This is a genomic window from Glycomyces xiaoerkulensis (assembly GCF_002798405.1).
GTDB classification, from domain to species: domain Bacteria; phylum Actinomycetota; class Actinomycetes; order Mycobacteriales; family Micromonosporaceae; genus Glycomyces; species Glycomyces xiaoerkulensis.
Genome location: NZ_PGGV01000003.1, coordinates 115343 through 170769 on the forward strand (window position 1 = coordinate 115343; position 55427 = coordinate 170769).

Sequence of the window (55427 nt, forward strand, 5' to 3'; positions counted from 1 at the left end):
GACGAGACCACCACCGAGAGCGAAAGAGGCCTGCTCGGCATCGCCTTCGATCCGGCCTTCGAGCACTTCTACATCTCCTTCACCGACCTGAACGGCGACACCGCCGTCGAAGAGTTCGGAATGCTCGACGGCCAGATCCAGCTCGACACCCGGCGAACCGTCCTCACTCAGGAACAGCCGTTCTCCAACCACAACGGCGGCCAGGTCGCCTTCGGACCCGACGGTATGCTCTACATCGGTCTCGGTGACGGAGGCGACGCCTTCGACCCGTCCGACAACGCGCAGAACCTCGATACGCTGCTGGGCAAGCTGCTGCGCATCGACCCTTCGGGTGCCGAACCGTACGCGATTCCGCCCGACAATCCGTTCGTCGGCGATCCGGGCGCCCGGGACGAGATCTGGGCCTACGGGCTGCGCAACCCCTGGCGGTTCTCATGGGATGCCGAGACCGGCGACCTCTACATCGCCGATGTGGGGCAGAACGATCGCGAGGAGATCAACTTCGCGCCCGCCTCCAGCACCGGTGGTGAGAACTACGGCTGGGCCCGCATGGAGGGCACCCTTCCCGTCTCCGGTGAGGAGCCGGCGAACCACGTGCCGCCGTGGTACGAGTTCGACCACAGCGACGGAGCGTGCTCGGTCACCGGTGGATTCGTCTACCGGGGCAGCGCGATCCCCGAACTGCAAGGGGCCTACGTGTTCAGCGACTACTGCCTCGGAGTCGTGCTGGCAAGGGAGATCGAGAACGGCAGCGACGCGGGCGAAGTCGAGTTCAGCGGCCGGATCGGCGCCGGATCGATCGCATCGTTCGTGGAGGGACCCGACGGCGAGCTGTACGTCCTGAGCCTCGGCGGCTCGATTCTCCGCCTGGATCCGCAGTGAGCGTCTAGATCAACGGCGACCGGCCGCCGCCGCGCGAATGCGCGGCGGCGGCCGGTCGCCGCATGCCGAAGAAGCAGCAGTCGCCCTATACGCCTTGGTCGTCGGCCGTCGAACCGAGGTGCTCGAAGACCTCGTGCAGATCGATGTCCCAGTCGTCCTTGTCGCCGCTCCAGCGTTCGAAGACTCGTTCGGCGCCCGCTGCGAGGTCTTCGGGAAGCCCGGCTTCCCGCAGCGCGGCGGCGATCTCGTGCATCTCGGGCGCCCATCGCCAAGCGCGAGCGGCGAGGCTCGGCAGGTATCCGGGCTGGGCGAGGGCCGATGGCCCCATGCGGTCGGCCTCCGACCGGAGTTCTTCGCGGACGCCGTGGCGATCGGCCAGCGCGTGGGACACGGCGGCGAGCGCCCGTGAGGCCTTCTGGAACGACGCGAACGACAGCTTCAACGCCGAAGCCTCGCCGACCTCGGGCCCGATCTGGCGGGCCTCCACCAAGGTGCCGGTGAACAACTGCGCCACTTCGCGAGCGAGGTCTTCGGCGAAGGCCGGCGGGCACACCGAGAGCACCAAGCTCACCCGATCGAGCAGCTCGGGGAGAGTACGGGTGGAGTCCGGGCCCGACGCTTGCGCTCGCTGAACGGTGGCCTCGCTCCGGCCGGCGGGGCGCCACAGGACCCGGGCACCGCGCCTGCGGGCCTGCGCCGCGACGGCGGCCCCCATCCGGCCGGGGTGGAGGATTCCGATCACCGTTGCGGCTACGCCCTTCTCGGTCGGATCGTCGACGGCCCGCCCGCAGGCGTCGAACGCCCGAAGCGGGGTTCGACATGCTCGCCACTGTACCGGCCGACCGGCGTCGGCTTCCTGTGCGGCGGAGCCCGACCGGCCGCAGCGGTGACCCTCGCCCTCATCAACGCCCGTCGCGAGCGTTTCGATGTCGAGCTGCCGTCGCGCGCCTCATGCGCGAGATGGACCGTCGGGCGGGCCTCCGTCTTGGTAACAGATTCTTAACGTCAGCGGTGTCGATTGACAATATAAATGACGAGGAGTAGCGTCAGAAATCACATGAAGAGTGTTAACTTCATGTGAGATTTAACAGAGACCAGCAGTGCGCTACATGAGGCACCGGGATGACCAGGGCTGGGACGCCCGCGCCGCCCCCGCGTCTGCGATGACCGAGCCAATGGAGGAATGTGTCATGCGAGCAGTTGTCTTCGACGAAGCAGGCGAACTCGCCCGGGTCGACCGTCCCGAACCGGCCCCCGGCCCGAAGGAGGTCGTGGTCGAGACCGCCGCCGTAGGCGTGTGCGGCACCGACACCCACGTCTTCGACGGCGAGTTCGAGGGGACCGTCTACCCGCTGGTTCCCGGGCATGAGGCCACCGGAGTCGTCGTCGCCGTCGGATCGGAGGTGACCACCCTCTCCTCCGGCGACCACGTGGCCGTCAACCCCTCCACCACCTGCGGGGAGTGCGAGTTCTGCGCCAACGGCAAGTCGAACCTGTGCCGAGAGTGGAACGGACTGGGAGTCGTCGCCTCCGACGGCGCCGCCCAGGAACGGTTCACCGCCCCCGTGCAGAACGTCTACAAGCTGCGCCCGGAGACGGACCTCTACCAGGCCGCTCTCATCGAGCCGCTCGCCTGCGCCATCCGCGCCTACGACCGCCTGCCGCGTCGCATGGGCGACCACTACCTGATCTACGGCGCAGGCACGATGGGCCTGATCATGGCCCAACTGGCTCCCCGCGCCGGTGCGGCGAGCGTGACCGTCGTCGACATCAACGAAGCGCGTTTGAAGACTGCTCGCGAGCTCGGGTTCGAGCACGTGCTGACCAGCGCCGACCGGGCCGAGCGCGATCGGTGGGACGTGATCGTCGATTGCACCGGGGCCGTACCGGCGATCGAGGACGCCCTGCCGAGGGTCAAGGCCGGCGGCACCTTCCAGCACTTCGGCGTCGCACCGGCCGAAGCCGGCGCGGACTACTCGCCCTTCCGCGTCTATCGCGACGAGATCAGCATCGTCGGCACCATGGCCGTCCTGAACTCCTTCGGCCGGGCCGTGGAGATGTTCGAGGCCGAGGCCATCAATCCCGCCCCGATGATCAGCCACTCCTTCACGCTCGACGACTATCCGAAGGCGCTGGAGCTGTTCCGTCAGGGCAAAGGCCGCAAGCTCCAGATCCGCCCGGGCGACACCGTCTCCCGCGTCCTGCTCTGAGAGCGCGGCTCCCCACCCTTCGATAGGAGACACAGCATGTCCCAGCAGAGCAGCGCGCGACGGCGCCGCTTGCGCTCCGTCCGCCGGATCGTCCTGCCGATCGGCGTCGCAGCCCTTCTCCTCGGCATGGCCATGGACATCACCGTATTGACCACCGACGAAGCGGCCGACGCCGGCGAGCCGGACTTCGACGCGGAGGAGTACGCCGACGAGCACTTCGACGCGATCGTCGAGCAGATCATCGAACGGGCCGTGCCCGCCGAAGAGCTCGCGGCCGCCGTCGCGGCCGACGTCGACGCGGCCGGTGAGGAGTACGGCGCCCGTGCCGACGACACCGCCGCCTGGACGTTCCCGGTGGCCTTCGAGGGCACCGTCGGCGAGGCGGACGCCGTCAACGGCACCGCACCGGTCGAGGTCGAAGGTATCCCGGACGGGCAGGAGGTCATCGTCCAATTCGGCCCGATCATCAACGGCTCCGCCCTGCGCGACGTCACCGGCGAGGTCCACCTCGGCAGCTTCCGGAACCAGATGGAGTACCAATCGGTGGCCACCGAGCTGAACACCCATGTGCGGGAGAACGTCGTCGCCGACCTCGACGCCGCGGAGATCGAGGCCGCCACCGTCACCGTCGTGGGGGCCTTCTCCCGCGCCCCGGGCGGATCCTGGCTCGTGACCCCCGTCCTGGTGGAGGTGAACTGATGGTCGCCACGCAGGCCGCCGCACCGACGACCACCGACGTCGTCCTGCATGCCACCGGCATCACCAAACGCTACGGCGGCGTCGACGCCCTCAAGGGCGTCGACTTCGAGATCCGGCCCGGCGCGGTCACCACGCTCTTCGGCGAGAACGGGGCCGGCAAATCGACGCTGATGAAGATCATCTCCGGCGTCGAACAGCCCACCTCGGGCACCCTCGAACTCGATGGAGCACCGGTCCGCTTCGGCTCCTCCGACGACGCCCTCGACAAGGGCATCGCCATCATCCACCAGGAGCTCAACCTCGCCCCCAACCTCAGCGTCCGCGACAACATCTTCCTCGGCCGCGAGCTCCTCACGCCCTTCGGATCGGTGGACCGCTCCGCCGAGGACGAGGTGGTGCGCACTCTGATGGAACGACTCGAGGAAGACCTCGACCCTGCCACCAAGGTGGCCGACCTGCGCCTTGGCCAGCAGCAGATCGTCGAGATCGCCGGGGCGCTCGCCGCCGACGCGCGCGTCCTCATCATGGACGAGCCCACCTCCGCACTCAGCGCCAGCGAGGTCGAAGTCCTCTTCAAGGTCATCGAGGACCTCAAGGCCGACGGCGTCGCGATCGTCTACATTTCCCACCACCTCGAGGAGGCGCTGCACGTCACCGACCGAGCGGTGGTCCTCCGCGACGGCGAGCTCGTCGCCCAGGACGAGGTGCGCCACATCGACCTCGCCTGGGTCGTGGAGAAGATGGTCGGCGCCGCCGACGAGGAGGTCTTCGCCAGCCTCGATCCGAATCCGGGCGAGGTCGTGCTGGGCGTCTCCGACCTCGTCGTCGCCGACCCGCAGGCCCCCGAACGCAACGTCGTCGACCACGTCTCGCTCGAGGTGCGGGCCGGCGAGATCGTGTGCGTCTACGGCCTCATGGGGGCCGGGCGAACCGAGCTCATGGAGGCGGTCGCCGGTCGCATGCCCGTGGTCGCCGGACAGGTCACCCTCCAGGGGCGGGACGTCGGCGGCCTGAACGTCCGCGACCGGATCGACCTCGGCCTCGGCCTGGTGCCCGAGGACCGCCAGCGCGACGGGCTCGTCCCGCAGCTTTCGGTCGGCCGGAACATGTCCCTGGCCAGCATCGGCGACTTCGTGCGCGGGATCTTCCTGTCGGGCCGCATCGAGAACGGCCGGATCGAGGCGGGCATCGCCAAGACCCGGGTGAAGACCTCCTCGCCGAACGCCCCGGTCGGCTCGCTCTCCGGCGGGAACCAGCAGAAGGCCGTGATCAGCAAGATGCTGCTCACCGAGCCGAACGTGCTCCTGCTCGACGAACCCACCCGGGGCATCGACGTCGGTGCCCGCGCCGAGATCTACTCCCTGCTCGCCCAGCAGGCGCAGCAAGGGCTCGGCGTCCTGTACGTCACCAGCGAGATCGGCGAGGCCATCACCGGCTCGAACCGCCTCGTCGTCATGCACAAGGGGCGCCTGGTCGCCGAGTTCGACTCCCGCAAGGTCGACCGGCACACCGTGATGGCCGCCTCCGGAGAGAACGCCGATCTGGCCGGGGAAACGGCCGAGAACGAGATGGGAGCCAGCCGATGAGCGCTCAGCCGGGAGCGGGGCTCTTTCGCGCCCGCACCGAGAAGATCAACTGGAACGCGGTATTCCTCGAAGGACGCGCGCTCATCGCCCTGATCCTCATCGTCGTCATCTTCGCGTCGATGTCGGACCACTACCTGACGGCGACGAACCTCCTGTCGATGACGCGGCACGTGGCCTTCAACGCGGTGCTGGCGCTGGGCATGCTGATGGTGATCCTGCACGGGGGCATCGACCTGTCGGTCGGATCGACCGTCGGACTCTCGGGAGTCGTCGCCGGCTCGCTGCTGCAGGGCCTCGACCTCTCCCTGTTCGACATCGTCGCCTACCCGGCCGTGTGGGTCGTGGTCGTCGTCGCGGTCGCGGTCGGCGCGCTGGCGGGGTACGTGAACGGTTTGATGGTCACCAGATTCCGGGTGGCGCCGTTCGTCGCCACCCTCGGCATGATGTACATGGCGCGCGGCGCCGCGATGCTCATCGCCGACGGCCGCACCTTCCCTGAGCTGCAAGGCGACCCCGAACTCGGCAACACCGGCTTCTCGGCGATCGGCAACGGGCGGCTCCTCGGGATCCCGATGGGCGTGTGGATCATGATCGGCGTCGCGGTCCTGGTCGCGATCCTGCTCACCCGCACCCCGTTCGGGCGCTGGCTCTACTCCATCGGAGGCAACTCCCGCGCGGCGGAACTCTCCGGCGTCCCGGTGGGACGCGTGGTCCGTTCGGTCTACGTCATCTCGGGCATGTGCGCCGCGCTCGTGGGCCTCATCCTCGCCTCGGAACTGACCGCGGCCACCCCGCAGACGGGGCAGATGTACGAGCTCAACGCCATCGCCGCCGTCGTCATCGGCGGCGCGGCCCTCTCCGGCGGCCGGGGCACCGTGCGCGGGACGCTGATCGGCGCCTTCGTCATCGGCTTCCTCACCGACGGTCTCGTCATCGTCGGCGTCTCCGAATTCTGGCAGATGGTCATCACCGGCGCGGTCATCGTCGCCGCGGTAGCCCTCGACCAGTTCCAACAGCGACTCAACCACACCCGGCGCGGACCGGGCAAGCCCGGCTCGGGCGCGAGGCCCGCGACGAAACCCGCCGAAGACAAGGCGGCGGCGAGCGCGACGGTCAGCAATTGATCACTCCCGCCGTGAACCTCTCAATCAGGAAAGGCAATACCATGAATCGCAAGCTCATCACCGGCATCGTCGCCGGGTCCGTCCTCGCCGTCACGGCGGCGTGCGGGGGCGGCGGCGACACGGGAAGCGACGACGCGCCCAATCCCGATCCGGAGGCGGTCGAGGGCGGTTACGTCCCGGTCATCTCGGTCGAACTGGCCAACCCCTACTGGGACACCGAGGCCGAGACCGCTCGGACCGCACTCGAGGGACTGGGTTACGAGACGGACGTCTTCCAGCACGAGAACGACCCGCAGCGCCAGAACGAGCTGATCGACACCGCCGTCTCCCAGGACGCGGTGGCCATCGTCCTCGATCCGGCCGGGGCCGACGAGTCCATCGGCGCGGTCCAGCGCGCCACCGACGCGGACATTCCGGTCTTCCTGATCAACGCCGAGATCAACGAGGAAGGCATCGCGCTCTCCCAGATCGTGGCGAACAACGCCCAGGGCGCCGCCGCGGGGGCGCAGTACTTCGCCGAGCGGATGGGCGGTGAGGGCACCTACGTCGAGCTCTACGGCAATCCGACCGACAACAACGCCCCGGTGCGGTCGACCGCCTACGAGGAGACCCTCGCCCAGTACACGGACATGGAGCTCCTCCAGCGGGAGACCGCGAACTGGAGTCGCGAGGAGGGATATCAGGCCATGCAGAACCTGCTCACCGCCCACCCCGACATCGACGGCGTGCTCTCGGGCAACGACGAGATGGCGCTCGGGGCCATCGCCGCGATCGAGTCGGCCGGCCTCACCCCGGGCGAGGACATCCTCGTCATGGGCTTCGACGGCTCTCCCGACGCGGTCGCCGCGATCGAGGAGGGCAAGCTCCTCGGCACCGTTCTCCAGCCCATCGTGTCGGCCACCGAGATGCTGGTGGAGCAGCTTCACACTTATCTCACCGAGGGCGAGACCGGTACCGACCAGGAGAAGCAGGCCGTCGACTGCGTCCTGATCACTCCGGACAACATCGACCGGTACACGACGTTCGCTCTCGAGTGATCCACGGTGCCGGGCCTTCGCGGGCCCGGCACCGCCGACGGTCCTGCGGAGGAGACCATGACTTACCTTTTGAACGACCCGGCCCGTTTCGCGGACGAGCTGATCGAGGGCTTCGTCGCGGCCCACCCTTCCTGGGTGCAGGCCGTCCCCGGCGGCGTCGTGCGAGCCACCCGGGTGCCCGACGGCGAGGTGGCCGTCGTGATCGGCGGCGGCTCCGGCCACTATCCGGCCTTCGCCGGGCTCGTCGGTCCCGGCCTCGCCCACGGGGCGGCCATGGGGAACGTGTTCGCCTCGCCTTCGGCCGAGCAGGTCTACACCGTCGCCAGGGCCGCTTCGGCCGGCGGCGGCATCCTGTTCGCGTACGGCAACTACGCCGGCGACGTCCTCAACTTCGACCTGGCCCAGGAGCGGCTGCGCGCCGAAGGGATCGATTGCAGGACCGTGGTCGTCACCGACGACGTCTCCTCCGCCCCGCCCGAACAGCGGGACGAGCGCCGGGGCATCGTCGGCGACCTGGTGGTCTTCAAGGCGGCCGGCCAGGCCGCCGAGGCCGGCCTGCCGCTGGACGAGGTCCGCGACCTGGCCGACCGCGCCAATGAGCGCACCCGCTCGTTCGGCGTCGCCTTCTCCGGGTGCACCTTGCCCGGCGCCGATGGGCCCCTCTTCACCGTCCCCGAGGGGCGCATGGGCGTCGGCATGGGCATCCACGGCGAGCCGGGCATCGGCGAGGAGGAGGTGCCCAGCGCCGACGACCTCGCCGAGCGACTGGTGCGGACGCTGCTGGCCGAGGCCCCCGCGGACGCCGGAGACCGTGTGGCCCCGGTACTCAACGGATTGGGGGCGGTCAAGTACGAGGAACTCTTCGTCCTCTACCGCCGTGTGGCCCGACTGCTGGCCGAGGCCGGTCTCGAGGCGGTGGAACCGGACGTCGGCGAGTTCTGCACGAGCTTCCAGATGGCGGGCCTGTCGCTGACCCTGACCTGGCTCGACGAGGACCTCGAGCGCGCCTGGCGCGGTCCGGCCGATACCCCCGGCTATCGCAAAGGGCCTATGCCCGCCCGCGAACGGCGCGGCACCGCTGAAATCGCCGCCGCCATCGAACTGCAGATCCCGGATTCCGATGAGGACTCCCGCGCCGCCGCGAAGGCGGCGGCGACGGCGCTCGCCGCGGCCGCCGCCGTCATCGACGACGGCGCGGTCGAACTCGGACGCCTGGACGCCGTCGCCGGTGACGGCGACCACGGTATCGGGATGCGGCGCGGCGCCACCGCCGCGGCCGAGCGCGCCCGAAAGGCCGTGGCGCTCGGGGCCGGCGCCGCCACCACTCTGCGGCTGGCCGGCGACGCCTGGGCGCATCGGGCCGGCGGCACGTCCGGCGCCCTGTGGGGCCTGATCCTGCAATCGCTCGGCGGGGAGCTCGCCGACTCCGGTCGCCCCGGGCCCGCACAGGTGGTCGCCGGAGTCCGCGAGGCGGAGACGCAGGTCGCCCGTTACGGCGGTGCCCGGCGCGGGGACAAGACGTTGCTGGACGCGCTCGGCCCGTTCGCCGACGCCCTCGAGTCCGCAGTGGCGGGAGGGGACCGAATCGCCGTGGCCTGGCCGCGTGCCGCCGTCGCTGCCGAGGCGGGTGCGCGAGCCACCGCGGACCTACTGCCCCGCAAGGGGCGGGCCAGGCCGCACGCCGAGAACAGCCTCGGGACGCCCGATCCGGGCGCCGTGTCCCTGGCCTCGGTCGCCCGTGCGGTGGGAGAGGTTCTCACCGACGACCCGAAAGGAGAGCACGATGAGTGAGGCATGGCGCATCGTCGTCGGCAGCGACGACGCGGGGTACCGCTACAAGGAGGCGCTCAAACGCGACCTTGAGACCAGCGACCTCGTCGCCGAGGTCGTCGATGTCGGCGTCGACGAGGGAGGCGACTCGCCGTACCCGGCCGTCGCCGTGACCGCCGCCGAACGGGTGGCGCGCGGCGAGGCCGACCGGGCCCTGCTCGTCTGCGGGACCGGGCTGGGCGTCGCCGTCGCCGCCAACAAGGTTCCCGGCATCCGCGCGGTGACCGCCCACGACGGCTTCTCCGTCGAGCGCAGCGTGCTGAGCAACGACGCCCAGGTGCTGTGTTTCGGTGAACGGGTGGTCGGCCTTGAACTGGCGCGCCGCCTCGCCCGCGAATGGCTGACCTACCGCTTCGACAGCTCCAGCGCCTCCGCCGCGAAGGTGGCCGTCATCGGCCGGTACGAGTCGGACCGGGCATGCGAGTGACGGCCCGGTTCATGGGAGTGAGCCTGAAGATGTACTTCGACCACGAACGCACCGTCGCGTGGGCCAAGGACGTCGCCGCTCTCGCCGAAACCCACCCCGCGGTGCGCGACGGGCACGTCGAGCTCGTCGTGCTGCCCTCCCACACCTCCCTGCCCGACCTCGGACCGATCGCCGGCGGAGCCGGCATCGCACTCGGAGCGCAGGACGTTGCCGAGCACGACTCCGGCCCCTACACCGGCGAGGTCTCCGCGGCCAGCCTGTCCCAGGTCGGTTGCCGCTACGCGGAAGTCGGCCACGCCGAGCGGCGCGCCCGCCACGGCGAGGACGACGCGGTCGCGGGCCGTAAGGCCGCCGCCGCCTGGCGGCACGGGCTGGTCCCCATCCTCTGCGTGGGCGAGGAGCGGCGGGTCGGGACCGATGCGGCCGTCGAGCACTGCCTCGCGCAGGTGCGCGCCGCGGTGGCACACGCCGGGGCGGAGGCATCCGGCGAGCTGGTGGTGGCCTATGAGCCGGTGTGGGCGATCGGCTCGACGCACGCCGCCTCGGCCGAGCGTGTCGCCGTCGTCGCCGGGGCCCTGCGGGAGCTGCTCGCCGACCACCCGGCGGTGACCTCGGCCCGCGTCATCTACGGCGGCAGCGCCGGGCCGGGCGTGCTGACTGAGCTGGACGGTGCGGTGGACGGACTTTTCCTGGGGCGCTTCGCGCACGACCCTCGCACGCTGAGTAGCGTCTTGGACGAGACCGTCGAGCACATCGGGTGATACGGAGGTCGTTGTGACCAGTCAGGGCAGTACGTGGCCGGCGTCGTCGGGCTCGGGGCGGCAGTCGCGCCAGGCCGAACGGCAACAGGAGATCACGGACGTGGTGATCGCCGAGGGCACCGTGCGGATCGACGACCTGGCCGAACGGTTCGGTATCTCGGCGATGACCGTCCACCGCGACCTCGACGAGCTCGAGGCGCGCGGACTGCTGCGCAAGTCCCGGGGCATGGCGACGGCGATGTCGACGAGCCTGATCGAGTCCAGCGACGTCTACCGGTTGGCACGGCAGAACCAGGAGAAGGAGGAGGTCGCCCGGGCGGCCCTCGACTACATCGAGCCGGGCCAGGCGATCTTCCTGGACGACTCGACCACGGTGCTGCGGTTGGCGCAGCACCTGCACCGCAAGACGCCGCTGACGGTGATCACCAACGTGCTCACTCACCTCAACGGGCTCAACGGGGTGCGAGACATCTCGCTGATCGCGCTCGGCGGAGACTACCACAACTGGTGCAGCGCGTTCATGGGACGGATGACGCTGGAGGCGATCGCGCGGCTCCGGGCGGACACCTTCATCATGTCGACCGCGGCGATCACCGACGACATGTGCTTCCACCAGTCGCCGGAGACGGTGGACGTCAAGCGGGCGATGTTCGAGTCCTCGAAGCGGCGGATCCTGCTGGTGGACCACACGAAGTTCGAACGGCGGGCGCTGCACGCGCTGGTGCGTCTAGAGGAGTACGACCTGGTGGTCGTCGACTCCAAGACCGACGAGGCGCACATATCCCGCATGGAGGCGCAGGGCATCAACGTCCTGGTCGCACCTCGAGCGGGACACACCGAGAGAAGGCGCTCCGAGGACTGACGGTGACGACCGACCGTGGCATCGCTCGGATGTCCGACTCCAGGACCGGTCGGCGCTTCGACCGTCCTGTTCCGGAGCCGTCGGCGGGCTCCGGTCCCGGCCGCGTATCGACGAGAGCCGTGCCGGGCATCGGCGCCGCCGGTGATCCTGCCGGGCGCCGCTGCTCCTTCCTCTGCTTTGGCGAGCTAAGGTGCATTCGTGTTCGTCAAGATCTGCGGACTGACCGAGTCCGAACACGTCGCCGCGGCAGCCGAGTCCGGCGCCGACGCGGTCGGCTTCCTGCTGAGCCCCAGTCCCCGGCGGGTGACCCCGGAACGCGCGCGCGAGCTGGCCTCGGCGGTCCCGCCGGGCGTGCTCACCGTCGGCGTGTTCGCCGGTGTACCGGTCGAAACGATCCGGAGGGACGCCGCGGACGCTGGCGTCGGGGCCGTCCAGTTGCACGGCGACTACCGGCGGGAGGACTTCGAGGCCCTGGCCGACTTCCCGGCCGAGCGGATCCGGGCGGTCCCGGCCGCCCTGCTCGGCGAGGTAGCGTTCGGCGCCTTCGGCGAGGACTACCTGATCGTCGACTCGCCGCGGCCGGGCTCGGGCGAGACCTGGGACTGGAACGGCCTGCAGCCGCGCCCGGACGGCAGGTGGATGCTGGCGGGCGGGCTCGATCCCGACCTCGTGGCCGCGGCGATCGAGCAGGCCCGGCCGTGGGGGGTCGACGTCTCCTCTGGAGTCGAGGCCCGGCGCGGGGTCAAAGACCCCGGACTCATCGCCCGATTCGTCGCCAACGCCAAGGGCACCGGCTCGTAGGCCCTATCCGTCTGTGGGCCCCGAGCGCGGCAGCCCGTCCGCGACCGCGAGCCGCGCGAGCGCGGCCGTGGCCGCCTCGCGCAGTCCGGCGTCCGCGGCCAGGTCCCGGTGGCTCACCCGCGCACCCAGCGCCCGCGACACCAGCCCGAGCGCCGCGTCCTGGCCGCCTGCGGGTATCGGTCGGCCGGATCTGTCGCCGATGACGCCGTGCCGGCCGGCGTACAACCGGACACCGGGAACCGTCCGACCGGCCGCCGTGCGGACCGGGTACGACTCGGAGGCCGGGACCTCGACGCGTTCGTAGTTCGGTTCGGTGGCGTCGACCAGTTCGAGCTGTGCCTCTTCGAGCCACTGCAGGTGGAATTCGTTCGTCCGTCCCTCGGAGCTCACGGGCGCGTAGGGCACGTAGCCCGGCGCCGACACATGGGCCGAGAAGCAGGCGGCCACACCGGTCACCGCCACCGGCGTCGTCGGTACCGCCCAGTGGTCCAGCGGTTCGAGTTTCCGTCGCATCTGGGCCGCCGATGCGTTGGACCCGACCGCGAGCACCGGCGTCCGGGACCGGATCGGTGCGGCGCCCAGGCGATGGAGGACCGCGTCGAGCTCCTCGGGGCCGGCCGTCTCCCAGAGCCGGTCTCCGGTCAGCACGCACGTCCGCGGCGGCGGTTCGCCGGGATAGGACGCGGGCCGGTCGATCGGGGCCTTGGGTGGGAAATCCATCGCCGTGCTCCTTACACCGCGTCGTTCAGTCGGGGACCAGGCCGTTGCGGTAGGCCCACACCACCGTCTGGACCCGGTCGCGTGCGCCCACTTTGGCCATGGCGCGACCCAGATGGGACTTGACGGTGCTGGGCTCGACGAACAGCTCCCGGGCGATCTCGGCGTTCGACATGCCGCGGGCCAGCAGGAGCACGATCTCGGTCTCCCTGCCGGTGAGCAACTCGGCGGCTCCGGGATCGGGTGCGGGCCGCTTCCTGCGGCGGGAGAACTCGGCGATGACCCGCCGCGTCACGGCCTGGTCGACCAGGCCCTCGCCGTCGGCGAGTCTCCTGACCGCGTGGACCAGGTCCTCGGGCTCGCAGTCCTTGAGGATGAAGCCGCCGGCCCCGGCCTCGAGCGCCCCGAACACGTAGTCGTCGAGATCGAAGGTGGTCACCACCAGGACCGCCGGGAGCTCCCCGTCGCGTTCGGCGGCGATCCGCCTGGTGGCCGCGATCCCGTCGCCTCCGGGCATGCGCACGTCCATGCAGATGACGTCCGGCCGGAGGCGGGCCGCGGCGGCCACGGCCGAGGTCCCGTCCGACGCCTCCCCGACCACCTCGATGTCGGCCGCCTCCTCCAACAGCACCCGGTATCCGGCGCGGACCACCGCCTGGTCGTCGACGAGCAGCACTCCGATCATCGCCCCACTCCCGTCTCGAGTTCGCCTTCCTCGGTCTCCGGTACGGGCAGATCCACCCGGACCCGCCAGCCGCCTTCGCCGGTCGGTCCGGCCTCGAGCCCGGCACCGACCAGCTCGGCGCGCTCGCGCATCCCGACCAGTCCGGATCCGCCGCCGCCGACGTCGGCCAGTTCGCCTCGCGCCGACGGGCCGTTGACCACCTCCAGCGTCACGCCCCGGTCGCCGTGGTCGAGACTGACCGCCACCGGCGCCCCCGGTGCGTGCTGCCTGGCGTTGGCCAAGGCCTGCTGGGCGATCCGGTACAGCGAGATGTCGGCGATCGGCGGCGGCCGCAGCGGTTCGCCCCGGCACTCGTACGCCACCGCCGACCCCAGCCCGCGCGCCTCCTCCACCAGCGCCGGCAGCATCGAGAGCCCGGGCACGGGACCGTCGCCGTCCCCGCCGCCGTCGTGCTCCCGCAGCAGTCCCACGACCTGCCGGAGGTTCTCCAGGGTCGCCTTGCCCTGCGAGCGGATCCACGCCGCCCCCGACTTCGCCGAGGCGGTGTCGCGGTCGATGAGCCGCTCCACCGCCGCCGCCTGGACGACCATGCCCGACAGGTGGTGCGCGGCCACATCGTGGAGTTCGCGGGCGATCCGGCTCCGCTCGGCGCCGAGGGCGGCCTCGGCCCGCTCCCGGTGGGACCGGATCGCCGCCGCCGCCCGCTCGCGCTCGAGGGCGCGCTGCCGCCGCCTGGAGGCAGCGTAGGCGCCCGCGAACGCGATGAGCCCGTAGGTCAGCACGCTCGAGGTCGCGTGGTCGGTGATCGTCGCCGGCGCGTAGCCCCCGTCCCGGGCCAGCGCGGTCGCGGCGGCCGCCGCCGACTCGGTCAGGACCGCCGCGGCGACCGCGGCGGCGGTGGCACGTACGGGCCGTGCGGCCGCGACGGTGTAGGTCGCGATCATGGGGCCGAGCCCGTGGGTCATGATGTCGGGCGCGGTGACGATGACCGGAACCTGGCAGACGACGATCGCCGCCAGACACAGCGCGGGGCGGGTCCGCCGCAGGCACAGCAGCAGCGCCTGGACGCATCCGATCGCGGTCACGGCCCGTGCCTGGGCGGCGGTGAGGTCGACGCCGGGGTCGCGCATCGCGGCGGGGGCGAGCGCCCAGAACAGCACCAGGCTGACCAGCGCCGCCGCCACCGCCAGCGCGGCGTCCTGGGCGAACGTCCCCTTCGCGCCGGCCCGGGCCAACAGGTCGTCGAGCCGTTCGCCGAGGGTCGGTGGGGCCGTCGCGGACTGTTCGAGGCCTCCGGTCATGCGGTCCATCCTTTCCCAGCCCCGCGGTTCCGCGGCGGCCGCACCGGTCAGTAAGTGATGTCCGGCGAGAGCAACTGGAACTCGACGGCGAAGCCCGCGACTCCCGCGAGGGCCAGCAGCATGAGCACGCCGGCGGCCACGGGCCGCCAGCCGGCCCTCCGGCGGAGGTCGCCGACGGCCTTGACGAGGGCGGGGATCACGCCCAGCAGCCCGACCACCTGGAGCGCCTGCACCCCGCGGATGGCCGCCGGCGGGGCGTCCTGGAGGCCCATGATCGTCAGGAAGATCGCGACCCAACCGGCGAGCGCCAGCAGGCTGGAGGCGGCCGCGACGCGGATGAGCACCCGGTGGAGGCGTCGGCCGCGCTCGGGGGCGGGGCGACGGCGGATCCTGCGGTAGAGGGCGCCGAACGGCCAGGCGAGCAGTCCGATCAGGAGGACCGCTGCGGAGCCGAGGAGGACCGGCAGCCCGAGGGCGCGCTCGGCCGCCAGCGGGAGGAAGGCGAAGGCGTTCTCCATCACGATGGCGGTGACCTCGCCGTCCTCGACCCGCATCGCGATCCGGTCCTCGCCGGAGGAGTCCTGCCACAGGTGGTCGCCGATCTGTTCGTAGGCGGTCGGTTCGCCGGTGATCGGGCTGCGGTCCAGATACAGGCGGCCGTCGTCCAGGACGCCGAACTCGAAGTTCTGCACCACCTGGACGGAGGTGAGGAAGTTGCTCTCGAAGCCTCGCGACAGCACGTAGGTGCCGGCGGCCGCTTCGGCGTTGCGCCGCATGGTCTCGGTGTCGACGGTCTCGACCGGGGCCCCCGTTTCGGCAGGGAAGTAGCGGTCGGCGAAGGCGTGGACGAAGTCCCGGCGCAGGGTGTTGACGTTGGCCTCTGCGTTGCCGCTGCTGTTGAGCGAGATGAAGACGCCGGCGGCGTCGTCGGGGTAGAGGCGCATTTCGGTGTGGAACTGGTTGGTGTCACCGCCGTGGCTGACGATGCGGTGGCCGTTGCGGTCGCTCTGGAAGTAGCCCAGGGCCATCCGCGGCGCTTCGGCGAGGCCGCCGAGGCTCTCGGAGGTGAGCGCCGCGGCGAACATCTGCTCGCGGGTCCGGTCGGCGAGCAGCGACCGCTCGTCGGGGAGCGCTCCGACCTGCTCGATCATGAACCGGGTCATGTCGTCGGCCGTGGTCGAGACCGATCCGGCGGGCGGCATGCTGACGACCTCGAAGGGCTCGGCCGGGCCGGAGTCGCCCAGGTACCCGTTCGACATCCGGTCGCTCAGGTCGGCCGGCAGCGGCTGGCGGAATGTCGAGGAGTCCATGCCGAGCGGTTCGAAGAGGTTGCCATCGGTGTAGTCCTCGAAGGACTCGCCGCTCACGCGTTCGACGATGTATCCGGCGAGGGCGTTGCCGTAGTTGGAGTACGCGGGCGTCGTGCCGGGCCGGTAGATCTGGGCGGGCGGGTCGGTCGCGAGCACCGCGCGCAGGTCGGCCGAGGCGTCGCCGGAGTCCATGAGGGCGCCGAGGCGCTCTTCGAAGCCGGCGGTGTGGGACAGCAGGTGCCGCAGGGTGACGTCGTCGTCGAATCCGCGCTCGAACTCGAAGTCGAGGTACTCGGAGACGTCGGCGTCGAGGTCGACCTCGCCCCGCTCGACCAGTTGCATCACGGCGTTGGCGGTGAAGACCTTGGACACCGAGCCGATGCGGAAGAGGGTCCGCTCGGGGTCGACCTCGACGTCCGCGGCGAGGTCGGCGTGGCCGAAGCCGCGGGTGGTGACCACCTCGCCCTCGCCCACGACCGCGACGGCGGCGCCGACGATGCCGGCGGCCTCCAGCTCGGGGGCCAGTGCCTCGTCGATCCAGGCGTCGACGTTCCGCGGGGTCAGCGGCTCCGGTGCGGCGGGCCGACCGGTCTCGCGCTCGGCGAAATCGTGGTCGGCCTGGCCGCATGCGGAAGTGACCGCGACGATCGCGGCGGTCCCGAGCGCGGCGCCGGCTCGGGTCGCGATGCGGCCGCGCTTGCGCCGGTGCTCGGTTTCGATGGCGGGCATGTTCGCTCCTGTCGAGTCCGTCCTGTGGGGAATCCGTTGAACGCCTTGCTGACCGGCGAGGGCGACCGGTGCGTTCGAACGGGACAATCCTGTCCCGGCACAGGGCGGCGCGACGACCGGCGCGAGTCGGAATTCCGTTTGCGACCTTTGGGGGAGGGACGCTGGCCGCAGGTCGGTGACCGTCCTGAGCTCGCCGGTCAGGCGGCCGGGGGAGGGCAGGCGGTCATGGCGAGTTCGGCCACCGCCGTCAGCTATTGATCGATCATTCAAGAAAAAGGGGGAAATCGATGCACGACCTGACCGGAAAGATCGCGCTCGTCACCGGAGGCGCCGGCCGGTCCGCCTCGAACTCGCGCGGGGCGAAGGCATCAAAGGACCGGGTCGGATCGGGTGTTCGGCCAATTGGGCCGCGGCCGCAGGAGCCATAGGGTGGGCAGATGTACTCCTCAGATCTCCAATTGAAGATTCGCGTCGAGGGCATGCCGCCCGCCAAGCGGGAAGCGCTCTCGATGTTCAGTCCGCAGCATCCCCACCGAGACCGGTTGGCCGCGTTGCGCCGCGCCGCCCGCGAGGCCATGAGCACCGGAGTGTTCGACCCGTTCAGCCGCATCGACAGGATCGGGATGGAGGTCATCGTGGCCAACTCGGTCGGCGAGGTGTACGATGCCGCGGACTATCTGGGAGGCATAGCCGATGCGCTGCAGCCGCCTCCGTTGAACGTCCCAGACCTGAGCCACCTGGGCGATCTGGCCGACGTCACGGTCTACCCCGATGACGGCATGATCCACCGGGTCCAGTTCGAGCTGGTCGACGCGAAGTCGTCGGCGTACGAGGTCCGGCTCTGGAAAATCTGAACCGCGGCCGCCGGGCCGCCCCGGCCGCTAGACCGCCTCGCACACGCGGCCGTTGCCGTAGACCTCGATCGTCGGCGGCGGCTCGCTCGGCCCGGCGACCATGAAGCCGACCCGGACGGTGCCGCCGACGGGGACCGTGGTGTTCCACCGGAGACCGGTCATCTCGGCGGTGGAGCCGTTCTGCGTCCACTCGGCGTTCCAGGCCGTCCGGATCTCCTGGCCACCGGGGAAGGTGACGACGATCCGCCATTCGTGCAGGTCCTCGACCAGCGGGGTGATGTCGACTTCTCCCACGTAGCCGTTCTCCCATGCCGAGGAGACGACGAACTCGTACTGGCAGTAGGGCTCGTCCTCCTCGGGGACGACGGGCTCGTAGAGCTGATTGGAGTCCTCGAGGCAGCGAGCGATGAGCCCTTCGGTGTCGAAGGCGCAGACCCGCGCCACCACATAGTGGATGTCCACCGCGGAGCCGGGATCACTGGGCAGGAGGGTGTCGAACTCCGTCGTGCCCGGGACCGGGGAGACCGGAACCTCGTATTCCTCCACCACCGAATCGTGGTGGTTCAGGGCGAACACGACTCGCAGGTCCTCCCGGGGCAGGTCGATCGGGTCGCAGGTGCCGTCGGACTCGGCGAGTTCGGTGGCGGCCGTTCCGTCCACGCTCACCCGCTCGGTGCCGACCCACCGCAGCGCCGCCTCCACCGTGGCCCGGTGGCAGGCGTCGGGCAGGACGAACTCGTAGGAGTACGACTGCGCTTCACCGAGGTCGCCTTCGCGGTACACGGTGAACTCGTCGCCGCAGCGGTCGCTCCAGGTCGAGCCGTCGCTGCGCCGCTCCTGGCACACCGCCACGGCGACGCGGTCGATCGGACCGGTCGCGGTCGGCGAGGTGAGGTCGAACCGGTAGTCGTGCGAGGATCCGTCCGCCCCGAACGGCTCGATGTGCCCGGCGACGGCTGACTCGCCCACGTAAGCGGTGAACTCGATGTGCCGGTCGGCCGGAATCACTGGCAGGCAGTATCCCGGGGCGCCGGGCGTCATGAGCACCAGGGCCTCGCCCGAGACCGCCACGCGGTAGTCCTCCTCGGCGGGGTGAGTGGAGACCCATCGAGCCTCGCCGGTCGTCTGGAAGAGGGTGCAGCCGTCCTCTCCGAGGTCGTCGGCCTCGAATGAGCGCGGCGGCGGTTCGGGGTGCTCGGCGCCGGCCGGGCTTGCGGCCGTGGCGGCCAGAAGCAACCCGGCGGCGAGGGCGAAGCCGATGCGGAACAAAGTGGACAAGCGGGCGCGTGCCGCGGAAGTCCAGATCTGGAAGCGCTCCCAGTCGAGCGCGTGCGTCCCTCGGGTCATTGCATCCTCCATGAGGCTCTAAATCGATGGATATAAATATCCCAGCACGTATGTCTACAGTCAACCCCGGTCGGGCCGGGCGGCGTCGCGGGTCAGGTGCGGAACGTCCGGCGGTAGGCGTCCGGAGGGACGCCGAGTCGCCGACTGAAGTGGCGGTGCAGCGTGGTGGCGGTGCCCATACCGGTACGCGAGGCGATCTGCTCGACGGTCAGGTCCGAGGTCTCCAGCAGCTCCCGGGCGCGCCCGACCCGCTGTGTGAGCAACCATCGCAGCGGCGTAGTCCCGGTCACCGCATTGAAGTGCCGCGCCAGATTGCGTGGACTCATACCGGCCCGGCGCGCCAGGTCGCGCACGGTCAGGGGACGGTCGAGGCGCTCGAGGGTCCAGGAGATGAGGTCGGCGAGGACGTGGTCCCTGCCGTGGGAGACCGCCGCCGGGATGAACTGGGCCTGACCGCCCGGCCGGTGCGGAGGCACCACGAGGCTGCGCGCCAAGGCGTTGGCCACCGCGGCCCCGTGGTCCTTGCGCACCAGATGCAGGCAGAGGTCCAGACCGGCGGCCTTGCCGGCCGAGGTCAGCACGTCGCCCTCGTCGATGTAGAGCACGTCCGGATCGACCCGCACGTCGGGGTACCGGTCGCGCAGCAGCGACGTGTGCGCCCAGTGCGTGGTCGCGCGCCGTCCGTCGAGCAGCCCGGCCTCGGCGAGCACGAACGCTCCCGTGCACAGCGACGCCACCCGGGCGCCGCCCCGGTGGGCCGCGCGAACGGCGTCGACCAGCGCCGGTGGAGGCGCTTCGAGGTCGTGGCAGGAGGGAACGATCACGGTGTCGGCTCGCGGAAGCGCCGCCAGGCCGGGTGCGATGCCCGCCGTCAGCCAGCCGCCGACCCGCGCCCCGTCCTCGCCGCAGACGGTGAAGTCGTACCAGGAGTCGGACAGCCCTCGGTCGGGGCCGAACACCTCGCAGGCGGCGGCGAGCTCGAACAGCGGGGTGCCGTCGGCGACGGCGAGGGCTATCGAGGGCATGTCCGAAACTGTACGGGACACGTCGCCTCGGACACTGGTGGCGGAGCGCCGTCCGGGCGATGCTGGGCGCCATGAACGAACGAGTAGCGATCATGGGCGCGACGGGTCATACGGGCGGTTTCGTCGCGGCCGAACTGCATCGGCGGGGTCTGACGCCGGTTCCCTGCGGACGCTCCACCGACCTGGACCGGGCTTTCCGCGGTGCCGACGCGGTGATCAACTGCGCCGGGCCGTTCGCGAGCACGGCCGATCCGGTGATCGGGTCCGCGATCGGCGCCGGGATCCCCTATCTCGACGTCACCGCCGAGCTGGAGGCGGTGACCGACATCTTCGACCGGTACGCGGGGGCCGGCATTCCGATCGCACCGGCGGCCGCGTTCTTCGGCGGCCTGGGGGACCTGCTCGCCACCGCGGCGATGGGCCGGTGGCCGGCCGCCGAACGGCTCACCATCGCCTACGCGCTGAGCGGTTGGCGCCCTACCCCCGGCACCCGGGCGACCGGTCGTGTCTCGGCCGAACGCCGGGGCGGCCGGCGGATCGTCTACAGCGGGCGCCGACTCCGGTTCCGGACGCGGGAGGCGCCCCGCACGGAGTGGTCCTTCCCGGCGCCGATCGGGTCCCGGCCGGTGGTCGGGGAGTTCACGACGGCCGACAGTGCGACCATTCCGACGCACCTGGATACACCGGAGATCGCCACGTACATGTCAAGCAACGCCGTCGACGACCTGCACGCGGCCGACGACTCGGGTCCGACCGCGGTGGACGAGCGGGGCCGGTCGGCGCAGACGTTCCTGGTCGAGGTCGTCGCGAGTTCGGAGGGGACCGAACGCCGCGCCTCCGCCGCCGGCCGGGACATCTACGCGGTCACCGCCCCGCTGGTGGTCGAGGCGGCGGTGCGGGTGCTGTCCGGGGAGGGCGACGCCGCCGGGGTCGCCTCGGTCGGCGCGCGTTTCGAAGCGAAGGACTTCCTGCATTCGCTCGCCCCCGAGCACCTGACTCTCGAGTAGGCGGTGGCGCAGCGACCGAACGGCCGGGCCCGGCTAGCGTTCGAGCGCCTCCAGGCGGTCGCCGGCGGTGGTCGGCGCGGCGGCGTGCTCGTCGATGGCCGACCACGGGTCGGCCTTCTGCGCGAGCCGTTTGGCGATCGTGGCGGCGGTGTGGCCGTTCGGCGTGGACCGCCCGAGCTCGTTCCAGTCCAGCGGGGTGGCCACCGGGGCCCCGCGCCGGGAGCGCAGCGAGTAGGGGGTGATGAACGTCTGCCCGTAGGCGTTGCGGTTGACATCGAGGAAGATCCGGTCGCCGCGGCGCTCCTTCCGGTGCGCGGTGGTCAGCAGATCGGGGTCGCGCTCGGCGAGATGGTCGGCGATGCCGGCGGCCAGGTCGCGGACGAAACCGAAATCGGAGGACCGGTCGAGCGGCGAGACCACGTGGAAACCGCGTCCGCCGGTGGCCTGCACGAACGCGGTCAGTCCGAGCTCGCCGTACAGGTCCCGCAGTCGGCGCGCGATCCGGCGCAGCGTGTCCACCTCGGCGCCCGGAGGCGGGTCGATGTCGATCACCAGCCGGTCGGGATGATCCGGTTTGTCTATGGTGGACAGCCAGACGTGGAACTCGATGGTGGCCTGGTTGGCCAGGTACACCATCGTAGCCGCGTCGTCGCACACCACGTGATCGACCGAGCCGCCGGCGCGCTGCGGCATCTCGACCACGCGCAGCCATTCGGGGAAGTGGTCCGACGCCTCCTTCTGGTAGAAACCGTCGGCGTCGATCCCGTCCGGGTAGCGGCGCATCGTCAGCGGCCGGCCGGCGAGGTGCGGGAGCATCGCGTCGGCGACCGACCGGTAGTGCTCGATCACGTCGCCCTTGGCGAGGTGGTCGTCGGGGAAGAGCTCCTTGTCGAGTTTGGATAGGTCGATGTCACGGTCGGCTACGCGGATCGTGCGTGAAGCCATGTCAGCTCCTCTCCCTCCGGACGTCCGCCGCCGGCTTGTCGATGCGCTCCCCGAGGTAGCGCGGGTGGCGCAGCATCCCGCCGCCGTACTCGCCTTCGGGGATCCGGCCCTCGAACCCGGTGTAGTCCAGCGGGTGGTCATCGGTGCGCTTCGCGAGCCGCTTGTCCGAGGGGTCGACCGAGGGGCCCTTCGGCACCGCCCAGGACACCAGAACGTCGCCGATCTGCAGCCGGAAGTCGAAGTGCGGCGTGGAGGCGTCGTGGCGCTGGATCACGAACCGGTCGCCGTCGCCGGGCCCCTGCCCGCCGGACGGCTCTCCGGAGCGGGACGGGTCCCGCTTCGACCGGTATTCCTCCAGCCTGTCGCCGCGTGCCACGGTGCGGAAGATACCCGGATCGCGACGTGGGCAAACGGATCCCTTGCGCGCCGCGGTCCCCGGTGACCGGTGCGGTCACGGGTTGGTCGCGAGGTAGACGGTGTTGGAGGCCCGGCCGCCGGTGAGCGGGTTGTCGAACCAGATCCGCTCGGCCGCGACGTCGGTGAAGACGGCCTCCAGCACGGCGGTGTACTCGTCCTCGGGCGGCTCGTCGGACCACAGCGCGAAGGTGCCGCCGGGGACGAGCCGGGCGGCCACCGCGCGCATGCCGCCGAGACCGTAGAAGGAGGAGTGGGAATGGTGGAGGACGCGGCGCGGGGCGTGGTCGATGTCGAGCAGGATCGCGTCGTGGCGCCGCTCGGGCTCGTCGGGGAAGAAGCCCTCGGGGCCGGTCACGGCGGCGAAGAAGTCGCCGTGGACGAGGTCGACCTGCGGGTCGGCGGCCAGCCCGGCGGTGTCGGGGATCAGCTCGCGCTCGTGCCATTCGATGACGGCCTCGGAGTATTCGACCACCGTGAGCGTCTCCACCCGGGGGTCCTCCAGGGCGGCGACGGCGGTGTAGCCGAGGCCGAGGCCGCCCACGACGACGTCGAAGTGGTCGCCGGGCGTGCGGGCCAGCGCGAGCTCGGCCAGTTGTGTCTCGGCGGCGGTGAACAGGCTCGACATCAGGAATTCGTCGTCGAGTTTCACCTCGTACACGTCGGTTTTGACCACCGGGTCGAACCTGCGTCGCAGGCTGAACTCTCCCATGGGAGTCGACTGCCAGTCCAGTTCCTCGAAGGCGTGCATCCCCCCATCGAACCAGCCGGGAGCGCCCGCTCCGCACCGCCCCGCGCCCGCGCGGGCCCGGGCGTCGTCGCGACCCGGTGCAGTGGCTCTATGCACACAGCGCGAGCTGCTGAAACATATTTGTTGTCGTCATTGACAAATAGCTGCGGCGATGATTAGCCTCACGTTCGAACCCTCAACATTCAAGGAGCTACCGAAATGAGCGACGCAACCGCCATCCGCGGCGACCGCGGTGAGATGCTGGTCTCGACCGCCAGGGTCTTCACCGACCGTGCCGCCAGCTACGCCGACCTGCTCGCGCGCCACCTGGGGCGCAAGGTCGCCGTGGAGTCCCTGCCCGGCGGATACCGGATGGACTTCGGCTTCGGCGAAGGACTGCTCAACTACGGCCCCGACGGCCTGTCGCTCCTGGTCAGCGCCGGTGACGGCGCCTCGCTCACCCATCTGCGGGACGCCATCGGCGTCCACCTCGAACGCTTCGGCCACCGCGACAACCTGCGGGTGGCCTGGCGCTGACCGCGCCCGGCGGGAATAGGCCGGGACCGCTCATCGTTCAAGTAGATGCAAACGCATATACATCGGTCCGCCGAGGCGGACGGAACGGGAGCCACGATGCAGTTCGGAATCTTCTCGGTCAGCGACATCACGCGGGACCCCGTGTCCGGCGTGACGCCGACCGAGGCGGAGCGGATCGACGCGATCGTCCGGATCGCGCGCAAGGCCGACGAGGTCGGGATGGACGTGTTCGCCATCGGCGAGCACCACAACCCGCCGTTCTTCTCCTCGTCGCCGACCACGCTGCTGGCCAACATCGCCGCCCAGACCGAGCGGTTGATCCTCACCACCGCGACCACGCTCATCACCACCAACGACCCGGTGCGCATTGCCGAGGAGTACGCGATGCTCCAGCACCTGTCGCAGGGCCGGATGGACCTCATGATCGGCCGCGGCAACACCGCGCCGGTCTACCCGTGGTTCGGCCAGGACATCCGCCAAGGACTGCCGCTGGCGCTGGAGAACTACAACCTCCTGCACCGGCTCTGGCGTGAGGACGTGGTGGATTGGGAAGGCCAGTTCCGCACGCCCCTGCAGGGCTTCACCTCGGTGCCCCGGCCCCTGGACGACGTGCCGCCGTTCGTCTGGCACGGCTCGATCCGGACCCCGGAGATCGCCGAGCAGGCCGCCTTCTACGGCAACGGCTTCTTCGCCAACCACATCTTCTGGCCCACCTCGCACTCGCTGCGGCTGATCGACTTCTACCGCCAGCGGTTCGAACACTACGGCCACGGCACGAAGAAGCAGGCCGTCGTCGGACTCGGCGGCCAGGCCTACATCGCCAAGCGCTCGCAGGACGCCTATAAGGAGTTCCGGCCCTACTTCGACGAGGCACCCGTCTACGGCCACGGCCCGTCGCTGGAGGACTTCAGCACCATGACGCCGCTGTCGGTCGGCAGCCCGCAGGAGGTCATCGACAAGACCCTGACCTTCCACGACTCCTTCGGCGACTACCAGCGCCAACTGTTCCTGATGGACCACGCCGGCCTGCCGCTGAAGACCGTCCTCGAGCAGCTCGACCTGCTCGGCGAGGAGGTCATCCCGGTCCTGCGCAAGGAACTGGACGCCCGGCGCGACCCGGAGTCGGCACCCGCGCCGACGCACCGGGGCCTGACCGAGGCCAAGTACGGTGACAGGCCGGTACGCCGGCCGCGGCCCAACGCCAACCGCGGCGACAACGTCACCGGCGCCTCGCCCTACCAGGACAGCGACGCCGAGGCCACCTATCCCAGCCTGACCTGAGAAGGACGACATGACCCGCACCAGCAGCCGACTGGCCAACGACGCGTGGGAGGCACTGCTCACCGCGCACGCCGCGCTCATCAAGCATCTCGCCGCCGACCGGATCTGGCACGAGGTCACCATGCGCGAGTACGACGTGCTCTACACACTGTCCAAGTGCGACCGACCGACCCGGATCGGCGAGCTCAACCGCAACGTCCTGCTCAGCCAGCCCGCGCTGTCGCGACTGGTCGAGCGGCTCGCCGAACGGGGCCTGATCGAACGCTCCGCCGATCCCGCCGACGGCCGCGGCGTCCGGCTCTCGCTCACCGAGGCCGGCCGCCTGCAGCAGCGCCGCGTCGGCGGCCGCCACGCCGTCGGCGTCGCCCGCGCGGTGGCCGCCGAACTCAGCGAAGAGGAGATGCGGCAGCTCGAGGCGATCTGCCGCAAACTCTCCGGCGCCGACCGCGCCGCCGGACCGGACCGCAACGACACCGCCACGAGCGAACCCGAGGAAGTCACCACATGAACGACCAGACGCACGACCCGGCCCCGTCCGGCCGCGACCCCGCCGAGCCGTTCCGGCTGGTGGTGGTGAGCGGCGGCGTCAGCGACCCGTCGTCGACCCGGATGCTGGCCGACCGCATCGCAGGACGCGTCGCCGACCGCGCCCGCGAGCGCGGCGAGCAGGTGGCCGTCGACGTGGTCGACCTGCGCGAACTGGCCTCCGAGATCTCGACGGCGCTGGTGTCCCAGCTCATGGGGCCGAAGATGACCCGGGCGGTCGAGCTGCTCGGCGGCGCCGACGGCGTCGTCGCCAGCGCCCCGGTCTACAAGGCGGCCCCGAGCGGCCTGTTCAGCTCCTTCTTCCACGTGCTGGACAGCGACCTGCTCATCGCCAAACCGGTGGTACCGGCCGCCACCGCCGGCACCGCCCGGCACGCCCTGGTCGTCGACGAGCAGATGCGGTCGCTCTTCGCCTACATGCGCGCGATGACGGTGCCGACCTCCGTGTTCGCCGCCGGCGAGGACTGGAACGACAGCGAGCTGAACCGGCGGATCGACCGCGCCGCCATCGAGATGCTGCTGCTGATGGAGAGCGGCTTCGCCGAGCAGGTCCGCAGCGAGTCCTGGAAGAGCTACCAGCACCGGTACGGCAGCGCCGGCGGCACCGAACTGGACATCGACCTGAGCACCGACCTGATGCGGCTGGCCGCCGGCGGCTCGGCCGGTCCCCGCCGCGACGGGCCCGAAAGCTCCTAGAATCGCGGAAGAGGACACGAATCCGTTCGCGAACAGGTGGTGATGACCGTGCGCGCGAAGGTGGGGGACCGCCTCCATTTCAAGGGCCGCCAGGTCGGCATGAAGGAGCACACCGCGGAGGTGACGGCGGTGCTCGGCGAGAAAGGGGAGCCGCCGTACCGCGTCCGCCACGACAACGGCCACGAGGCGGTGGTCGTACCCGAGTCCGACTGCACCGTCGAATCCCGGGATTGAGGCCGGGCCCGAGGCCCTGACCGCCGCTACCGTTCCGGCGGGAGCGCGGCCAGGGCGGCCCGGTAGTGTTCGCCGAGGTCGAGCGCCGCCAGCAGCCGGTCGGGGGAGTCCTGCGCCTCGGCCCCGGCGACCTGGGCGACCGCCCGCCGCAGGGCCTCGGCCCCGGTCGGCACGTCCATCAGCTCCAGCAGCTCGGCCGCCGACTCCAGCGTCCGACGCTGCCCGGCCGACCAGTCGATCAGGCCGTGCTCGAGCTGCTCCAGCCACACGGTGATCGACTGCCGCAACTCCGCCCACACCGCCTCGTAGTGGCTCACCTTGTAGCCGATCCGCGCCATCCCGACCATCGCCTCGGTCTCGGCCCGGACCAGGTCCTTGTCGTACCGGCCCTCGACCGCGCGCAGCCACGTCGCCGCCGCCTGCATGTACGCGGCCCACTGGTAGGACTCCCGGCCCTCCATCAGCTCCACCGAGACCGGCAGCGTCCTCGCCGCCGGAACGAACAGCTCCCGCTCCGGCTCCGGCAGGGAGTCGTAGTCGGGGAACGGGGCGATCATGAGGCGGTGGGCGCGCTCGGCGGCCGCCACCGGCGCCGTGCTCAGGCCCTCGAAGATCGGCAGGTCTTCCCGCTCCAGAGTCATGGCGGTGTGGAAGGCCACCTGCCGGTGGTACAGCTCGCCGATGGGGCGCTCGAGGTAGTGGCAGATCGCGCCCAGGTCCCCCTGCACCACCGCCACCCCGTCCAGGTGCTCCCGGTCGGCCTCGGCGACCGCCTCGGTCACCGGCAGCAGCTCGCCCACCCCGTGGCGGTAGGCCGCCTCCCACGACTCCTCATCGGTCAACGCGATGAACTCGACGCGGGCGTCGTCGGCCCGCCGCATCAATTCCTCGTACCGGCTCACAGCGATCCTCCTTCCCGCGTCCCCACCCGCATGCTAGCCGCCGACGCGGCCGGAGGCGTTCCTCGACCCGCGAGCCCGGCCGGACGTCCCCTCGAAGGGGCCGCGCGGCTACCGATGACGCGCCTCGAGCGCGGCCAGGCGCTCGTCGGTGCGCAGCTCCTCCGCGGTCGGGGCCATGACCACCGTTTGGATCAGCAGCAGCAGGACGATCGCGGTCACCACCGCCATCGGGAAGATCAGATCGACCGCATGAGCCCCCTCGACGCTTGAGGAGACGGTGCCTCCGACACCGACGCCCAGCATGGCCGTGTAGTGCATCGCGTTCACCGCGACGGCCATGACCGCCGCCGCCGGCCACATGGCGGCGGTCCGCCGGAGGCTCAGCGCCAGCCACAGCGCGGTCGTGGCCGCACCGACGGCGATGGCGATCGCGGCGGCCACGTAGACCGCCTCGTGGTGCAGTTCGACGGTGGATTCGACGGCGGCCATACCGGTGTAGTGCATCGCCGCGATCCCGCCGCCGGTCAGCAGGCCGGCGATGAGCATCTTCCAGGTCGAGTAGCGGCCGAGGGCGATGATGAGCAGGCCGCAGGCGACCACGGCGATCGCGATCGCCGCGCTGGCCGCGGTCAGGGCGGGGTCGTAGCGGATGACCGCGTCGTCGACGGAGAAACCCAGCATCGCGACGAAGTGCATCACCCAGATGCCGGTGCCGCCGATGGCGAAGGCGGCGACCACGAGCCAGGCCGCGCGGCGGCCGGAGGAGTGCAGGCGGGCGTGGCGGCACAGCAGCAGGCCGAGGGCCGAACCGGTCATCGAGACCAGGAAGGCGATGGACAGCGTGAGCGGGCCGTGGGCGAAATGTTCGATCATGGGCGGGGCTCCGGGCGGTGGGGATCGGAGTGATCGCACCGAATGCTAGCGCCTTCGCGCGCCCGGGGCGGTACCCGAGGAACGTGAGCAGGGATCTCGACTTCGGCGATCCTTCTTTCGGGTGAGGAGCATCGGGAGTGCCGTCGACCCCCGTCACCGCTCCGCGATGTACTCCTGGGCGTTGCCGAGGTACTCCTCGATCTCCTGCTCCCACGCGTACACCTCGGTCTCGCGGTCGATCAGGCGCTCGACGTACATCCGCGCCCACGCCTCCTCGGAGCCGTCGCGCAGTCCGGCCGAACGGGCGCACTCGGCGAAGTCGAGTGCCATGGCGAACTCGTACTCCTTCGCCCCGGCCGGGTCCTCCGGCGCGTCCGGCGGCGGTTCGGGGAGGTTCTCGGCCGGCGGTTGGACCGCGGGCGAGTCGGGGTAGAGCTGCCAGAGGTACTGGTCGACCGGTAGCCCCCCGAAGTCGTCGAAGGCCCACTCGCCATGGCCGCGTTCGGCGACGCAGTCGAGTGATCCGCGCTCCTGGTCGATGTACTGCGCCGACAGCTCGGGGTACAGTTCGCCGTCGCCGACCCATGTCAGCGGGCTCTCCAGGCTCGGCTTGGACCACCAGGTGCGGCCGTCGTCGGCCTCGTGGTGTTCCGGACCGCCGTAGACGATCTCGATCGTGGTCAGTTCGCAGCCGCCGTACGGCGGCTCTTCGAGGTCGAGCTCGGCGATGTCCTCTCCGGCCTCGTGGGCCGCATTCATCTCCTGCTCGTAGGCGATCTTCTCGGGTCCGGCGAAGGCCTCCAGCCACTCCCGCCGGTACTCCTCGTCGGACTTGTCGAAACGTTCCCGGGCTTCGAACGACGCGGGGTCTCTCCAGGTCTGCTCCGACGCGGCGGCCTCCAGGTATTCCGGGTTCTCGCGGATCTCGGCGGCCATTTCGGGGTCGGTCAACATCCATACTCCGAAGCCCCACTGCTCGGCGTGTTCGCGAAGGGGGATGCGCGTGTACGGCGAGGAGAACCCTTCGAAGCGGTGCGGAATCGATCTGCCGTGCAGCCGGGTGGGATGGTGGACGGTGAAGCCGAGGTCCTCCATGCACGCCTGCGCCACCCGGGCCTCGGCCTGCGTCAGCTCCCAGGCCAGCTCCGAGCCGTTGACCAGTGTCCTTTCGATCCGGTCGATGTCGTCGGCGGTGACCGCCCGCCGGTCGTCGCCGGAGCAGGCGGTCAGCAGGATCGGCAAGGCCAGCAACGGGGTCGCCGCGCGGCGTAGGTCTACGGTCATGCGTGCATGGTAGACGGAACCTCCTCCCGTCGCATGCCGTGCATTGTGGACTTCTTTGGTGCGCAGCATCACCGGAGCCTGAGGCGGTCGATGGTGCGGGTGTAGTCCCCGAATGCCCCCTCGACGTCGTCGGTGGTCAGTCCGTACCGTGCCAGGTCGAATTCGTGGGACCGGCCGGTGGCCGGTCCCGACAGCGCGGCTTCGAGGTTGGCGCGGTCGGCGCCGGTCGACCTCGTACCGAGCCGCTCGTAGAGCGCGGTCATGGCGCCGTGGGGGTCGGCCTGGAGCTGGGTGTACGGGACGTCGACGATGGCTTCGCGCGGAAGCTCGAGGCGCGCGGCGCGGGCGCGCTCGATGGAGGCGGCCGTGAGCTCCAGCCAGGTGGCGCCGATCCGGTGGAGGTCGGGGTCTTTGACGTGGACCGCGGTTGCGGCCTCGGCCAAGCTGCAGACCGAACCCATCACGGTGACCGGGTCGCGGTGGACCCACACCACGGTCGCGTCCGGGAACACGTCGCGGATGGTCGGCAGGTGGTCGAGATGTGCGGCGGAGTGGAGGATCCAGCGGCGGTCGCCGCGGCCGTGCTGGAGCACCTGGAGCACCAGCTTGAGATGTTCGTAGTCTCCGTGCCAGTCGTGTCCGGCGAGCCGGTCGAGGTAGCCGGGCATGTGGGCGCGCGCCAGGTGGTGGACGCCGTGGCGTAGCAGGTGCGAGGAGTCGCCGGGGCTCTCGGCCTCGAAGCGGTGGAGGTCGCGGTAGTGCGGCGAGAGCCGGCCGACCGACTTGCAGTGCTGCGTGGCCGCCTTGATATAGCGGCGGCGTTCCTTCTCCGGCGCTTCGAGGTCGGTGTAGAGCATCTCCCACAGCAGCGGCGCCCGGTGGCCGACCGAGCGGGCGATGGCCTCGCGGGTGATCGGGGCGGCGGTCCTCGCGAGCCCGACGACTAAGACCGGCGCGCCGACCGGCTCGTCGGAGATGGCGGGCCGATCGTGGATCAGGCGGCGGACCCGCAGCCGGTTCCGGATTCGCAGTTCGAGGTCGTCGAGGACGGCCTGCCAGCCGACCGGCGTCATCGAAGGCACATCGGAGTAATAGTGCAGGACGGTGCGGTAGCCGTCCAGGAAGTCCTCGTCGCCTTCGGCGCTGCCGCCGTCGGCGGTCTCGGCCCTGGCGACGAGAGCGCCGAAGACCTCGTCGACCGGGCGCGGCGGGAAGACGTTCGGCTCGAGCAGGGCGTTGAGGACGCGGGTTCTGGTGGGGATCTTGCGCATGCGGTTCTCCGGTAGGGCAGCCGGTTTGAAGAGGTGTGGGACATTCTTGCACAACGGTCGGTAGCCGTCCGGTGGCATGTTCGACGGCGGCGCGGTGCGAGTGCTGGTGCGAGCGCTGTGCCATGCGCCCGAACGAAATCGGGTGCGGAGGCTTCGGGTCGGCGCCGACGCCGATGAATTCGCGCGTCGCGGCTCGTCGGAACTGACGAGCATATTTAGAAACCACCATCGGAAGGACTCCGTCACCATGAGCACCGACAGCACTACCGGTCCCACCGGTACCGCGCGGCCCGGCCGCGCCCTGAACATCACGCTGTGGATATTCCAGGGCCTGCTCGCCGCGTTCTTCGCCATCGCGTCGGCGGCGCCGAAGCTGTTCAGCGAATCCGCCGCCGTGGAGGGCTTCGAGGTCATCGGCGCCGGCCAGTGGTTCCGCTACTTCGTCGGCGCACTCGAACTCGCCGGTGCGATCGGCCTGGTCATCCCGCGCCTTTCCGGCCTGGCCGCGATCGGGCTGAGCCTGCTGATGATCGGTGCGGCCTACACCAACGCCTTCGTCATCGACGGCCACTTCCCGGTGATCACCCCGCTGATCCTGCTGGTGTTCACCGCCTTCATCGCCTGGGGCCGCCGAGGGACCACCAAGGCGCTGTTCGAGCGGACTTGAGCCCGAATGCGTTCGGTCGAAGCCGGTGTCCGGGTGCTGGATCGGCCGAGGGACGAGGCCGGACTGCGTGTCGGCGGCCCCGCGGTCCTGATGGCGAAGGCCCTCGGCCCTCCTCGCTACAGCAGCGCTTCGAGAGCGACTTCGTGGAGACCCGCCCCGGACCATAGGGGCGGCTCCATCGCCGGGGCCGCGACGTGAGCCCGGCGGTGATCCTGGAGGCGCGGACGTCCGGATGGGACACCGATCCGCCGCCGCAGTACCCGAGCCGGAGCCTGGAGTGGTACCTCGCCCGCACCCGGCACCGGCACGACCGAGCACGCGTCCGCCTGCCGGACGGTGAGCCCGTGCTGGGGCCGCTGACCCGTCTCTTCCCCCGCGGGGCCGCCGCCGCTCGACGCGGCGGCCCCACCACGGACTCCCGGCCCCGGCGATCACCGCGATGCCTGCCGGGGTACGGACTCACCGGGCCCGGCGGTCGGCACGCCAGGTGCGCATCGGTTCGCCCAGCGGCATTTCGGCGAATCCGGCCGTCCAGTCGGCGGCGGTGTAGCCGGTGTCCAGGTCGGTGTGGTGGCATTCGACCTCGACCAGGCGGCGGGCGGGGATCTCGGCGGCCGGAATCGTCGCCCCGGTCGGGGTCTCGATCGTGGTGTCCCACGCCTCCTGCGGCATCGACCCGACCTCGGCGGCGAGCCACGCCGCGGACTCGACCAGGTCGGCGACCAGCTCCTCTCTCGACCGTCCCGAACCGGCCTCGATGTCGGCCTCGCGGGACTCCTTGCTCGGGTAGCCGGGTACGCCCTCGCCGGTGCGCGCCCAGACGAGCATGCGGCACATGGCGTCGCAGGAGCGCGCGACGTGGGTGATCACGTGGCCCCTGGTCCAGCCCTCGAGCGCCGACGGCGCCCGGAGCTGCTCGTCCGACAGGTCCTCGACGGTCGCGACCAGCCGCTTGGTCGCCTCGTCGATCCGGTTCACGATCTCGGCTCGCTCGGTGTCCACGGCCGCATCGTATCGGCCGGGCGGGCCCCGGGAGGGCCGTTCCGGCGGTCAGCGGAGCAGCAGGTCGAGGCGCGCGGGGTCGAGGGCGTGCTCGACGACCATGACGCCCGCGCCGATCGCGCCGCCGCTCTCGCCGGTGCGGGCCGCGGCGATCCGCAGATGACGGGTCGCCAGTGGCAGCGACCGCTGGTAGATCACCTCGCGCACCCCGGCGAGCAAGTGGTCGCCCGCCAGCGCGAGGGAGCCGCCGACGACGATGATCGACGGGTTGAAGAAGTTGACCGCCCCGGCCAGGACCTCGCCGATGTCGCGCCCGGCCTGGCGGATTCCCTGGAGCGCCGGGACCGAGCCCGAGCGGGCCAGCTCCACCACGTCGAGCGACCCGCGCGCCGGAATGCCCTGCTCGGTGAGGTTCGCGGCGATGGCCGCGCCGCTGGCCACGGCCTCCAGGCAGCCGGTGTTGCCGCAGCGGCAGTGGGCCTCGTCGGCGCCGGAGACCTTGATGTGCCCCATGTCGCCGGCCGCGCCCTGGGCGCCCCGGTAGACCCGGCCCCCGGCGATGACGCCGCAGCCGATGCCGGTGGCGGCCTTGATGAACAGCAGATGCTCCGAGTCCGACCAGGCGGTGAAGTGCTCGCCCACGGCCATGATGTTGACGTCGTTGTCGACCAGGACCGGCACCGGGAACCGCCGCCGCACGTACTCGGGGACGTCGAAGCCGTCCCAGCCGGGCATGATCGGCGGGTTGACCGCGCGGCCGGTGGAGTGCTCGACCGGCCCCGGCAGGCCGATGCCGACCCCTAGCAGGTCGGCGGCGGTGCGGTCGGCCTCGTCGAGCAGCTTGTGACCGCGGTCGACCACCCAGTCCAGCACCGCCTCGGGTCCCAATGCGATGTCGAGGTCGGCGTTGGTCTGCGCCAGCACGGTCCCGGCCATGTCGGTGACGGCGAGGCGGGCGTGGGTCGCGCCGAGGTCGGCCCCGAGGGCGATGCGGGCGTGCGGGTTGAACGCGAACGTCGCCGGGGGCCGGCCCCCGGTGGAGGCGGTCTCGCCGGAAGGGGCGACGAGGCCGGCCGACAGCAGCGCGTCGACCCGTCCGGCGACGGTCGAGCGGGCCAGGCCTGTGAGCGTCGACAGCTCCGAGCGGGTCCGGGGCGCGCCGTCGCGCAGGAGCCGGAGCAGCGTCCCGGCCCCGGCGAGGCCCTCCGGGCGGCGCGGCGCGGTCGAATCATCTGTCACAGCACCAGTGAATCACATCTTCTCAGAAGCAGATCACTCGTAACTATTCCATAACGACGCTCAACTTTTGATTGTGTTCCGTCAGAAGTTGCCCTAGGTTCGGCGTATGGCTCCAGTCACTATCAACCGGCCGACGATCTACCGGGCCGCCATCATCGGCACCGGCTTCATGGGAAGAGTCCACTCCCACGCCATCACCGCCGCCGGAGGCGAGATCACCGGCATCTCCGGATCCAGCCCCGACCGCGCCCGCCAGGCCGCCGACGCGCTGCGAGCCCCGCAGATATTCGACGACGCCGACGAGGCCATCGCCGCCGCCGACGTCGTCCACGTCTGCACCCCCAACCACCTCCACGCGCCCATCGCGCTGGCCGCCATCGAAGCCGGGAAGCACGTCGTGTGCGAGAAACCCCTCGCCACCGACGCCGACACCGCCCGCGCCATGACCGACGCCGCCGAAGCCGCCGGCGTGGTCGCCGCCGTCCCCTTCGTCTACCGGTTCCACCCGATGGTCCGCGAGGCCCGCGCCCGCGTCGCCGCCGGCGGCGTCGGCCGCCTCACCCTCGCCCACGGCTCCTACCTCCAGGACTGGCTGCTGCACCCCGGCGACGACAACTGGCGCGTCGACGCCGACAAAGGCGGCGCCCTCCGCGCCTTCGGCGACATCGGCTCCCACTGGTGCGACCTGCTCGAATTCGTCACCGGCGACCGCATCACCGCCGTGTCCGCCCAGCTCGCCACCGCCAACCGACACCGCGGCGGCCGCCGAGTATCCACCGAGGACATCGTCACCCTCCAGTTCGCCACCCGCGGCGGCATGGTCGGCACCACCGTCATCAGCCAGGTCTCCGCCGGACGCAAGAACCGGCTCTTGCTCGAAATCTCCGGCACCGAAGCGACCGTCGCGTTCGACCAAGAGCAGCCCGAGACCCTCTGGCTCGGCGGCCGCGGCTCCAACGCCGTCCTCATGCGCGACCCCGACCACCTCGCCCCCGACGCCGCCCGACTCGCCCACGTCCCCGGCGGCCACCCCCAGGGCTACCAGGACTGCTTCAACGACTTCGTCGCCGACGTCGGCACCGCCACGACCGGCCCGCCGCCCGACGGCCTCCCCGCCTTCGCCGACGGCCTCCGCGCCGCCCGCATCGCCGAAGCCGTCGCCGCCTCGGCCGGCGACCGCGACTGGGTGGAGGTGCCCGCATGACCGAGACACCGGTGCTCGCCATGCGCGGCATCGACAAGTCCTTCCTCGGCGTGCCCGTCCTGCGGTCGGTCGACCTCACCGTCGCGCCCGGCGAAGTCCACGCCCTGGTGGGGGAGAACGGGGCAGGCAAGTCCACGCTGATGAAGATCCTCGCCGGCGTGCACACCGCCGACGCCGGCACCATCGAACTGGACGGCCGGCCCGCCTCCTTCACCCACCCCCTCCAGGCCCAGCACGCCGGCGTCTCGACCGTCTTCCAGGAGTTCAACCTCCTGCCCGAACTGTCGGTCGCCGAGAACATCTTCCTCGGCCGCGAACCCCGCCGCCGCGGCTTCATCGACCGCCGCGCCATGGCCGCACGCACCGCCGAACTCCTGGCCGACCTCGGCGTCGAGGACCTGGCGGCGAACGCCAAAGCGGGGACCCTGTCGGTGGCCCACCAGCAGATCGTCGAGATCGCCAAGGCACTCTCCCAGGGCGCCGACCTGATCTGCATGGACGAACCCACCGCCGCCCTCGCCGACGCCGAGGTCGAGCTGCTCTACCGGCTCATCGATCGCCTGCGTAACCGGGGCATCGCGGTCCTGTACGTCTCCCACCGGCTCCGCGAGATCTTCGACCTGTGCGACCGCATCACCGTCCTCAAGGACGGCCGCCGCGTCGACTGCGTCGACTCGGCCGCCATCACCCCCGACGAACTGGTCACCGCCATGGTCGGGCGCCGCATCGAAGCGGTCTTCCCCGAGCCCCTGCCCGGCACCGAGATCGGCGACGTTCGCCTCGAGATCACCGGCGGCGGCAACGCCTGGTTGGACGGCATCGACCTCCAGGTCCGGGCCGGGGAGATCGTGGGGCTCGCCGGACTCCAGGGCTCGGGCCGCACCGAGATCGCCGAAGCGGTCTTCGGCATCGCGCCGTTCACCCGCGGCAGCCTCGCGGTCGACGGACGGCAGCGGCGCATCACCGGCCCCCGCAAAGCGATAGCCTCCGGCCTCGCCCTGGTCACCGAAGACCGCAAGGCACAGGGCCTGGCCATGCACCAGTCGGTGCGGGCCAACGCCCGCCTGGTCCTCGACGCCAACCGCCGCGTCCACTCCGGGCGGCGGCTCTCCCGCATCCCCGGCATCCTCTCCGGACTCGACCTGGTCTCCCGCGGCCTGGAACAGGACGTCCAGTACCTCTCGGGCGGCAACCAGCAGAAGGTCGTCGTCGCCAAATGGCTCGCCACCGAACCGGGCGTCATCGTCCTCGACGAACCCACCCGCGGCATCGACGTCGGTGCCAAGCACAAGCTCTACTCGGTGATCCGCCGGCTCGCCGCCGAAGGGATCGCGGTCCTGCTCATCGCCTCCGAACTGATCGAGGTGATCGGCCTGGCCGACCGCATCGCGGTCCTCCACGACGGCCGCATCGCCGGCGAACTCCCCGGCGGCGCCACCGAGCAGCAGGTCATGGCCCACGCGACCGGACGGAGCCGGGCATGACGAGTGAGCGGCTCAGTACCACCGCCCTGATCTACGTGGCGCTCGCCGGAGTCCTGGCCGCCGGCGGCGCCGCCGTCGCCGTCGACGGCGGCAACCTGTTCTCGACGGCCAACCTGGTCGACATGCTCACCCGCACCAGCCTCACCGGCTTCCTGGCGATCGGGATGACGCTGGTGATCCTGTGCCGCTCGCTCGACCTGTCGGTCGGCTACGTCGCCGCGCTCTCCAGCCTGGTCGCGGCCACCACCATGGACGGCGCGCCGGGGAACGTCCCGCTGGGGATCGCCGCGGTCCTGCTGGTGAGCGGCCTCATCGGCGCCGCCAACGGCGCGATCGTCGCCTTCGGCCGCGTCAACCCGTTCATCGCGACCCTCGGGGTCGGGCTGATCATCAAGGGCTACCTCGACACCGAGTACAAGGGACCGGCCGGGGACGTGCCCGCGATCTTCCAGCAGTTCGGGTACACCCGCATCGCGTTCGTGCCGGTCTCCACGATCGTGATGCTGTGCCTGGCCGCGGCCGGGATCTGGTTCCTGCGCTCGACCCGCACCGGCCACCACATGTACGCCGTCGGCGGCAACATCGACGTCGCCCGCATGTCCGGCATCCGAACCCACCGGACCCGCATCACCGCGCACGTCCTGTGCAGCATGTGCGCCGGGGTCGCCGGGATGCTCCTGGCGGCCCGCTTCGGCACCGGATCGGCCGAGGCCTACACCAACCTGTACGAACTCGACGCCATCGCCGCGACCGTCCTCGGCGGCACCCTCCTGCTCGGCGGCCGCGGCGGTGTGGCCGGGACCGTCGCCGGGGTGGCGATCCTGGCCGTCCTCGACACCGTCTTCAACGTCATGCAGATCGACCCGTTCGCCAAGGACGTCCTGCGCGGCACCATCATCATCGCCGCCGTCGCCCTCTACGCCCGCCGCCAGATCGACCGCACCGCCCGCCGGCCGCGCTTCGCCGCCGCGGGCACCGGGAGGCCCTGATGCAACGCGCACGCAGCGCCGCGGCCGCCCTCCTGGGCGGTGGCACCGGCACCGTCTTCGCCCTCCTGGCGGTCATCTTCGCGATCGTGTTCGCCGTCAACCCCGGGTTCTTCCAGGCGGCCTCGCTCATGGCGTTCCTCAAACAGGCCGCGCCGCTGGTGATCCTGGCCGCCGGGCAGTACTTCGTGATCGTCTCGGGCAACTTCGACCTCTCGGTCGGCGCCCTCGTCGGCGCCCAGGTGGTCATCGCCGCCCGCCTCATCGACGGCGAGGAGGCCCGGACCGTCCCGGTCATCGGCGTGATGCTGCTGTTCGGCATCGCCGTGGGACTGGTCAACGGCCTCGTCACCACCGTTCTGAAGGTCCAGTCGTTCATCACCACCCTCGGGATGCTCCTGGTCCTCTACGGCGCGATCCGCCTGTGGACCGGCGGCGCCCCCACCGGGAGCCTCTCGGAGTCCTTCCGCGTCCCCGGCCGCATGGGCATCGAGAACGTGCCCCTGCTCGGACAGGTCCCGTGGGCGCTGCTGATCATGATCGCCTGCGGCGCCGCCGCCATCTGGCTGATGCGCACCCGCTTCGGCCGGGTCCTCATCGCCACCGGCGACAACGACCTGGCCGCCGAACTCTCCGGCGCCCGCGTCGACACCGTCCGGACCGCCGCGTTCGTCCTCTCGGGCCTGTCGGCCACGATCGCGGGCATCCTCATCGGCGGCTTCGCCGGAGTCAGCGCCCAAGTCGGGGAGGGAATGGAGTTCACCGTCATCACCGCGGTCGTCCTCGGCGGCGTCGTCCTCGGCGGCGGCCAGGGCCTCGTGGTCGCCGCGATGGCCGGGGCGCTCACCATCGAGGCCCTGTTCACCTTGTTCAACCAGCTCGCGCTGCCCGCGTCGCTCCGACCGAGCGTCCAGGGAGCCATCATCATCGCCGCCGTCGCCTACGCCGCCAGGCGCAGGATGCGGCCGGCCGGCCAAACCGCCACACCCTCATGAGAAGAAGGTCCGAACCATGAACACCACGCGACTCGCCGTCGCCTCCGCCGCCGCCCTCGGGCTGCTGCTGGCGACGGCCTGCACCACCGACGAGATCGACGACCCCGACACCCAGGAGACCGCCGCCGGCGAAGAGGGCGGCGACGACTGGTTCGTCCAGGCCGACTACGAGCGGCAGCTCGAGCAGCGCGAGATCGAACCCGAAGGCGACCCCGCCGAGCCGTGGCTCCAGGCGATCGACCCCGACTGGGTCGACACCTCCGAGTTCGCCCTCGAAGGCGGCGACGCCACCGTCTGCTTCTCCAACGCCTCGGTGTCCAACCCGTGGCGCGTCACCGGATGGATCACCATGCAGCAGCAGGTCGAGGTCCTCCAGGACCAGGGCCTGATCGGGGAGTTCCGCAGCTCCGACGCCGCCGACGACGACGATCAGCAGATCTCCGACATCCAGGCGTTCGTCGACTCCGGCGACTGCGACGCGATCATCATCTCCCCGTCCACGACCGCGACGCTCACGCCCGCCGTCCAGGCCGCCTGCGACTCCGGCGCGCCGGTGATCGTGTTCGACCGCGGCGTCAACACCGACTGCGCGGTCACCTTCATCCACCCGATCGGCGGCTACGCCTACGGCGCCGACGGCGCCGAGTTCCTGGTCGACAACCTCGAACCCGGCTCGACGGTGCTGGCGCTGCGCATCCTGCCCGGCGTCGACGTCCTCGAGCACCGCTGGGCCGCCGCCCAGGAGATCTTCGGCGACTCCGACCTGGAGATCCTCGGCGACGAGTTCACCGGCGGCGACGCCGCCGAGATCAAGAACATCGTCACCCAGTACCTGCAGCGCGGGGAGGTCGACGGGATCTGGATGGACGCCGGCGACGGCGCCGTGGCCGGCATCGAGGCGTTCGAGGACGCCGGAAAGCCCTACCCGGTGATGGTCGGCGAGGACGAGCTGTCGTTCATGCGCAAGTGGGACGAGACCGGCATGACCGCGATCGCGCCGGTCTACTCCAACTTCCAGTGGCGCACCCCGGTCCTGGCCGCGACCATGATCCTCTCCGGCGAGCAGGTGCCCTCGGAGTGGGTGCTCCCGCAGGAGCCGATCACCGAGGCCGACCTGGACGAATACCTGGAACGCAACGCCGACATGCCCTCGCTGCACTACGCCAAGTTCGGCGGCGAGGACCTGCCCGGCTTCCCCGACGCCTGGAGAGACCGGTGACACGGCAACTGGGCGTCAACACCTGGGTCTGGACTTCGCCGCTCGACGACGAGGCCCTGGCCCGACTGGCTCCGAAGGTGCGCGACTGGGGGTTCGACGTCATCGAGCTCCCGGTCGAGCGCCTCGGCGATTGGGATCCAGGCCGGGCCGCCGATCTGCTCGGCGAGCTCGGCCTGGGAGCCACCGTGGTCCTGGTGATGGGGCCCGGCCGCGAACTGGTCGGCGCCTCCGAATCAGCGACCGTGGCCGACACGCAGGACTACCTGCGCGGCGTGATCGACGCCGCCGCCGCGGTCGGCTCGGACGTGATCGCCGGACCCGCCTACGCCTCGGTGGGCCGGACCTGGCGCATCGACGACCGCGCCGCCGCCTACCGGGAGCTGCGGGAGAACCTCGCGCCTGTCGGCGAGTACGCCGCCGAGCGCGGCGTCACGATCGCGGTCGAGCCGCTCAACCGGTACGAGACCAGCGTGATCAACACCGTTGACCAGGCGCTGGAGGCGCTCGACGGCCTGGCCGGGTGCTCGTTGGCGCTGGACGTGTACCACCTGAACATCGAGGAGACCGACATCCCGGCCTCGATCGAGCGGGCCACCGGCAGGATCGGCCACGTCCAGGTCTGCGCCAACGACCGCGGCGCCCCCGGCCGCGACCACCTCGACTGGCCGGGCATACTGCGCGCCCTGGACCGGGCCGGCTACACCGGCCCCCTGGTGATCGAATCGTTCACCGCCCACAACGCCACCATCGCGACCGCCGCCTCGATCTGGCGACCGCTGGCGCCCACACAGGACGCCATCGCCACCGGCGGCCTGACCTTCCTGAGGAGCCTCACCGATGCCTAGACCCATCACGCTGTTCACCGGCCAGTGGGCGGACATGCCGTTCGAGGAGCTGTGCCGCCGGGCCGCCGAATGGGGCTACGACGGACTCGAGGTCGCCTGCTGGGGCGACCACCTCGACGTCCGCCGCGCCGCCGCCGACGACGACTACGCCGCCGAGCGGAAGTCGATCCTCGACCGGCACGGGCTCGGCCTGTGGGCGATCTCGAACCACCTGGTCGGCCAGGCCGTCTGCGACGACCCGATCGACCAGCGCCACCGGGCGATCGTGCCCGAGCACGTGTGGGGCGACGGCGACCCCGAGGGCGTGCGGCGCCGCGCCGCCGAGGAGATGAAAACGACCGCCCGCGCCGCCGCGAAGCTCGGCGTCGACACCGTCGTCGGCTTCACCGGCTCGGCGATCTGGAAGTACGTGGCGATGTTCCCGCCGGTCCCGCAGTCTGCGATCGAGGCCGGATACGCCGACTTCGCCGAGCGCTGGAACCCGGTCCTCGACGTGTTCGACTCGGCCGGCGTCCGCTTCGCGCACGAGGTCCACCCGTCCGAGATCGCCTACGACTACTGGTCGACCCACGCCGCGCTGGAGGCGGTCGGCCACCGGGAGGCGTTCGGGCTCAACTGGGACCCCAGCCACATGATGTGGCAGGGCATCGAACCGTCGGCGTTCCTGTGGGACTTCCGGGACCGGATCTACCACGTCGACTGCAAGGACACCCGGCAGCGCTTCGACGGCCGGAACGGCCGCCTGTCCTCCCACCTGCCGTGGGGCGACCCCCGCCGCGGCTGGGACTTCGTCTCCACCGGACACGGCGACGTGCCCTGGGAGGACAGCTTCCGGGTGCTGAACGCCATCGGCTACGCCGGTCCGATCTCGATCGAATGGGAGGACGCCGGCATGGACCGCCTCCGCGGCGCCGCCGAAGCGGTCGGCTACGTCCGGAACCTGAACTTCGACCCGCCCGAGGCGGCCTTCGACGCGGCCTTCGGCTCCGACTAGGGCGCGTTTGAGAACCTAGGGTTTCCAGTCGAGGATCATCGCGACCTGCACGGTGGCCTCGTAGCGAACTGCGTATTTGTCGTAGCGGGTCCCGACGGCCCGGAATCGCTTGAGCCGGTTGAAGAACCGCTCGACGGTGTTGCGGTCGTTGTAGGCCTCGCGGTCGAACTTCGGGGTCGGCCGCCGGCGCGGCCCTTGGCCTGCCTGTTGCGCCGCTGGTCCTTCTTCTCGGGGATCACCGCTTGGATGCCGCGTCGGCGCAGGTAGGCGCGGTTCTTTCGGGAGGTGTAGGCCTTGTCGGCCATGACCGTGCGCGGTCGGGTCCGGGGTCGGCCCGGGCCGGGCCACGCGTATTCGCTCCAGCAACGGGCGGAACTGGGGACTGTCGGCGGCCTGGCCTGCGGTCATGCTCATCGACAGGCTGACTTGGGCGTTGTCGGCCGCGGTGTGTAGCTTGGTGGTCCGGCCGCCGCGCGAGGAGCCGATGGCGTGGTCGTCCGGCTCGTCGGCCACGGGCCGGGCTGCGGCGCCGGCGGCGTGCTGGTGGACGCGGACGATCGTGGAGTCGACACTTACATACCAGGTCAGGCGGCCTGCGGCGTCGAGGAACGTCAGCACGGTCTTGAGCAGCATCGGCCAGAGGCCTTCCATCTGCCAGGTGCGGAAGAGCCAGTAGACGGTCTGCCAGGGGCCGAAGGTGGCTTCGGGGACGAATCGCCAGGGCGATCCGGTGCGGACCCGCCAGGCGATACCGTCGAGCAGCACACGCCGTGACCTGGTGATCGGCCGCCCGGTCCTCGTCTGTGCCGGGATCCATTTCCGCAGGTGCTCCCACTGGTCGTGGGTGAGCTTGGCGTGAGCAGGTACCCTTGACACTTGGAGCCTCCAGTGATCGGTTTAGTTGCAGCACAACCAAACTAACTGGAGGCTCCCTCAGTTCTCGAATGCGCCCTAGCCGCGAAGTCGCGGCGCTGAAGGTTGACAACCGCCGGCGGTTCCGCCATTCTGAGCACTCGCACGGTCGCATGCTCCATGTTGATCAACGAGTTCGCCCATGATCAATTTTGCGCCACCGTGGGAAACTCCCCTGTCGGCGCTTTCGAGGGAACGCCCGGTATGGTTTGTTATGAGACCATTGACATTATGATCGACGTCATGCTCAGCTCCACTGTCGATGATCTTCTCGAGGATCGATCGGCCGTGGTCGAGGCGCTTGAGCCGACGAGGCTGGTGGGGCTCCTCGGAATCGCCCCGGTCGACGGACCCTCGTACGGAGCCAGCGCCTACGTCGCGACCCTCGAAATGGCCGTCGAATGCGATCTTTACATCCTGCTGCTCGGCCATCGGTATGGATTCGTGTCGGATCGTGGCCTGTCGGCGACCGAGCTTGAGTATCTGGCTGCGTATGAGGACGATCCGACGAAGATCCTGATCTTCCGCAAACTCGTCAAGGACGTCGAGCCTAGGCAGGCCGAATTCATCCAGCGGGTCGGGGAGTATCACCGCGGCTACTACATCCGTGAGTACGAGGACGCGTCCCAGCTCCGGGGTCTTGCGGGCGCCAGTTTCGCGCAGTGGATCGAGGAGCGTGCCGCGATCGGCCGCAAGCTCGACTACTTCGACCACTTCATCCGACTGGCCGTGCGGAAGTCCCCGTTCCCCAGTGTGCGGCCCCTCTATGTCGTGGAGGACGACTACATCGAGCTGAAGTACCGGTTCCTGTCCAAGTCTTACACAATCCATTTCGACAAGGCCCATATCTACAACGACTTCTGGGGCAGCATAGCGATGCTGGAATCCAGATTTGAGGAATGGAGACTCGACCGCTATGGCCGTCATTCATAAGCTCGGTTCGCCGTACCTGACGTATCTTTCCGGCATAGTCCGCAACCGCGAGTCCGGCCCGTCCGAGATTCGTGATGCCCTGCTGCGGCTGGGCGAGGAGGTGGGAAGCTCGATCCTGGCCGAGTGCTTTCTTCGTCAGACCACCATCACCACTCCGATGGAGGAGCATGTCGAGAGTCTCGCAGCTACGAAGGACCTCTCGGTCGTCATCACCACGAGATTCGATCTGGAAACGTTCGGCAGCACGCTGTCGGCGAGCCTGGTGCCTTCGAAACTCGGCTTTATGAATTTCGAGGGTAGGCGCGGGTTCGACGCACTCAACTCACCCGTCCGCGAGATCGAGCTACCGGACCTCCGCAATCGCACAGTGGACTCGGTCGTCATCGCCAAGTCGTGTTTGGCCACCGGGTGCACCGCGGTCAGTCTCGCCAGAACGGCTCTCCAGGAGTACATGCCGCGGCGCATGATCTTGGTGGCGGTCTTCTACTCGCTCGCAGGACTCCGCGAACTGGAGGATTCATTTCCCCACTCCGAGATATTCGTCGTCGGTGAGCCGGACGAGATCGATGGGGAAGGGATCCTGCACCCAGGCGTGGGGCTCTTGGAGGCTCGAATGTGAGGGAAGTCTGTTCTGGTGCCCCGGCCGCTCGCATCGCCTCTTCGGAGAAGTTTATGGCCTTGACGACTCCGCTTCTCGCCGTAGGGTTCGGCTACTACCTGCGCAACGGCCTCCTCACGAGACTGCTCCGCTCCGAGGCGCGCCTGGTGGATATCGAGATCGTCACCTGTTTGCTCGGCGGAACCTCGGAATTCGAGGCGAATGTCGTACCTCTGTTCCGTTCGTTCGGATTGGCACCACCTCGTTATGTGCCTCGACTTGCGGATGCGTTGAAGGCGATCGGAGAGTTCGCGGATCCGGCGGCCGCCATCTCCACCCCCACGGGCCTGCATTTCGAGCACGCGGCTGCGTGCATCGATGCGGGACTCGACGTCTACGTCGAACGCCCGGTCGTCACCCCAGCGGATGACCTTCCGACTCTGGTGGAGGCGGCCGACGCCTCGGGTCTGGTGCTGTTCACCGGAAACCAGCGGCGTGTCGAGCCGCCGTTCCAATACCTCCATGAGGTAGTTGTTAAGAGAAGACACTTCGGGGAACTGGCCGCCATCAGGTGCACGCTGGCGGTGGGGGAGCGACTCTCCGGATGGCGGGTCGACAAGGCCTTGTCCGGCGGCGGTATCGTCGCGGACACCGGTCATCACCTACTCGATTGCGCAGCTTGGATAGCCGACGGCGTCGGGCACCGATTCCCTCGTGGTTCAACGCGGTATGTCGGCTTCGGACGCGAACCGTGGATGAGGACCGGAGGGGATCCGCTGGAGACGTCGGCGTTCGGGCATCTACGGAGCCCGCGTGGTCTCAATCTCTATTTCGATCTGAGTTACGCGGTTCCGATCGGTTCGGTGTACGAGCGCCTTGAAATGTGGGACCACCAGGGCACGCGCGTCCTGGTGATGCGGGACCAGACGGTGCGGTCGTCGCAGCCGGGACTGGTGACTCACCAGCTCGGAGACGGCAGCATCGTTTCGGTCGGCGTGGACGGAACCGAAACCCCGTTGTCGGGTCGGCAGATATCACGGCAGTCGAACGTGACCGGCCCGATCGAGGGGTTCTTGAGGCTGCATAGGTCCTCTGAGGCGTCGGTGGACCATCCGTGCAGCGGTGCGGCGTCCGTTCCATCCTGGGAACTGACCAAGGAGATTCATGAATACGTACAGGGCTGTTCCGGTGCCTGAGTCGCCGGGTCCGAACCAGACGGGTTCGCTGCGCTGCAGCATGCACAGTATTGCGATCCAGACCGACTGCTTCGATCGATCGTACTGGTTCTACACCGAGGTGGTCGGACTGGCGAAGGTGCGGGAGCCGTTCCCGTTCAAGACACGCACGCTAGCCTGGCTCGATGCCGGTGTGGCGCTGATCGAGCTGTACTCGACCAAGCACGGCGCCGATGCCGCGATGCCGCTCGGCCCGGCCAACGGCATCGACCACGTCGCGTTCGTGGTCGAACGGCTCGATGAGGTCATCGCGGTGCTGGAGGTGCACGGGATCGCAATCGCCAAGGGACCGTTGGTCCCTCCGAGCGGTGATCCGCGCCAACCGGAGATCCTGTTCGTCGAGGCGCCGGAGGGCACCGAGGTCCAGTTCCGGGAACCCGAGCGGCCGTGAACACGAAGCCGCGCCAGCGGTCCCGTCCCGGTGGAGGTCGGTCGGGTCCGCGTACCCGTCGCACATGTGGTTCCGCAAGGCGAGACGGCGAGTCGGTCGAGCGTGAGGCCGCATTAGATTTGATTCATGGGGTTGCATATCCTCCGGCCGATATTCGGGACCCGGCGCGGCCTGTCGGTCTTCTGCTCGAACGCATTGATCGCGTTCGGACTCGTCTCCGGCCTGGTGCAGCTGTACACGGCCCTCTGGTCGGGAATCCCTCTGGCGCCGATGCCGCTTCTGGCGATCATGGCGGTGCTCGCGGTCGCATGGGGATGCCGGCGGGCCTGGCCGCGCACCGGCATCAGAAGCGAGCTCAGCCATCCGGAGGTCAGCGTCCGGGTCCTGGTGGGAGACCTGTTCGACCAGGAAGCGCACCTGGTCGTAGGGTTCAACGACATGTTCGACACCGACCTGTCCAGCGGCGAGGTCATCGACCCGTCGAGTGTTCAGGGGCAGTTCGAATCGAAGGTCTACCGCGGAAACACGACCAAGCTGGACCGCGATCTCAAGCTCGCCCTGGACGGGATCGACCCGGTACGTTCGGAGACCCGGGCGGACAAGCCCGTGGGCAAGCTCGTCCGATACCCCATCGGGACAATTGCCGTTCTGGGCGACCAAGAACGACGATACTTCTGCCTGGCGTACGCGAGCATGCAGAACAACCTGGTGGCTCAGTCGAACGTCGACTATCTGTGGAGGTCGCTAGGCGCGTTGTGGCAGTCGGTACATGCGAAGGCGCGCCTCAAGTCCGTCGCGATGCCGATCGTTGGCACCGAACTGGCCAGGGTCAGCCAGCTGGACCGGGAGAGCATTCTCAAGATGATCCTGCTCTCGTTCATCGCGCAGACGCGGGAGCGCATCGTATGCCGAGAGCTGACGGTCATGGTCCACCCCAGCGACGTCCGCCAGATCAACATGCTGGAAGTCAAGGCCTTCCTGGACCGGGTCTGACGGGCCGTCCAGCGACTCGAACGGTCGACCGGTGTCCAGCCACCCGGCGCCGGGCATCGCACGGCGCGCCGCATGAGCCTGACTCGAACGCGGCCGGTCGGCGGGCCCTGGCGACGAACTTCACGGATAGACCAGCGTAGCGATCGCCCGGTGCTCGGAGTAATGGCATCCGCCGTAGTTCTGGGTCACGCACGAGGGCGGATCGGTGTCGTCGTCGCGGGCTTCCGCGGCGGTGAACTTGACGGTGGTGGCGGGGCCGCCGTCGCCGGTGGTGAAAACGTAGTCGATGCGCCGGTTGACTCCGGAGGCGTACTTGAACGTCCAGCCCGAGCTCCGGGCCTCGAGGCCGGCGGACTCCAGGATCTCGTCCCAGCCTCCGTAGCTCGGGTGCCGCTGCCAGATGTTCATGTCGCCGCCGACTATCTTGAGGTCTGCGGTCCGGCCGTTGACCGGCTGGCCCATCTCGTCGAGGATCTCCCTGGCGTTGGACTCCGAGCACCGCCGGCCGTTCTTCGCCGCGGTGGGCCAATGCACCGATGCGGCCGCCACCGTGTCGTCGTTGACCCGGTCGTGGAGCATCACCTCGATCGACCGGGTGCGGTCCTGCTCGTTGTTGGTGCAGCGGCCCGACACGTAGTGCTGGGCCTGCCACCGGTTCAGGCCGAGGTAGCTGAAGCGGTCGGTGTTGAAGATGACCGCGTTCCGCTGGACGGGCTTCTCGCCGCCGCAGGCCCGGATCCGGTCGCCGGTGACCACCGCGCTGATCCTCGAGTCGTAGTCGTGCCCGAACATCGATTCGAGCCTGGCCACATAGGTCGACAGCTCCGATGCGCTCACCTGCTGCACGAGGAAGAGGTCCGAGTCGCCGTGGGGTCCGCTGTCGGCCAGGTACTCCAGCAGTTCGTCGTAGTCGCCCGGGCAGGTGCCGTTCCCCCAGGTGAGCAGGTTCTCCAGATTGTTGCCGACCACGGAGATCGGAGCGTTCTGCGCCTGCGCCGGACCGCTCGGGACGGGCGCGCTGAGCACTGTGGCCAGCAGCGAGAGCAGTCCCAGCAAGACGATGCGGTTTCGTCGGGTCATCGTTGCCTCCGGTCGAGCCGATTCGAGCGGTGCGAAAAGCCGCGTACCGATCGAACCAACCATCGGCGGTTCAAAGCAAGCACTCGTCCACATGGCATCGTCGCGAATGGCCGGTGAACTCCACCCGACACGGCGGTCCGGCGCCGGCGCTCCGCTCACGCCAGTTTCGGGACCGCCGCCTCGATCAGGTCTCGGACGCGGTCGAGGTTGGCGCTGAACACCTCGAAGACCGCCTCCTGCGTCACCGGTTCGACGTCCGGGTGCCCCTCCAGTCCGGCATCGTAGTCGGTGACCAGGGCGACGCCGCCGAACGCGATTCCGGCCTCCATCGCCAGGGGCGCCTCGGGGGACTGGGTCATGTTCACCACGTGCCAGCCCGCGTCGCGGTGCCATTCGGACTCGGCGCGGCTGGAGAAGCGCGGGCCGTTGATCACCACCACCGTGCCGCCGTCGTGGGCGGTCACGCCGATCCCGGCCGCCGACTCCAGCAGCACCCGCCGCAGCGCCGGGTCGTATGGCTCGGCGAACGGGACGTGGACCGGCCCGTCCTCGAACCGGTCGTAGAAGGTGGACGGCCGACCCCAGGTGCGGTCCACGATCTGGTCGACCACGACGAACTCGCCCGGCCTGACCTCCGGGCGCAGCGACCCGGCCGCGAACGGCGAGATCAGCGCCCGCACGCCCAGCAGCCGCATCGCCTCCACATTGGCCCGGTAGTTCACGCGGTGGGGCGGGAACCGGTGGTCGGTCCCGTGCCGGGGCAGGAACGCCACCCGCATCGGCGGTTCGGCCTCGAAGGTCGCGATCGTCACCGGCGCGCTCGGTGCGCCCCAGTCGGTCTCGACATCGAAGGTCTCGGCCGACCCGTACAGGCTGTAGAAGCCGGTGCCGCCGAAGACGCCCACGTCGGCCCGGGGAAGGGATGGATCCAAGATTCGCTCCTCATCGGTTCTGGGCGGCCCGCCTGGCACGCGACAACTGGCCGCGCATGTCGCGCACGGCCCGCAGCGTCCCGCCGACGGTGCCGGTGACCTTGCTCCTGCCGACCCGCGCCCGGTACGGCACGGGCCGTTCGGCGATCCGCCACCCGTCCTGGCCCGCCCGCAGCACCATCTCCAGCGGCCAGCCCGAACGCCGGTCGGCGATGCCCAGCGCCAGCAGCTTCTCGCGGCGCGCCGCCCGCATCGGACCGATGTCGGTCACCCGCGCCCCGCACAGGCGCCGCACCCTCCCGGCCAGGTAGCGGTTGGCGACCCGGCTGTGCAGCGGCAGCGCCCCCGCCTCGGCGCGGCGCGAGCCGAGCGACAGGTCGGTCTCGCCGCGCAGCACCGGCCCGCACACCAGCGGCAGGTCGGCCGGGTCCAGTGACGCGTCGCAGTCCATGAACGCCACCACCGGCGCGGTGGCGGCCTCCAGCCCGGCGAAGCAGGCCGCCCCGAAACCGCGCCGCGGTTCGGCGACGACCTCGGCGCCGAGCGAGGCGGCCACCTCGGCCGAGCCGTCCTCCGAGCCGTTGTCGACCACGACCGGCCGGAACCGGTCCGGCATCCGCTCGAGCACCCACGGGATCGCCTCGCGCTCGTTCAGCACCGGCAGCACCACGTCCACCGGACCGTCAGCCGGCTCCACCAGCGACCGCACGCGACCGGCCGTCCGCGTCGACGGCGCCAGCGCCGCGATCGCCCGCGCGTCGCCGATGTCGTCCAGATCGCGCAGCACCGGCAAATCCGCCACCCGCATCCCCAACGCGTGCAACTGCTTCAACTGCTGCAGCCCGGTGTCGTAGTGGCTCATCGGCACGTCGGTGAACGCCTCCGGGTGCGGCTCGGCCATCCCGATCGCCCACCAGCCGCCGTCCTCGGCCAGCCCCAGCGCCGCGTCGTGGCCGCCGCCGGCCACCGTCTCCAGGCAGGCGTCGAGCAGCTCCGGAGTCACCTGCGGGGTGTCCATGCCGATCTGCACGCCCGGCCCGCCCGCGTGCGCCCACGCCGCGGCCAGCCGCTCGTTGAATCCGTCGCCGACCTGCGCGACCACCTCGAACCCCTCCGGCAGCCACGGCCCCGGCTCGCCGTCGAGCGCCAGGATCAACCGCTCGGCCCCGCATCCGGCGACCGCCTCCAGCGTGTCGGCCAGCGACGCCTCGGCCACCTCGGCGGCCTCCTCGGGTGTCAGCGGCGGAGCGAGCCTGGTCTTCGACCGGCCCGGTACCGGCGCCTTGGCCATGACGAGCAGGTGGCTGCTGTGCATGCGTCCGATGCTACGGTCCAGAGGCTCCCACCGGGGGCGGGAAACCTTACGGTATGCGAAAGTCTGGGCCCATGGGAAGACGGAACGGCGCGCGATCGGTCATCGTTGCCCCATGAGTTCCGACGCCGACCCGCAAGTGCTGGTCGTCGACGACGATCCCGCCCTGGCCGACGTCGTGGCCCGCTACCTGCGCCGGGACGGCTTCGAAGTCGACTACGCCTCCGACGGGGCCGAAGGACTGCGCCGCGCCCTGTCGGACAAACCCGACCTGGTCGTCCTCGACCTGATGATGCCCGGCATGGACGGCTTCGAGGTCTGCCGCCGCCTGCGGGAGGCGACCTCGATCCCGGTGGTCATGCTGACCGCCCTCGGGGAGGAGAACGACCGGATCGCCGGCCTCGACCTCGGCGCCGACGACTACGTCACCAAACCGTTCTCCCCGCGCGAGCTCGCCGCCCGCGTCCGCGCCGTCCTCCGCCGCGTCGCCGGAGCCGCCGAACCGTCCGAACGGCTCGCCGCCGGCGGCCTCGAAGTCGACACCCTCGCCCACGAAGCCAGCCGCGACGGCCGCCCGCTCACCCTCACCACCAAGGAATTCGACCTGCTGGTGTGCTTCATGACCCACCCCGGACGGGCCTTCCGCCGCGAGGAGCTGCTCGAGAAGGTCTGGGGCTGGAGCATCGGCGACACCTCCACCGTCACCGTCCACGTCCGCCGCCTCCGCGAGAAGATAGAGGACGACGCCTCCGCGCCCGGCCACCTCAGGACCGTGCGCGGCGTCGGATACCGATGGGAGCCGTGATGCGACGCTACCTGGGCTCGGCCCTGTTCCTGGTCATCGCCATCATCGGCGCCGGAGCGATCGCGATCGCCTTCGACTTCCCGGCCGGCGACGTCGCCGCCCTCATCGGCATCGCCGCCGTCGCCTCCGTCGTCGCCAGCCTCATCGGCGGCGTCGTCCTGCGGCTCCTGCGCACCCGCCCCGCCCGAGTCCAGACCCTCACCGCCGCCCTGTCCTCGGTCCTGGTCGCCGCCACCGGCGTCGTCACCGCCGCGCTGGCCATGTTCATCTCGCTCCACGACCTGGTCGTCCTGTTCATCGTCCTCACCGTCGCCACCGGCGTCGCCCTCGGCGCGGCCTGGCAGCTCGGCGACGACATCGGCGCCGGCGCCCGGCAGGTCGGCGACTACGCCCGCACCATCGTCGGCGACGACGGACACGTCAGCGCCGAGGCCGCCCCCGACGTCACCGGACCCGGCGAACTGTCCGCCCTCGGCGCCGAACTGGCCGACGCCTCCCGCCGCCTCGAGGAGTCCCAGCGCCGCGAACGCGCCCTCGAAGCCTCCCGCCGCGAACTGATCGCCTGGGTCTCCCACGACCTGCGCGCCCCCCTGGCCACCATCCGCGCCATGACCGAGGCCCTCGACGACGACGTGGTCGACGACGACGCCACCGTCAAGCGCTACCACTCCCAGATCCGCACCGACGCCGAACGGCTCACCGCCCTGGTCGACGACCTGTTCGAGCTCTCCCGCATCAACTCCGGCACCCTGCGACTCGGCAGCGAGAAGATCGACCTGGGCGACGCGCTCGCCGACTCCCTCGCCGGCGCCGGCGCCACCGCCGAAGTCAAAGGTGTCGGCCTGGTCGAAGACGTCGCCGCCGCCCCACCGGTCGAGGTATCGGCCCGGGAATTCTGCCGCGCGGTGGACAACCTCATCGACAACGCCATCCGCCACACCCCGCCCGGCGGCACCGTCCACGTCCGAGCCGCCGCCGAGGACGGCACCGCCGTCGTCGGCGTCGGCGACCAGTGCGGGGGCATCCCCGCGGCCGACCTGCCGCGCGTGTTCGACATCGCCTTCCGCGGCGACGAAGCCCGCCAGCGCGACGACCGCGGCGGCGGGCTCGGCCTGGCCATCACCCGCGGCCTCATCGAAGCCCACGACGGCGACGTCACCGTCGCCAACGTCGAAGGCGGCTGCCGCTTCACCGTCCGCCTCCCGGGAGGCCGGCGGTGACCGACCGACGCACGGCGGCGGTCACCGCCGCCGCCCTGGCGGCCTGGACGGCCCTCATCGGCGCCGCCTGGCTCCTGGGCCGGTACAAGGAGGCGATCACCGAGCAGAGCCTCAAACTCCACGCGCTGCCGCTGTACGGCCACTGGGACTGGAGCCCCGGGCCCCGGCTGCTGGTGCCGATCGCGGTCGGCTCGCTCATCATCGCCGCCCTGCCCCACCTCGCCCGGGACCGGCGATGGCGCTGGGTCGCGGCCGCTACCGCACTCGCGGCCGTCGCCTTCAGCCTTGCTCTCACCTACGCCAACCTCCACCCCGGAACCTGGGGCAGCATCAACCACGGCTACGGCGACCCGGCCCACTACGTCGACGACGCCGGCGGCTTCGCGCCGTTCCTGGACGGCTACACCGACCGCCAGCTCGCCGGCGGCTTCCCGGTCCACATGCAGTCGCATCCGCCCGGCCTGGTCCTGTTCTTCTGGGCCGCCGGAAGAATCGGCCTCGTCGGCGAGGTGTTCGAGAACACCGTCGCGATGGTCGCGGTCGCCGCCGCCGCGGTCGCCGCGCTGGCGATCGGCCGGGACGTCGCCGGCGAGCGCCTTGCCCGCCGCGCCGCCCCCTTCCTGGTGATCGCGCCCGCGGCGTTCTGGCACACCAACGCCGACGTCATATTCGGCGGCGTCACCCTCGCCGCGGTCGCCTGCCTGATCCTGGCGACGGGCCGCACCGGCGCGGCCGCGGCCGGGCTGACCGCCGCCGGCGGCCTGCTGGCGGGGACGGCGATGATGCTGTCGTTCTCGTCGGTCCTGCTGGCGGTCCCGCTGCTGGCGGTCGCTCTCATCCGCCGCCGGTGGGGCGTCCTGCTCGGCGGCGGTGCCCTGGCGGCGGCGGTGGTGCTGGCCCCGCTGCTGTGGGGCTACTGGTGGTTCGAGGGTCTGGCCACCACCCGGGTGCGCTACTACGAAGGGGTGGCGTCGGTCCGCGGCTACTGGTACTTCCTGCTGGCGAACCCGGCCGTGTTCGCGTTCGCGCTCGGCCCGGCCATCGCCGCGGCGCTGGCGCGGCTGCGCGACCGGTCCATGTGGGTCGTGGTCGGGTCCACGCTCGCGGCCGTCGCGATCGCCGCGGTGTCGGGCATGTCCTCGGGGGAGACCGAGCGGATCTGGCAGCCGTTCATGCCCCTGGTGCTGCTGGCCGGGTGCGCCCTGAACCGGCCCCGGCCCTGGTTGGTCCTGCAGATGGCCGCGGCGGTGGCACTGGCGGCCGCCCTGCGAGTGCCGTGGTGAGAGAGAAGGGAACCGGAGTACACATGCGAGTCCTGGTCACCGGCGGAGCCGGATTCATCGGCAGTCACGTGGTGGAAAGTTTGGCCGCACGCGGCGACGAGGTGGTCGTGCTCGACTCCCTCGCCGTGCAGGACCGGGCGCCGGACTACCTCCCGCCCGGGGTCGACCTGCGCGTGGCCGACCTGTCCGACGAGGCGGCGCTGCGCGAGGCGGTCGACGGCGTCGACGCCGTGTGCCACCAGGCCGCCCGCGTGGGGCTCGGCGTCGACTTCGACGACGTCGGCGGCTACGTCCGCGACAACGACGCCGGGACCGCGAACCTGCTGCGGGCGCTGTGGCACCGCTCGTTCGCCGGCCGCCTGGTGGTGGCCTCCTCGATGGTCGTATACGGCGAGGGCCGCTACCGCTGCGCCGACCACGGCGACGTCCGCGCCGAGCCGCGTACCGAGACCGACCTGGACGCCGGGCGGTTCGACCCGCGGTGCGGCCGGTGCGGCGCCGCGCTCACCTGGGCCCCGGTCGGCGAGGGCGCGCCGCTGGACCCGCGGAACGTCTACGCGGCCACCAAGGTCCACACCGAGCACCTGTCGTTCCTGTACGGGCGCGAATCGGGCGCGAGAGTCTGCGCCCTGCGCTACCACAACGTCTACGGGCCCCGGATGCCCCGCGACACGCCGTACGCGGGCGTGGCCAGCATCTTCCGCAGCGCCTGCGAGTCGGGCCGGTCCCCGCGCGTGTTCGAGGACGGCCGCCAGACCCGCGACTTCGTCCACGTCCGCGACGTCGCCCGCGCCGGAGTGCTCGCCCTCGACTCGGACTGGGAGGGCGCCTGCAACGTCGCCAGCGGCGAGCCGCACACCGTCGGCGAGATGGCCGCGGCCCTCGCCGACGGGTATCCGGACGCGCCGCGCCCGGTCGTCACCGGCGAGTACCGGCTCGGCGACGTCCGCCACGTCGTGGCCTCCCCGGAGCTGGCCGAGAAGGCCCTGGGCTTCCGCGCCGAGACCGGCTTCGCCGAAGGCATGGCCGCCTTCGCCCGCGATCCGCTGCGATAGCTCCGCGGTGTTTCGGGTTTTGTAAGGTTCAACCCCGGCCCGTTCATGGTGTACTCGACACCATGAAGGCAGAGCAGCTTTCGCCGGCCGCCGCGGCCCCGAACGGGCCGAACGCGCGCCTGATCGCACTCGCACGCGTCGGCGTAGCGCTCATGTGGATCGACAACGCCTCCTGGAAGGTCCCCCCGGACTTCGGCCGGGGCGATCCGCCCCGCACGCTCTACCGCTGGACCCTCAACGGCATCGAGTACGAGGTGTTCGCCCCCTGGGCGCGGTTCCTCGAAACGGTCGTGGTCCCGAACTTCGCCGTCTTCGGCTGGCTGGTGCTCGCCCTCGAGGCCTCGCTCGGCGCGTTCCTCCTCATCGGCCTGTTCACCCGCCTGTTCGCGCTGCTGGGGATCGTGCAGAGCCTCGCCATCGCGTTGTCGGCGCTGGGCGCACCGCACGAGTGGTACTGGGCCTACCTGCTGATGATGCTCGTCCACCTGCTGCTCTTCACCACCGCCGCGGGGCGGTTCGGCGGCATGGACGGCCTGTTGCGCCCGCTCTGGAAACGCCGAAGTCTCGCGCACCGGCTGATGAGGGCGGCCTCATGAGCGGCGCGCACCGATTCGACCGCGCGGCGATCACCCTCGGCCTCGCCTCGATCGCCGCCGTCGTGTTCGCCCTCGACCTCGGCGAGTTCCGCTTCATGACCGTCGGAGGCGCCTCGATCGCCGTAGCACTCGGACTCGGTGGCCTCGCCGTGGTCGCCGGGGCCGCCTCCTGGCGGCCCCTGACCGTCCTCATCGGAATCGGTTTCGCCGCCGCCGCGGCCCTCCAACTCATCGCCGCCGCCGTCGGCGGCGACTGGATGGGAGGGAACCTCAGCACCATGTCGTTCTGGATCGGCCTCGCCGCCGGTCTCGTCCTCGCCGGCGCCGCGCCCAGGAACCAGACCTCCGACGAAAGGGAATGAATGGACACCGCAACCGCACTGGAACCGGTCCTCGAGGCCGCCCGCGAACACGCCGCCGACGTCGACGCCACCGGCCGCTTCCCGACCGAGGCGGTCGCCGCCCTGCGCGAGAGCGGCCTGCTCGGCCTGACCCTTCCGCCCGGCGTAGGCGGCCTCGGCGGCGGACCGTCCGAGTTCG

Annotated in this window: 56 protein-coding genes and 2 pseudogenes (2 of these 58 running past the window's edge); 38 read left to right on the forward strand and 20 right to left on the reverse strand. The window is 70.6% G+C overall.

Annotated elements, in window-relative coordinates:
* A protein-coding gene (locus CUT39_RS00445) for a PQQ-dependent sugar dehydrogenase (RefSeq protein WP_408611075.1) crosses the window boundary here: on the forward strand, positions 1-882 show its 3' portion. 225 nt of this gene lie to the left of the window's left edge; 882 of the gene's 1107 nt are visible here — the last part of the coding sequence; its start codon lies beyond the left edge, outside the window; the stop codon is at positions 880-882.
* Positions 883-967: 85 nt separating this feature from the next.
* Here the strand turns inward: CUT39_RS00445 and CUT39_RS00450 are convergent, their stop codons facing one another.
* The gene (locus CUT39_RS00450; RefSeq protein WP_198586758.1) at positions 968-1624 is read right to left on the reverse strand and encodes a DUF1932 domain-containing protein; all 657 of its coding nucleotides are present in this window, start codon (positions 1622-1624) and stop codon (positions 968-970) included.
* A 448-nt stretch (positions 1625-2072) separates the two neighbouring features.
* Between CUT39_RS00450 and CUT39_RS00455 the strand changes: the two genes are divergently transcribed.
* From CUT39_RS00455 to CUT39_RS00500, 10 genes are all read left to right on the forward strand, one after another.
* Complete coding sequence (locus tag CUT39_RS00455; protein WP_100443978.1) at positions 2073-3092, forward strand: zinc-dependent alcohol dehydrogenase family protein; 1020 nt, start codon at positions 2073-2075, stop codon at positions 3090-3092.
* A gap of 36 nt (positions 3093-3128) precedes the next feature.
* Positions 3129-3791: a DUF2291 family protein gene (locus CUT39_RS00460; RefSeq protein WP_100443979.1), complete on the forward strand. Its 663-nt coding sequence runs from the start codon at positions 3129-3131 to the stop codon at positions 3789-3791.
* Entirely contained in the window at positions 3791-5377 is a 1587-nt protein-coding gene (locus CUT39_RS00465; protein WP_100443980.1) for a sugar ABC transporter ATP-binding protein, read from the forward strand. The genes CUT39_RS00460 and CUT39_RS00465 overlap by 1 nt, the downstream gene beginning before the upstream one ends.
* Positions 5374-6501 carry an ABC transporter permease gene (locus tag CUT39_RS00470; protein ID WP_100443981.1) on the forward strand — a complete coding sequence of 376 codons (1128 nt, stop codon included), beginning with the start codon at positions 5374-5376 and terminating at the stop codon, positions 6499-6501. Before CUT39_RS00465 ends, CUT39_RS00470 begins: the two co-directional genes overlap by 4 nt.
* A gap of 41 nt (positions 6502-6542) precedes the next feature.
* Positions 6543-7538 carry a D-ribose ABC transporter substrate-binding protein gene (locus CUT39_RS00475; RefSeq protein WP_100443982.1) on the forward strand — a complete coding sequence of 332 codons (996 nt, stop codon included), beginning with the start codon at positions 6543-6545 and terminating at the stop codon, positions 7536-7538.
* Positions 7539-7595: 57 nt separating this feature from the next.
* A complete protein-coding gene (locus CUT39_RS00480; RefSeq protein ID WP_100443983.1) occupies positions 7596-9329 on the forward strand; it encodes a dihydroxyacetone kinase family protein in 1734 nt (577 codons plus the stop codon).
* Positions 9322-9795 (forward strand): ribose-5-phosphate isomerase, encoded by a 474-nt coding sequence (locus tag CUT39_RS00485; protein WP_100443984.1) that lies wholly within the window; start codon positions 9322-9324, stop codon positions 9793-9795. The genes CUT39_RS00480 and CUT39_RS00485 overlap by 8 nt, the downstream gene beginning before the upstream one ends.
* A complete protein-coding gene (locus CUT39_RS00490) occupies positions 9786-10556 on the forward strand; it encodes a triose-phosphate isomerase family protein (protein WP_100443985.1) in 771 nt (256 codons plus the stop codon). The genes CUT39_RS00485 and CUT39_RS00490 overlap by 10 nt, the downstream gene beginning before the upstream one ends.
* A 13-nt stretch (positions 10557-10569) precedes the next feature.
* Entirely contained in the window at positions 10570-11418 is an 849-nt protein-coding gene (locus tag CUT39_RS00495) for a DeoR/GlpR family DNA-binding transcription regulator (RefSeq protein ID WP_100443986.1), read from the forward strand.
* Positions 11419-11616: 198 nt separating this feature from the next.
* A complete protein-coding gene (locus CUT39_RS00500; RefSeq protein WP_100443987.1) occupies positions 11617-12219 on the forward strand; it encodes a phosphoribosylanthranilate isomerase in 603 nt (200 codons plus the stop codon).
* A gap of 3 nt (positions 12220-12222) precedes the next feature.
* Here the strand turns inward: CUT39_RS00500 and CUT39_RS00505 are convergent, their stop codons facing one another.
* From CUT39_RS00505 to CUT39_RS00520, 4 genes are read right to left on the reverse strand one after another with little or no spacing between them, the layout of a single operon-like run.
* Complete coding sequence (locus CUT39_RS00505) at positions 12223-12939, reverse strand: hypothetical protein (protein WP_100443988.1); 717 nt, start codon at positions 12937-12939, stop codon at positions 12223-12225.
* A 25-nt stretch (positions 12940-12964) separates the two neighbouring features.
* On the reverse strand, positions 12965-13621 hold the full coding sequence (locus CUT39_RS00510; protein ID WP_100443989.1) for a response regulator: 657 nt from the start codon (positions 13619-13621) through the stop codon (positions 12965-12967).
* Positions 13618-14922, reverse strand: coding sequence for a sensor histidine kinase (locus CUT39_RS00515; protein ID WP_198586759.1), 1305 nt, complete (start codon positions 14920-14922; stop codon positions 13618-13620). The genes CUT39_RS00510 and CUT39_RS00515 overlap by 4 nt, the downstream gene beginning before the upstream one ends.
* Before the next feature lie 47 nt (positions 14923-14969).
* Positions 14970-16961: a serine hydrolase domain-containing protein gene (locus CUT39_RS00520; RefSeq protein ID WP_100443991.1), complete on the reverse strand. Its 1992-nt coding sequence runs from the start codon at positions 16959-16961 to the stop codon at positions 14970-14972.
* Positions 16962-17398: 437 nt separating this feature from the next.
* Between CUT39_RS00520 and CUT39_RS00525 the strand changes: the two genes are divergently transcribed.
* Positions 17399-17815 carry a hypothetical protein gene (locus tag CUT39_RS00525; RefSeq protein ID WP_157930406.1) on the forward strand — a complete coding sequence of 139 codons (417 nt, stop codon included), beginning with the start codon at positions 17399-17401 and terminating at the stop codon, positions 17813-17815.
* Positions 17816-17842: 27 nt separating this feature from the next.
* Here CUT39_RS00525 and CUT39_RS00530 read toward each other — a convergent pair whose 3' ends face one another.
* Positions 17843-19162 carry a cellulose binding domain-containing protein gene (locus CUT39_RS00530; RefSeq protein ID WP_100443993.1) on the reverse strand — a complete coding sequence of 440 codons (1320 nt, stop codon included), beginning with the start codon at positions 19160-19162 and terminating at the stop codon, positions 17843-17845.
* A gap of 92 nt (positions 19163-19254) precedes the next feature.
* Positions 19255-20187, reverse strand: a complete 933-nt coding sequence (locus tag CUT39_RS00535; RefSeq protein WP_100443994.1) for a helix-turn-helix domain-containing protein — start codon at positions 20185-20187, stop codon at positions 19255-19257.
* A gap of 71 nt (positions 20188-20258) precedes the next feature.
* On the opposite strand from CUT39_RS00535, the gene CUT39_RS00540 reads away from it, so the two are divergent.
* The gene (locus CUT39_RS00540; RefSeq protein ID WP_198586760.1) at positions 20259-21194 is read left to right on the forward strand and encodes a saccharopine dehydrogenase family protein; all 936 of its coding nucleotides are present in this window, start codon (positions 20259-20261) and stop codon (positions 21192-21194) included.
* A 33-nt stretch (positions 21195-21227) separates the two neighbouring features.
* On the opposite strand, the gene ligD is transcribed toward CUT39_RS00540, so the two are convergent.
* The 3 genes and pseudogenes from ligD to CUT39_RS00555 form a co-directional block, all read right to left on the reverse strand.
* Positions 21228-22139, reverse strand: coding sequence for a non-homologous end-joining DNA ligase (ligD, locus tag CUT39_RS00545; protein WP_100443995.1), 912 nt, complete (start codon positions 22137-22139; stop codon positions 21228-21230).
* Positions 22140-22215: 76 nt separating this feature from the next.
* Positions 22216-22515, reverse strand: a pseudogene (locus CUT39_RS00550) (DNA polymerase ligase N-terminal domain-containing protein); the annotation flags it as partial.
* 75 nt (positions 22516-22590) lie between these two features.
* Complete coding sequence (locus CUT39_RS00555) at positions 22591-23304, reverse strand: polyamine aminopropyltransferase (protein ID WP_100443996.1); 714 nt, start codon at positions 23302-23304, stop codon at positions 22591-22593.
* 198 nt (positions 23305-23502) lie between these two features.
* On the opposite strand from CUT39_RS00555, the gene CUT39_RS00560 reads away from it, so the two are divergent.
* The 5 genes from CUT39_RS00560 (at position 23503) to CUT39_RS00580 (ending at position 26577) form a co-directional block, all read left to right on the forward strand.
* Complete coding sequence (locus CUT39_RS00560; RefSeq protein ID WP_100443997.1) at positions 23503-23820, forward strand: DUF2218 domain-containing protein; 318 nt, start codon at positions 23503-23505, stop codon at positions 23818-23820.
* Positions 23821-23916: 96 nt separating this feature from the next.
* Positions 23917-25101 carry an LLM class flavin-dependent oxidoreductase gene (locus CUT39_RS00565; RefSeq protein ID WP_100443998.1) on the forward strand — a complete coding sequence of 395 codons (1185 nt, stop codon included), beginning with the start codon at positions 23917-23919 and terminating at the stop codon, positions 25099-25101.
* Positions 25102-25111: 10 nt separating this feature from the next.
* Positions 25112-25609, forward strand: a complete 498-nt coding sequence (locus CUT39_RS00570) for a MarR family winged helix-turn-helix transcriptional regulator (RefSeq protein ID WP_100443999.1) — start codon at positions 25112-25114, stop codon at positions 25607-25609.
* The gene (locus tag CUT39_RS00575) at positions 25606-26343 is read left to right on the forward strand and encodes a CE1759 family FMN reductase (protein ID WP_100444000.1); all 738 of its coding nucleotides are present in this window, start codon (positions 25606-25608) and stop codon (positions 26341-26343) included. Before CUT39_RS00570 ends, CUT39_RS00575 begins: the two co-directional genes overlap by 4 nt.
* Before the next feature lie 48 nt (positions 26344-26391).
* The gene (locus tag CUT39_RS00580) at positions 26392-26577 is read left to right on the forward strand and encodes a DUF1918 domain-containing protein (protein WP_100444061.1); all 186 of its coding nucleotides are present in this window, start codon (positions 26392-26394) and stop codon (positions 26575-26577) included.
* Between the two features lie 26 nt (positions 26578-26603).
* Here CUT39_RS00580 and CUT39_RS00585 read toward each other — a convergent pair whose 3' ends face one another.
* The 4 genes from CUT39_RS00585 to CUT39_RS00600 all read right to left on the reverse strand — a co-directional run bounded on the left by CUT39_RS00585 (position 26604) and on the right by CUT39_RS00600 (position 30907).
* Complete coding sequence (locus CUT39_RS00585; RefSeq protein WP_100444001.1) at positions 26604-27479, reverse strand: hypothetical protein; 876 nt, start codon at positions 27477-27479, stop codon at positions 26604-26606.
* A gap of 108 nt (positions 27480-27587) precedes the next feature.
* A complete protein-coding gene (locus CUT39_RS00590; RefSeq protein WP_100444002.1) occupies positions 27588-28352 on the reverse strand; it encodes an MHYT domain-containing protein in 765 nt (254 codons plus the stop codon).
* Positions 28353-28505: 153 nt separating this feature from the next.
* Positions 28506-29636, reverse strand: a complete 1131-nt coding sequence (locus CUT39_RS00595; RefSeq protein WP_100444003.1) for a hypothetical protein — start codon at positions 29634-29636, stop codon at positions 28506-28508.
* A gap of 68 nt (positions 29637-29704) precedes the next feature.
* The gene (locus CUT39_RS00600) at positions 29705-30907 is read right to left on the reverse strand and encodes a sulfotransferase family protein (protein ID WP_157930407.1); all 1203 of its coding nucleotides are present in this window, start codon (positions 30905-30907) and stop codon (positions 29705-29707) included.
* A 247-nt stretch (positions 30908-31154) separates the two neighbouring features.
* Here CUT39_RS00600 and CUT39_RS00605 point away from each other — a divergent pair, with 247 nt between their 5' ends.
* Entirely contained in the window at positions 31155-31574 is a 420-nt protein-coding gene (locus CUT39_RS00605; protein WP_100444005.1) for a DoxX family protein, read from the forward strand.
* A 459-nt stretch (positions 31575-32033) separates the two neighbouring features.
* Here CUT39_RS00605 and CUT39_RS00610 read toward each other — a convergent pair whose 3' ends face one another.
* A complete protein-coding gene (locus CUT39_RS00610; RefSeq protein WP_100444006.1) occupies positions 32034-32576 on the reverse strand; it encodes a maleylpyruvate isomerase family mycothiol-dependent enzyme in 543 nt (180 codons plus the stop codon).
* Between the two features lie 48 nt (positions 32577-32624).
* Positions 32625-33815 (reverse strand): ROK family transcriptional regulator, encoded by a 1191-nt coding sequence (locus tag CUT39_RS00615; RefSeq protein WP_100444007.1) that lies wholly within the window; start codon positions 33813-33815, stop codon positions 32625-32627.
* A gap of 106 nt (positions 33816-33921) precedes the next feature.
* Between CUT39_RS00615 and CUT39_RS00620 the strand changes: the two genes are divergently transcribed.
* The 7 genes from CUT39_RS00620 to CUT39_RS00650 are packed head-to-tail and all read left to right on the forward strand — an operon-like array spanning position 33922 to position 41542.
* Entirely contained in the window at positions 33922-35019 is a 1098-nt protein-coding gene (locus CUT39_RS00620; protein ID WP_100444008.1) for a Gfo/Idh/MocA family protein, read from the forward strand.
* Positions 35016-36503, forward strand: coding sequence for a sugar ABC transporter ATP-binding protein (locus tag CUT39_RS00625; RefSeq protein WP_100444009.1), 1488 nt, complete (start codon positions 35016-35018; stop codon positions 36501-36503). The genes CUT39_RS00620 and CUT39_RS00625 overlap by 4 nt, the downstream gene beginning before the upstream one ends.
* A complete protein-coding gene (locus tag CUT39_RS00630; RefSeq protein WP_100444010.1) occupies positions 36500-37492 on the forward strand; it encodes an ABC transporter permease in 993 nt (330 codons plus the stop codon). The genes CUT39_RS00625 and CUT39_RS00630 overlap by 4 nt, the downstream gene beginning before the upstream one ends.
* Positions 37492-38484 carry an ABC transporter permease gene (locus CUT39_RS00635; RefSeq protein WP_100444011.1) on the forward strand — a complete coding sequence of 331 codons (993 nt, stop codon included), beginning with the start codon at positions 37492-37494 and terminating at the stop codon, positions 38482-38484. Before CUT39_RS00630 ends, CUT39_RS00635 begins: the two co-directional genes overlap by 1 nt.
* Before the next feature lie 16 nt (positions 38485-38500).
* Entirely contained in the window at positions 38501-39703 is a 1203-nt protein-coding gene (locus CUT39_RS00640) for a substrate-binding domain-containing protein (protein WP_100444012.1), read from the forward strand.
* Positions 39700-40548 carry a sugar phosphate isomerase/epimerase family protein gene (locus CUT39_RS00645; protein ID WP_100444013.1) on the forward strand — a complete coding sequence of 283 codons (849 nt, stop codon included), beginning with the start codon at positions 39700-39702 and terminating at the stop codon, positions 40546-40548. The genes CUT39_RS00640 and CUT39_RS00645 overlap by 4 nt, the downstream gene beginning before the upstream one ends.
* Entirely contained in the window at positions 40541-41542 is a 1002-nt protein-coding gene (locus CUT39_RS00650) for a sugar phosphate isomerase/epimerase family protein (RefSeq protein ID WP_100444014.1), read from the forward strand. Before CUT39_RS00645 ends, CUT39_RS00650 begins: the two co-directional genes overlap by 8 nt.
* A 15-nt stretch (positions 41543-41557) precedes the next feature.
* Here the strand turns inward: CUT39_RS00650 and CUT39_RS00655 are convergent.
* Positions 41558-42418 (reverse strand): annotated as a pseudogene (locus CUT39_RS00655) (IS5 family transposase).
* Positions 42419-42574: 156 nt separating this feature from the next.
* Here CUT39_RS00655 and CUT39_RS00660 point away from each other — a divergent pair.
* The 5 genes from CUT39_RS00660 (at position 42575) to CUT39_RS00680 (ending at position 46604) form a co-directional block, all read left to right on the forward strand.
* Complete coding sequence (locus CUT39_RS00660; RefSeq protein WP_100444015.1) at positions 42575-43387, forward strand: DUF4062 domain-containing protein; 813 nt, start codon at positions 42575-42577, stop codon at positions 43385-43387.
* Complete coding sequence (locus CUT39_RS00665) at positions 43371-44006, forward strand: uracil phosphoribosyltransferase (protein WP_100444016.1); 636 nt, start codon at positions 43371-43373, stop codon at positions 44004-44006. The genes CUT39_RS00660 and CUT39_RS00665 overlap by 17 nt, the downstream gene beginning before the upstream one ends.
* Before the next feature lie 53 nt (positions 44007-44059).
* Positions 44060-45181 (forward strand): Gfo/Idh/MocA family protein, encoded by a 1122-nt coding sequence (locus CUT39_RS00670; RefSeq protein ID WP_100444017.1) that lies wholly within the window; start codon positions 44060-44062, stop codon positions 45179-45181.
* Positions 45182-45221: 40 nt separating this feature from the next.
* A complete protein-coding gene (locus CUT39_RS00675) occupies positions 45222-45611 on the forward strand; it encodes a VOC family protein (RefSeq protein ID WP_157930408.1) in 390 nt (129 codons plus the stop codon).
* Between the two features lie 126 nt (positions 45612-45737).
* On the forward strand, positions 45738-46604 hold the full coding sequence (locus tag CUT39_RS00680) for a macro domain-containing protein (protein ID WP_157930409.1): 867 nt from the start codon (positions 45738-45740) through the stop codon (positions 46602-46604).
* 120 nt (positions 46605-46724) lie between these two features.
* Here CUT39_RS00680 and CUT39_RS00685 read toward each other — a convergent pair whose 3' ends face one another.
* The 3 genes from CUT39_RS00685 to CUT39_RS20945 form a co-directional block, all read right to left on the reverse strand.
* A complete protein-coding gene (locus tag CUT39_RS00685) occupies positions 46725-47684 on the reverse strand; it encodes an endonuclease/exonuclease/phosphatase family protein (protein ID WP_100444020.1) in 960 nt (319 codons plus the stop codon).
* Between the two features lie 155 nt (positions 47685-47839).
* On the reverse strand, positions 47840-48616 hold the full coding sequence (locus CUT39_RS00690) for an MTAP family purine nucleoside phosphorylase (protein ID WP_100444021.1): 777 nt from the start codon (positions 48614-48616) through the stop codon (positions 47840-47842).
* Between the two features lie 10 nt (positions 48617-48626).
* The gene (locus tag CUT39_RS20945; protein WP_100444022.1) at positions 48627-49931 is read right to left on the reverse strand and encodes a glycosyltransferase family 2 protein; all 1305 of its coding nucleotides are present in this window, start codon (positions 49929-49931) and stop codon (positions 48627-48629) included.
* 112 nt (positions 49932-50043) lie between these two features.
* Here CUT39_RS20945 and CUT39_RS00700 point away from each other — a divergent pair, with 112 nt between their 5' ends.
* The 7 genes from CUT39_RS00700 to fadE16 form a co-directional block, all read left to right on the forward strand.
* The gene (locus tag CUT39_RS00700) at positions 50044-50733 is read left to right on the forward strand and encodes a response regulator transcription factor (protein ID WP_100444023.1); all 690 of its coding nucleotides are present in this window, start codon (positions 50044-50046) and stop codon (positions 50731-50733) included.
* Positions 50733-51953 carry a sensor histidine kinase gene (locus CUT39_RS00705; RefSeq protein WP_100444062.1) on the forward strand — a complete coding sequence of 407 codons (1221 nt, stop codon included), beginning with the start codon at positions 50733-50735 and terminating at the stop codon, positions 51951-51953. Before CUT39_RS00700 ends, CUT39_RS00705 begins: the two co-directional genes overlap by 1 nt.
* Complete coding sequence (locus CUT39_RS00710) at positions 51950-53236, forward strand: hypothetical protein (RefSeq protein WP_100444024.1); 1287 nt, start codon at positions 51950-51952, stop codon at positions 53234-53236. Before CUT39_RS00705 ends, CUT39_RS00710 begins: the two co-directional genes overlap by 4 nt.
* 23 nt (positions 53237-53259) lie before the next feature.
* A complete protein-coding gene (locus tag CUT39_RS00715) occupies positions 53260-54291 on the forward strand; it encodes an NAD-dependent epimerase/dehydratase family protein (protein ID WP_100444025.1) in 1032 nt (343 codons plus the stop codon).
* Positions 54292-54353: 62 nt separating this feature from the next.
* Positions 54354-54887, forward strand: coding sequence for a TQO small subunit DoxD (locus CUT39_RS00720; protein WP_100444026.1), 534 nt, complete (start codon positions 54354-54356; stop codon positions 54885-54887).
* Positions 54884-55249 carry an Rv1678 family membrane protein gene (locus tag CUT39_RS00725; RefSeq protein ID WP_100444027.1) on the forward strand — a complete coding sequence of 122 codons (366 nt, stop codon included), beginning with the start codon at positions 54884-54886 and terminating at the stop codon, positions 55247-55249. Before CUT39_RS00720 ends, CUT39_RS00725 begins: the two co-directional genes overlap by 4 nt.
* Positions 55250-55427, forward strand: partial view of an Rv1679 family acyl-CoA dehydrogenase gene (gene fadE16, locus CUT39_RS00730; protein ID WP_100444028.1) — the 5' portion only. The gene runs 956 nt beyond the window's last position; 178 of the gene's 1134 nt are visible here — the first part of the coding sequence; its start codon is at positions 55250-55252; its stop codon lies off the right edge, out of view.

Excerpts from the sequence above, each read along its gene's own strand:
- CUT39_RS00605 (WP_100444005.1), top strand. The coding sequence starts at position 31,155 with ATGAGCACCGACAGCACTACCGGTCCCACCGGTACCGCGCGGCCCGGC.
- CUT39_RS00670 (WP_100444017.1), top strand. The coding sequence starts at position 44,060 with ATGGCCTTGACGACTCCGCTTCTCGCCGTAGGGTTCGGCTACTACCTG.
- CUT39_RS00480 (WP_100443983.1), top strand. The coding sequence starts at position 7,596 with ATGACTTACCTTTTGAACGACCCGGCCCGTTTCGCGGACGAGCTGATC.
- CUT39_RS00455 (WP_100443978.1), top strand. The coding sequence starts at position 2,073 with ATGCGAGCAGTTGTCTTCGACGAAGCAGGCGAACTCGCCCGGGTCGAC.
- CUT39_RS00725 (WP_100444027.1), top strand. The coding sequence starts at position 54,884 with ATGAGCGGCGCGCACCGATTCGACCGCGCGGCGATCACCCTCGGCCTC.
- CUT39_RS20945 (WP_100444022.1), bottom strand. The coding sequence starts at position 49,931 with ATGCACAGCAGCCACCTGCTCGTCATGGCCAAGGCGCCGGTACCGGGC.
- ligD (WP_100443995.1), bottom strand. The coding sequence starts at position 22,139 with ATGGCTTCACGCACGATCCGCGTAGCCGACCGTGACATCGACCTATCC.
- CUT39_RS00505 (WP_100443988.1), bottom strand. The coding sequence starts at position 12,939 with ATGGATTTCCCACCCAAGGCCCCGATCGACCGGCCCGCGTCCTATCCC.
- CUT39_RS00515 (WP_198586759.1), bottom strand. The coding sequence starts at position 14,922 with ATGACCGGAGGCCTCGAACAGTCCGCGACGGCCCCACCGACCCTCGGC.
- CUT39_RS00570 (WP_100443999.1), top strand. The coding sequence starts at position 25,112 with ATGACCCGCACCAGCAGCCGACTGGCCAACGACGCGTGGGAGGCACTG.
- CUT39_RS00660 (WP_100444015.1), top strand. The coding sequence starts at position 42,575 with ATGTTGATCAACGAGTTCGCCCATGATCAATTTTGCGCCACCGTGGGA.
- CUT39_RS00560 (WP_100443997.1), top strand. The coding sequence starts at position 23,503 with ATGAGCGACGCAACCGCCATCCGCGGCGACCGCGGTGAGATGCTGGTC.
- CUT39_RS00525 (WP_157930406.1), top strand. The coding sequence starts at position 17,399 with ATGTACTCCTCAGATCTCCAATTGAAGATTCGCGTCGAGGGCATGCCG.
- CUT39_RS00465 (WP_100443980.1), top strand. The coding sequence starts at position 3,791 with ATGGTCGCCACGCAGGCCGCCGCACCGACGACCACCGACGTCGTCCTG.
- CUT39_RS00650 (WP_100444014.1), top strand. The coding sequence starts at position 40,541 with ATGCCTAGACCCATCACGCTGTTCACCGGCCAGTGGGCGGACATGCCG.
- CUT39_RS00520 (WP_100443991.1), bottom strand. The coding sequence starts at position 16,961 with ATGCCCGCCATCGAAACCGAGCACCGGCGCAAGCGCGGCCGCATCGCG.
- CUT39_RS00485 (WP_100443984.1), top strand. The coding sequence starts at position 9,322 with ATGAGTGAGGCATGGCGCATCGTCGTCGGCAGCGACGACGCGGGGTAC.
- CUT39_RS00700 (WP_100444023.1), top strand. The coding sequence starts at position 50,044 with ATGAGTTCCGACGCCGACCCGCAAGTGCTGGTCGTCGACGACGATCCC.
- CUT39_RS00510 (WP_100443989.1), bottom strand. The coding sequence starts at position 13,621 with ATGATCGGAGTGCTGCTCGTCGACGACCAGGCGGTGGTCCGCGCCGGA.
- CUT39_RS00625 (WP_100444009.1), top strand. The coding sequence starts at position 35,016 with ATGACCGAGACACCGGTGCTCGCCATGCGCGGCATCGACAAGTCCTTC.
- CUT39_RS00590 (WP_100444002.1), bottom strand. The coding sequence starts at position 28,352 with ATGATCGAACATTTCGCCCACGGCCCGCTCACGCTGTCCATCGCCTTC.
- CUT39_RS00470 (WP_100443981.1), top strand. The coding sequence starts at position 5,374 with ATGAGCGCTCAGCCGGGAGCGGGGCTCTTTCGCGCCCGCACCGAGAAG.
- CUT39_RS00575 (WP_100444000.1), top strand. The coding sequence starts at position 25,606 with ATGAACGACCAGACGCACGACCCGGCCCCGTCCGGCCGCGACCCCGCC.
- CUT39_RS00600 (WP_157930407.1), bottom strand. The coding sequence starts at position 30,907 with ATGCGCAAGATCCCCACCAGAACCCGCGTCCTCAACGCCCTGCTCGAG.
- CUT39_RS00540 (WP_198586760.1), top strand. The coding sequence starts at position 20,259 with ATGAACGAACGAGTAGCGATCATGGGCGCGACGGGTCATACGGGCGGT.
- CUT39_RS00620 (WP_100444008.1), top strand. The coding sequence starts at position 33,922 with ATGGCTCCAGTCACTATCAACCGGCCGACGATCTACCGGGCCGCCATC.
- CUT39_RS00635 (WP_100444011.1), top strand. The coding sequence starts at position 37,492 with ATGCAACGCGCACGCAGCGCCGCGGCCGCCCTCCTGGGCGGTGGCACC.
- CUT39_RS00490 (WP_100443985.1), top strand. The coding sequence starts at position 9,786 with ATGCGAGTGACGGCCCGGTTCATGGGAGTGAGCCTGAAGATGTACTTC.
- CUT39_RS00685 (WP_100444020.1), bottom strand. The coding sequence starts at position 47,684 with ATGACCCGACGAAACCGCATCGTCTTGCTGGGACTGCTCTCGCTGCTG.
- CUT39_RS00535 (WP_100443994.1), bottom strand. The coding sequence starts at position 20,187 with ATGCCCTCGATAGCCCTCGCCGTCGCCGACGGCACCCCGCTGTTCGAG.
- CUT39_RS00565 (WP_100443998.1), top strand. The coding sequence starts at position 23,917 with ATGCAGTTCGGAATCTTCTCGGTCAGCGACATCACGCGGGACCCCGTG.
- CUT39_RS00705 (WP_100444062.1), top strand. The coding sequence starts at position 50,733 with ATGCGACGCTACCTGGGCTCGGCCCTGTTCCTGGTCATCGCCATCATC.
- CUT39_RS00555 (WP_100443996.1), bottom strand. The coding sequence starts at position 23,304 with ATGCACGCCTTCGAGGAACTGGACTGGCAGTCGACTCCCATGGGAGAG.
- CUT39_RS00475 (WP_100443982.1), top strand. The coding sequence starts at position 6,543 with ATGAATCGCAAGCTCATCACCGGCATCGTCGCCGGGTCCGTCCTCGCC.
- CUT39_RS00595 (WP_100444003.1), bottom strand. The coding sequence starts at position 29,636 with ATGACCGTAGACCTACGCCGCGCGGCGACCCCGTTGCTGGCCTTGCCG.
- CUT39_RS00720 (WP_100444026.1), top strand. The coding sequence starts at position 54,354 with ATGAAGGCAGAGCAGCTTTCGCCGGCCGCCGCGGCCCCGAACGGGCCG.
- CUT39_RS00665 (WP_100444016.1), top strand. The coding sequence starts at position 43,371 with ATGGCCGTCATTCATAAGCTCGGTTCGCCGTACCTGACGTATCTTTCC.
- CUT39_RS00530 (WP_100443993.1), bottom strand. The coding sequence starts at position 19,162 with ATGACCCGAGGGACGCACGCGCTCGACTGGGAGCGCTTCCAGATCTGG.
- CUT39_RS00640 (WP_100444012.1), top strand. The coding sequence starts at position 38,501 with ATGAACACCACGCGACTCGCCGTCGCCTCCGCCGCCGCCCTCGGGCTG.
- CUT39_RS00460 (WP_100443979.1), top strand. The coding sequence starts at position 3,129 with ATGTCCCAGCAGAGCAGCGCGCGACGGCGCCGCTTGCGCTCCGTCCGC.
- CUT39_RS00675 (WP_157930408.1), top strand. The coding sequence starts at position 45,222 with ATGCACAGTATTGCGATCCAGACCGACTGCTTCGATCGATCGTACTGG.
- CUT39_RS00715 (WP_100444025.1), top strand. The coding sequence starts at position 53,260 with ATGCGAGTCCTGGTCACCGGCGGAGCCGGATTCATCGGCAGTCACGTG.
- CUT39_RS00630 (WP_100444010.1), top strand. The coding sequence starts at position 36,500 with ATGACGAGTGAGCGGCTCAGTACCACCGCCCTGATCTACGTGGCGCTC.
- CUT39_RS00680 (WP_157930409.1), top strand. The coding sequence starts at position 45,738 with ATGGGGTTGCATATCCTCCGGCCGATATTCGGGACCCGGCGCGGCCTG.